The 40,784-nt window shown below is 72.0% G+C and carries 43 protein-coding genes and 1 riboswitch; of the genes, 9 read left to right on the top strand and 34 right to left on the bottom strand.

Annotation, left to right across the window (positions count from 1 at the left end):
• Positions 1 to 80: 80 nt before the first annotated feature.
• From C5H89_RS13625 to argC, 9 genes are all read right to left on the bottom strand, one after another.
• The gene (locus tag C5H89_RS13625; protein ID WP_104107500.1) at positions 81 to 701 is read right to left on the bottom strand and encodes a DNA-3-methyladenine glycosylase; all 621 of its coding nucleotides are present in this window, start codon (positions 699 to 701) and stop codon (positions 81 to 83) included.
• Positions 685 to 2,109, bottom strand: a complete 1,425-nt coding sequence (gene argH / locus C5H89_RS13620) for an argininosuccinate lyase (protein ID WP_104107499.1) — start codon at positions 2,107 to 2,109, stop codon at positions 685 to 687. Before argH ends, C5H89_RS13625 begins: the two co-directional genes overlap by 17 nt.
• Positions 2,110 to 2,149: 40 nt before the next feature.
• The gene (gene argG / locus C5H89_RS13615) at positions 2,150 to 3,583 is read right to left on the bottom strand and encodes an argininosuccinate synthase (RefSeq protein ID WP_104107498.1); all 1,434 of its coding nucleotides are present in this window, start codon (positions 3,581 to 3,583) and stop codon (positions 2,150 to 2,152) included.
• A gap of 61 nt (positions 3,584 to 3,644) precedes the next feature.
• Positions 3,645 to 4,157, bottom strand: a complete 513-nt coding sequence (locus C5H89_RS13610; protein WP_104107497.1) for an arginine repressor — start codon at positions 4,155 to 4,157, stop codon at positions 3,645 to 3,647.
• 5 nt (positions 4,158 to 4,162) lie between these two features.
• Positions 4,163 to 5,089: an ornithine carbamoyltransferase gene (gene argF, locus C5H89_RS13605; protein ID WP_205305030.1), complete on the bottom strand. Its 927-nt coding sequence runs from the start codon at positions 5,087 to 5,089 to the stop codon at positions 4,163 to 4,165.
• A complete protein-coding gene (locus C5H89_RS13600) occupies positions 5,086 to 6,261 on the bottom strand; it encodes an acetylornithine transaminase (RefSeq protein ID WP_104107496.1) in 1,176 nt (391 codons plus the stop codon). Before C5H89_RS13600 ends, argF begins: the two co-directional genes overlap by 4 nt.
• Positions 6,258 to 7,178 carry an acetylglutamate kinase gene (gene argB, locus C5H89_RS13595; protein WP_104107495.1) on the bottom strand — a complete coding sequence of 307 codons (921 nt, stop codon included), beginning with the start codon at positions 7,176 to 7,178 and terminating at the stop codon, positions 6,258 to 6,260. The genes C5H89_RS13600 and argB overlap by 4 nt, the downstream gene beginning before the upstream one ends.
• An 8-nt stretch (positions 7,179 to 7,186) precedes the next feature.
• Positions 7,187 to 8,338 (bottom strand): bifunctional glutamate N-acetyltransferase/amino-acid acetyltransferase ArgJ, encoded by a 1,152-nt coding sequence (argJ, locus tag C5H89_RS13590; RefSeq protein WP_104107494.1) that lies wholly within the window; start codon positions 8,336 to 8,338, stop codon positions 7,187 to 7,189.
• A complete protein-coding gene (gene argC / locus C5H89_RS13585) occupies positions 8,335 to 9,378 on the bottom strand; it encodes an N-acetyl-gamma-glutamyl-phosphate reductase (protein ID WP_104107493.1) in 1,044 nt (347 codons plus the stop codon). The genes argJ and argC overlap by 4 nt, the downstream gene beginning before the upstream one ends.
• A gap of 97 nt (positions 9,379 to 9,475) precedes the next feature.
• On the opposite strand from argC, the gene C5H89_RS13580 reads away from it, so the two are divergent.
• Positions 9,476 to 10,351, top strand: a complete 876-nt coding sequence (locus C5H89_RS13580; RefSeq protein WP_104107492.1) for a maleylpyruvate isomerase family mycothiol-dependent enzyme — start codon at positions 9,476 to 9,478, stop codon at positions 10,349 to 10,351.
• Between the two features lie 98 nt (positions 10,352 to 10,449).
• Here C5H89_RS13580 and C5H89_RS13575 read toward each other — a convergent pair whose 3' ends face one another.
• The 6 genes from C5H89_RS13575 to C5H89_RS13550 all read right to left on the bottom strand — a co-directional run bounded on the left by C5H89_RS13575 (position 10,450) and on the right by C5H89_RS13550 (position 19,580).
• Positions 10,450 to 11,331, bottom strand: a complete 882-nt coding sequence (locus tag C5H89_RS13575; RefSeq protein WP_104107491.1) for a dienelactone hydrolase family protein — start codon at positions 11,329 to 11,331, stop codon at positions 10,450 to 10,452.
• Positions 11,332 to 11,465: 134 nt separating this feature from the next.
• Positions 11,466 to 13,946, bottom strand: coding sequence for a phenylalanine--tRNA ligase subunit beta (pheT, locus tag C5H89_RS13570; protein ID WP_104107490.1), 2,481 nt, complete (start codon positions 13,944 to 13,946; stop codon positions 11,466 to 11,468).
• Positions 13,946 to 15,043 (bottom strand): phenylalanine--tRNA ligase subunit alpha, encoded by a 1,098-nt coding sequence (gene pheS, locus C5H89_RS13565; protein WP_104107489.1) that lies wholly within the window; start codon positions 15,041 to 15,043, stop codon positions 13,946 to 13,948. Before pheS ends, pheT begins: the two co-directional genes overlap by 1 nt.
• A 54-nt stretch (positions 15,044 to 15,097) precedes the next feature.
• Complete coding sequence (locus C5H89_RS13560; RefSeq protein ID WP_104107488.1) at positions 15,098 to 17,746, bottom strand: DUF4153 domain-containing protein; 2,649 nt, start codon at positions 17,744 to 17,746, stop codon at positions 15,098 to 15,100.
• Positions 17,739 to 18,449: a response regulator transcription factor gene (locus C5H89_RS13555; RefSeq protein ID WP_104107487.1), complete on the bottom strand. Its 711-nt coding sequence runs from the start codon at positions 18,447 to 18,449 to the stop codon at positions 17,739 to 17,741. Before C5H89_RS13555 ends, C5H89_RS13560 begins: the two co-directional genes overlap by 8 nt.
• 93 nt (positions 18,450 to 18,542) lie before the next feature.
• Entirely contained in the window at positions 18,543 to 19,580 is a 1,038-nt protein-coding gene (locus tag C5H89_RS13550; protein WP_104107486.1) for a PAS domain-containing sensor histidine kinase, read from the bottom strand.
• A 3-nt stretch (positions 19,581 to 19,583) separates the two neighbouring features.
• Here C5H89_RS13550 and C5H89_RS13545 point away from each other — a divergent pair, with 3 nt between their 5' ends.
• A complete protein-coding gene (locus C5H89_RS13545) occupies positions 19,584 to 20,243 on the top strand; it encodes a hypothetical protein (RefSeq protein ID WP_104107485.1) in 660 nt (219 codons plus the stop codon).
• Here the strand turns inward: C5H89_RS13545 and C5H89_RS13540 are convergent.
• The 6 genes from C5H89_RS13540 to C5H89_RS13515 all read right to left on the bottom strand — a co-directional run bounded on the left by C5H89_RS13540 (position 20,188) and on the right by C5H89_RS13515 (position 23,535).
• Entirely contained in the window at positions 20,188 to 20,454 is a 267-nt protein-coding gene (locus tag C5H89_RS13540; RefSeq protein WP_104107484.1) for a DUF4031 domain-containing protein, read from the bottom strand. The two genes, C5H89_RS13545 and C5H89_RS13540, sit on opposite strands and share 56 nt — an antisense overlap.
• A gap of 18 nt (positions 20,455 to 20,472) precedes the next feature.
• The gene (locus tag C5H89_RS13535) at positions 20,473 to 21,267 is read right to left on the bottom strand and encodes an RNA methyltransferase (RefSeq protein ID WP_205305015.1); all 795 of its coding nucleotides are present in this window, start codon (positions 21,265 to 21,267) and stop codon (positions 20,473 to 20,475) included.
• Between the two features lie 8 nt (positions 21,268 to 21,275).
• A complete protein-coding gene (gene rplT / locus C5H89_RS13530; RefSeq protein WP_101524326.1) occupies positions 21,276 to 21,659 on the bottom strand; it encodes a 50S ribosomal protein L20 in 384 nt (127 codons plus the stop codon).
• A gap of 68 nt (positions 21,660 to 21,727) precedes the next feature.
• Complete coding sequence (gene rpmI, locus C5H89_RS13525; RefSeq protein ID WP_101524325.1) at positions 21,728 to 21,922, bottom strand: 50S ribosomal protein L35; 195 nt, start codon at positions 21,920 to 21,922, stop codon at positions 21,728 to 21,730.
• A 69-nt stretch (positions 21,923 to 21,991) separates the two neighbouring features.
• Entirely contained in the window at positions 21,992 to 22,642 is a 651-nt protein-coding gene (gene infC / locus C5H89_RS13520) for a translation initiation factor IF-3 (RefSeq protein ID WP_240181863.1), read from the bottom strand.
• 374 nt (positions 22,643 to 23,016) lie between these two features.
• Entirely contained in the window at positions 23,017 to 23,535 is a 519-nt protein-coding gene (locus C5H89_RS13515; protein ID WP_104107483.1) for an SseB family protein, read from the bottom strand.
• A gap of 22 nt (positions 23,536 to 23,557) precedes the next feature.
• On the opposite strand from C5H89_RS13515, the gene C5H89_RS13510 reads away from it, so the two are divergent.
• The 6 genes from C5H89_RS13510 to C5H89_RS13485 all read left to right on the top strand — a co-directional run bounded on the left by C5H89_RS13510 (position 23,558) and on the right by C5H89_RS13485 (position 29,658).
• Positions 23,558 to 24,013 carry a cellulose synthase gene (locus C5H89_RS13510; protein WP_104107482.1) on the top strand — a complete coding sequence of 152 codons (456 nt, stop codon included), beginning with the start codon at positions 23,558 to 23,560 and terminating at the stop codon, positions 24,011 to 24,013.
• Positions 24,013 to 25,230, top strand: a complete 1,218-nt coding sequence (locus tag C5H89_RS13505; protein WP_104107481.1) for an amino acid deaminase/aldolase — start codon at positions 24,013 to 24,015, stop codon at positions 25,228 to 25,230. Before C5H89_RS13510 ends, C5H89_RS13505 begins: the two co-directional genes overlap by 1 nt.
• Positions 25,231 to 25,294: 64 nt before the next feature.
• On the top strand, positions 25,295 to 25,849 hold the full coding sequence (locus tag C5H89_RS13500) for a deoxynucleoside kinase (protein WP_240181856.1): 555 nt from the start codon (positions 25,295 to 25,297) through the stop codon (positions 25,847 to 25,849).
• A gap of 22 nt (positions 25,850 to 25,871) precedes the next feature.
• Positions 25,872 to 26,798, top strand: coding sequence for an aldose 1-epimerase family protein (locus C5H89_RS13495; protein ID WP_104107480.1), 927 nt, complete (start codon positions 25,872 to 25,874; stop codon positions 26,796 to 26,798).
• Positions 26,799 to 26,827: 29 nt separating this feature from the next.
• On the top strand, positions 26,828 to 28,390 hold the full coding sequence (locus C5H89_RS13490) for a DUF1800 domain-containing protein (RefSeq protein WP_104107479.1): 1,563 nt from the start codon (positions 26,828 to 26,830) through the stop codon (positions 28,388 to 28,390).
• Positions 28,391 to 28,395: 5 nt separating this feature from the next.
• A complete protein-coding gene (locus C5H89_RS13485) occupies positions 28,396 to 29,658 on the top strand; it encodes a DUF1501 domain-containing protein (RefSeq protein WP_104107478.1) in 1,263 nt (420 codons plus the stop codon).
• Between the two features lie 28 nt (positions 29,659 to 29,686).
• Here the strand turns inward: C5H89_RS13485 and C5H89_RS13480 are convergent, their stop codons facing one another.
• From C5H89_RS13480 to ribD, 8 genes are read right to left on the bottom strand one after another with little or no spacing between them, the layout of a single operon-like run.
• Positions 29,687 to 30,127 carry a PH domain-containing protein gene (locus C5H89_RS13480; RefSeq protein WP_104107477.1) on the bottom strand — a complete coding sequence of 147 codons (441 nt, stop codon included), beginning with the start codon at positions 30,125 to 30,127 and terminating at the stop codon, positions 29,687 to 29,689.
• The gene (hisG, locus tag C5H89_RS13475) at positions 30,111 to 30,977 is read right to left on the bottom strand and encodes an ATP phosphoribosyltransferase (protein ID WP_104107476.1); all 867 of its coding nucleotides are present in this window, start codon (positions 30,975 to 30,977) and stop codon (positions 30,111 to 30,113) included. The genes C5H89_RS13480 and hisG overlap by 17 nt, the downstream gene beginning before the upstream one ends.
• 11 nt (positions 30,978 to 30,988) lie before the next feature.
• Positions 30,989 to 31,252 carry a phosphoribosyl-ATP diphosphatase gene (locus tag C5H89_RS13470; RefSeq protein ID WP_104107475.1) on the bottom strand — a complete coding sequence of 88 codons (264 nt, stop codon included), beginning with the start codon at positions 31,250 to 31,252 and terminating at the stop codon, positions 30,989 to 30,991.
• A 30-nt stretch (positions 31,253 to 31,282) separates the two neighbouring features.
• A complete protein-coding gene (ribH, locus tag C5H89_RS13465; protein ID WP_104107474.1) occupies positions 31,283 to 31,783 on the bottom strand; it encodes a 6,7-dimethyl-8-ribityllumazine synthase in 501 nt (166 codons plus the stop codon).
• Positions 31,780 to 33,003, bottom strand: a complete 1,224-nt coding sequence (locus C5H89_RS13460) for a bifunctional 3,4-dihydroxy-2-butanone-4-phosphate synthase/GTP cyclohydrolase II (RefSeq protein WP_104107473.1) — start codon at positions 33,001 to 33,003, stop codon at positions 31,780 to 31,782. The genes ribH and C5H89_RS13460 overlap by 4 nt, the downstream gene beginning before the upstream one ends.
• Positions 33,000 to 33,719, bottom strand: coding sequence for a nicotinamide mononucleotide transporter family protein (locus C5H89_RS13455; protein WP_104107472.1), 720 nt, complete (start codon positions 33,717 to 33,719; stop codon positions 33,000 to 33,002). The genes C5H89_RS13460 and C5H89_RS13455 overlap by 4 nt, the downstream gene beginning before the upstream one ends.
• Positions 33,716 to 34,357, bottom strand: a complete 642-nt coding sequence (locus tag C5H89_RS13450; RefSeq protein ID WP_104107551.1) for a riboflavin synthase — start codon at positions 34,355 to 34,357, stop codon at positions 33,716 to 33,718. The genes C5H89_RS13455 and C5H89_RS13450 overlap by 4 nt, the downstream gene beginning before the upstream one ends.
• A 2-nt stretch (positions 34,358 to 34,359) precedes the next feature.
• Positions 34,360 to 35,397: a bifunctional diaminohydroxyphosphoribosylaminopyrimidine deaminase/5-amino-6-(5-phosphoribosylamino)uracil reductase RibD gene (ribD, locus tag C5H89_RS13445; RefSeq protein WP_240181855.1), complete on the bottom strand. Its 1,038-nt coding sequence runs from the start codon at positions 35,395 to 35,397 to the stop codon at positions 34,360 to 34,362.
• Positions 35,398 to 35,491: 94 nt separating this feature from the next.
• Positions 35,492 to 35,622, bottom strand: a riboswitch (FMN riboswitch).
• Between the two features lie 353 nt (positions 35,623 to 35,975).
• On the opposite strand from ribD, the gene C5H89_RS18965 reads away from it, so the two are divergent.
• Positions 35,976 to 36,152, top strand: coding sequence for a hypothetical protein (locus tag C5H89_RS18965; RefSeq protein ID WP_162799371.1), 177 nt, complete (start codon positions 35,976 to 35,978; stop codon positions 36,150 to 36,152).
• Positions 36,153 to 36,190: 38 nt separating this feature from the next.
• On the opposite strand, the gene rpe is transcribed toward C5H89_RS18965, so the two are convergent.
• From rpe to fmt, 5 genes are read right to left on the bottom strand one after another with little or no spacing between them, the layout of a single operon-like run.
• Positions 36,191 to 36,856, bottom strand: a complete 666-nt coding sequence (gene rpe, locus C5H89_RS13440; protein ID WP_240181854.1) for a ribulose-phosphate 3-epimerase — start codon at positions 36,854 to 36,856, stop codon at positions 36,191 to 36,193.
• Positions 36,857 to 36,877: 21 nt separating this feature from the next.
• A complete protein-coding gene (gene ligD / locus C5H89_RS13435; RefSeq protein ID WP_104107470.1) occupies positions 36,878 to 37,837 on the bottom strand; it encodes a non-homologous end-joining DNA ligase in 960 nt (319 codons plus the stop codon).
• Between the two features lie 52 nt (positions 37,838 to 37,889).
• The gene (locus C5H89_RS13430; protein WP_104107469.1) at positions 37,890 to 39,305 is read right to left on the bottom strand and encodes a transcription antitermination factor NusB; all 1,416 of its coding nucleotides are present in this window, start codon (positions 39,303 to 39,305) and stop codon (positions 37,890 to 37,892) included.
• Positions 39,298 to 39,726, bottom strand: a complete 429-nt coding sequence (locus C5H89_RS13425) for an MmcQ/YjbR family DNA-binding protein (protein ID WP_104107468.1) — start codon at positions 39,724 to 39,726, stop codon at positions 39,298 to 39,300. Before C5H89_RS13425 ends, C5H89_RS13430 begins: the two co-directional genes overlap by 8 nt.
• 10 nt (positions 39,727 to 39,736) lie before the next feature.
• Positions 39,737 to 40,696: a methionyl-tRNA formyltransferase gene (gene fmt, locus C5H89_RS13420; RefSeq protein WP_104107467.1), complete on the bottom strand. Its 960-nt coding sequence runs from the start codon at positions 40,694 to 40,696 to the stop codon at positions 39,737 to 39,739.
• Positions 40,697 to 40,784: the final 88 nt, after the last annotated feature.

Genomic DNA, 40,784 nt, shown 5'->3' with positions numbered 1-40,784 from the left:
CTGGCCATTGGCGGGAGCCGCTCGCGGCGACAAGAGGAACACTAGCACCACCTCGCCGCCCACCCCCAAATCGGGGGTACCTAACCACGTTTGCCCAGGTCAGAGCGGGTCTTGCTGCGCAGAGCTGCTGCTGGGCGGTAGGCAGAGACGCTCGGCTCCCCCGCCAGCCAGAACCGCCAGGGGCGATCCGCGGCCTGCCGAAGGCCGACCCGCGGGCCGGTCGCCACCTCCCCCTCCACACCGGGCCCGGGGAACCCGGTCAGGAGGCCCGCCAGGTCCAGGCCGTCGTCGGCATGGGTCAGGCCCAGCGCCTGGGCGAGGTTGGCCGGCCCTCGTGCCAGCTGGCGCGGGGGCACCTCCCCACGCCGGGAGCGGGCCTCGTCCTGGCCGGCGATCACCTCACCTGCACGGAGCAGCACCGCCGAGGCCGTACCTTCAGGCCCGCACACCACGTTGGCGCAGGTGTGCAGGCCGTAGATCCGGTAGCAGTACAAGTGCCCGGGAGGCCCGAACATCGTGGCGTTGCGCGGAGTGCGGCCTCGGAAGGCGTGGGAGCCGGGGTCCTGCGCACCGGCGTACGCCTCCACCTCGGTGATCCGCACGCTCACCCCACGCACCGTCAGCACCGCGCCCAGCAGCAACGGTGCGACGTCGAGCCCTTCGCCGGCCAGCAGCCGGCGGGCCTCAGGCCAGTCGGTCACGGTGCCGGGCTGCGGACTCGACGAGCTCGCTCAGCTGCTCGCGCACCCGCACCGGTGCGGTGCCGCCGCGGCCGTTGCGGGCCGCCACCGACCCTTCGGCGGTGAGCACGTGGCGCACCTCGGGCCGCAGGGCCGGGGAGATCGAGGCGAACTGCTCGTCGGTGAGCTCGTGCAGCTCGATCCCCTGCTGCTCGCAGAGCTGCACGCAGGCGCCGGCGACCTCGTGCGCCACCCGGAACGGAGTGCCCTCCCTGACCAGCCACTCGGCGATGTCGGTGGCCAGCGAGAAGCCGTCGGGCGCCAGCCGCGTCATCCGCTCGGTGTTGAACTCCAAGGTCGCCACCATGCCGGTGAACGCCGGCAGCAGCACCTCGAGGGTGTCGACGGAGTCGAAGACCGGCTCCTTGTCCTCCTGGAGGTCGCGGTTGTAGGCCAGGGGCAGCGCCTTCAGGGTGGCCATCAGTCCGGCCAGGTTCCCGATGACCCGACCCGCCTTGGCCCGTGCGAGCTCGGCGATGTCGGGGTTCTTCTTCTGCGGCATGATGCTGGAGCCCGTCGACCACGAGTCGTGCAGCCGCACGAAGTCGAACTCGCGGGTCGACCACAAGATGACGTCCTCCGCGAGTCGGCTCACGTCCACGCCGATCATCGCGGTGACGAACGCGAACTCGGCCACCCAGTCACGGGCGGCGGTCCCGTCGAGGGAGTTCGGGGACGAACCGGAGAACCCGAGCTCCGCTGCCACGGCCTCAGGGTCCAGCCCCAGCGTGCTCCCCGCGAGCGCGCCCGAGCCGTAGGGCGAGTCGGCGGCCACCCGGGCGTCCCAGTCGGCGAGCCGGTCCACGTCGCGGATCAGAGGCCATGCGTGCGCCAGCAGGTGATGGGCCAGCAGCACCGGCTGGGCGTGCTGGAGGTGGGTGCGTCCCGGCATGATGACGTCGAGGTGGTCGCGGGCCTGTCCGGCGAGGACGTCCACCAGCTCCAGCACCTGAGCGGTCAGCACCCGGGCATGGTCCCGGAGGAACATCTTGAACAGCGTCGCGATCTGGTCGTTGCGGCTCCGGCCCGCGCGCAGTCGGCCGCCCACGTCGGCGCCCACCTCGTCCAGCAGCAGTCGCTCCAGGGCGCCGTGCACGTCCTCGTCGCTCTCGTCCGGAGCCAGCTCGCCGGCGTCGTACCTCTCCCCCAGGCGGTGCAGACCGTCCAGCAGCGTCTGGTGGTCCGCGTCGCTGAGCAGCCCCGCGGCGTGCAGGGCGTTCGCGTGCGCCCGGGACCCGGCGAGGTCGTACGGCGTCAGTCGCCAGTCGAAGTGCGTGGATCGGGACAGAGCGTCGAGCTCCGGCGAGGGGCCGCCGGCGAACCGGCCGCCCCAGAGCTTGCCGGTGTTGGTGCTGCTTGCGTCGGTCACGGTGTCGTCCTTCGGATCAGGTGGAGGAGGGTGGAGCTGCTCAGTCGGTGCCGGACTCCATCGCTGCGTTGTCCAGCGCCAGGTCCCAGTCGATGCCCTCAGCCTGGGGGTTCTCCGCGATGCGCTCGGCGCCGCCGGCCTCCAGGCGCCCCAGCAGGTGCCCGTTCTCGACCAGGACCTGGCCTTCGTCGAGGGGCTGCTGGGCGTAGAGCTCGAGCTTGGCGCGGGAGTCGGCGATATCGAGGTTGCGCATCGTCAGCTGCCCGATCCGGTCGGTGGGACCGAAGGCGGCGTTCTCGGTCCGCTCCATCGAGAGCTTGTCGGGGTGGTAGGAGAAGTCGGGGCCGCTGGTGCGGAGCACCGTGTAGTCCTCCCCACGACGCAGCCGGATGGTGACCTCACCGGTCACCAGCGAGGCCACCCAGCGCTGGATGGACTCCCGCAGCATCAGCGCCTGCGGGTCCAGCCACCGGCCCTCGTAGAGGAGACGGCCCAGGCGACGTCCTTCGGCGTGGTAGTTGGCGATGGTGTCCTCGTTGTGGATGGCGTTGAGGAGCCGCTCGTAGGCGATCCACAGCAGCGCCATCGCGGGTGCCTCGTAGATGCCTCGCGACTTGGCCTCGATGATCCGGTTCTCGATCTGGTCGCTCATGCCCAGGCCGTGCCGGCCACCGATGATGTTGGCCTCGTGGACCAGCGCCACCGGGTCGTCGTAGGTGGTGCCGTTGATCGCCACCGGGCGTCCACCCTGGAAGCGGACGGTGATGTCCTCGGTCTCGATGGCCACCGAGGGGTCCCAGAACTTGACGCCCATGATGGGCTCGACGGTCTCCAGCGAGACGTCGAGGTGCTCCAGGGTCTTGGCCTCGTGCGTGGCCCCCCAGATGTTGGCGTCGGTGGAGTACGCCTTCTCCTGGGAGTCGCGGTAGGGCAGGCCGCGCTCGGTCAGCCACTGGCTCATCTCGGTGCGTCCCCCCAGCTCGGTGACGAACGCGGCGTCCAGCCAGGGCTTGTAGATCCGCAGCTCGGGGTTGGCCAGCAGGCCGTAGCGGTAGAAGCGCTCGATGTCGTTGCCCTTGAACGTCGACCCGTCGCCCCAGATGTCCACGCCGTCCTCGTGCATGGCCCGGACCAGCATGGTGCCGGTCACCGCCCGGCCCAGCGGGGTGGTGTTGAAGTAGGCCCGGCCGCCCGAGCGGATGTGGAAGGCCCCGCAGGCCAGAGCCGCGAGGCCCTCCTGGACCAGGGGCAGCTTGCAGTCCACGGCGCGCGCGATCTCGGCGCCGTACTCACGCGCCCGGTCCGGGACACCGGAGATGTCCGGCTCGTCGTACTGGCCGATGTCGGCGGTGTAGGTGCAGGGGACGGCGCCCTTGGCGCGCATCCAGGCGACGGCGACCGAGGTGTCCAGGCCGCCGGAGAAGGCGATGCCGACACGTTCGCCGACGGGCAGGGAGGTGAGGACCTTGCTCACAGGGGGGTTCCTTGTCTTGAAGACTGTGTTGACGTGCTCGAGAACGGGAGGTGTCTACGGGTCAGGGCGCGGACGAGCTGTTCGCCAGCGCCAAGAATCGTCGGGCCAGCTCTTCGCCGCCCGAGGGCTCGCGACTGATCACCAGGAGTGTGTCGTCCCCGGCGATGGTGCCCAGGACGTCCGCGAGGTCGGCCTTGTCGAAGGCGGAGGCGAGGAACTGGGCGGCACCCGGCGGGGTGCGCAGGACCACGAGGTTGGCGCTGGCCTCGGCGCTGACCAGCAGCTCGGCGCAGAGCCTGGCCAGCCGGTGCTGGGAGGCCGCGGTGCTCTCCACGGACGCGGGCGCACGGTCTCCCCCCTCCGACGGCACGGCGTAGACCAGGGTCCCGTCGCCGGTGCGGACCTTCACCGCGTCCAGCTCCACCAGGTCCCGGGACAGGGTCGCCTGCGTGACGTGCAGACCGCTCTCGGAGAGCAGGTCTGCCAGCTCGCCCTGGGAGCGCACGTGGTGGTGGGTCACGAGGTCGATGATGCGGGAGTGGCGGGCGCTCTTGGTCGCCGGGGTGTGAGCCATGGCCGTCACCCCGCCGCACCCAGCAACCACACGAGCACCGCCTTCTGGACGTGGCGGCGGTTCTCCGCCTCGTCCCACACGACGCTGCGGGGCCCGTCCAGGACCTCGGCGTCGATCTCCGTGCCCCGGTAGGCGGGCAGGCAGTGCATCGCGATGGCGTCGTCCTTGGCGTGGGCGAAGAGCTCGGCGCCCAGGCGGTACGGCGCCAGGGTCGCGAGGCGCTGCTCGACCTCGGCCTCCTTGCCCATGGAGACCCAGGTGTCGGTCACCACCACGTCGGCGTCCCGCACAGCGGTCACCGGGTCGTCGTCCACGGCGACGGAACCGCCGGTGGTGGTGGCGATCTTCCGGGCCCGGTCGGTCACGCCCTGGTCCGGCTGGAAGTGCTGCGGCGCGGCGATCCGGACGTGCATGCCGGCGGTGGCGCCGGCCAGCAGCCAGGAGCTGCCCATGTTGCACGCGCCGTCACCGAGGAAGGCGACGCTCAGCCCGGCGAGCTGGCCCTTGTGCTCGCTGACGGTGAGCAGGTCGGCGAGCAGCTGACAGGGGTGGTAGTCGTCGCTGAGCGCGTTCACCACCGGCACCCCGGCGTGCTGCGCCATCTCCTCGAGACGCTGCTGGGCGTCGGTGCGCCAGACGATGGCCGCGGCCTGGCGTCCGACCACCCGTGCCACGTCGGGGACCGACTCCCGGGTGCCGATGCCGGCCAGCGACCCCTCGATGACCATCGGGTGGCCGCCCAGCTCGGCGATGCCGGCGGAGAAGGACGTCTGGGTGCGCAGGGTCTGCTTGTCGAAGATCATCGCCACGCTGCGGGGACCGGCCAGGGGCCGCTGCGAGAACGGCGCTGCCTTCAGCGCCGCGGCCAGGGCGAGGAGCTCGCCCTGCTCCGCTGGGCTCAGGTCGTCGTCGGCCAGCAGGTGGCGCATCAGGGCGTCCCCGCGGAGTCGGCGGCGGCCAGGATCCCCGGCCACGCCGCGGCGAACTGGTCCACGTCGCCGTCGGTGAGCACCAACGGCGGCACGAACCGCAGCGTCGACGGTCCGGTGGCGTTGAGCAGGAATCCCGCGTCCCGTCCGGCCTGGACCACCTGGGGTGCGACCTCGTGCGCCAGGTCGGCGCCGATCATCAGTCCGCTCCCCCGCACCGCGACGACCTCGGGGGCCGAGGCGACGACGTCGCTGAGCCGCTTGCCCAGCCGCACCACATGGTCCAGCAGGCCGTCGGACTCGATGGTGTCCAGCACGGCCAGCGCGGCCGCGCAGGCCACGGGGTTGCCACCGAAGGTGGTGCCGTGGTTGCCCGGGGAGAAGAGCGCGGCGGTCGCGCGACCGGCGATGGTGGCACCGATGGGCACGCCGCCGCCCAGTCCCTTGGCCAGGGTCACGATGTCGGGCTCCAGGTCGGCGACCGCCTGGTGGGCGAACCAGCGTCCGGTCCGGCCGATACCGGTCTGCACCTCGTCGAGCCAGAGCAGGGTCCCGTGCTCACGGGTGATCCGACGGGCGTCGACGAGGTAGCCGTCCGGCGGGACCAGCACCCCGGCCTCGCCCTGCAGCGGCTCCAGGACCACGGCGGCCGTGGCGTCGGTGACGGCGGCGGCCAGCGCCTCGGAGTCGCCGTACGGCACCCAGGTGACGTCACCGGGCAACGGCTCGAACGGCGCGCGGTACGCCTCCTTGGCGGTCAGCGACAACGAGCCCATGGTGCGGCCGTGGAATGCGCCGTGAGCCGCCACCACGTGGCTGCGCCCGGTCAGGCGGGTCAGCTTGAGGGCGGCCTCGTTGGCCTCCGAGCCCGAGTTGGCGAAGAAGACCCGGGCGTCGTGGCCGAACAGGCCCACCAGCCGCTCCGCCAGGGCCACCTGCGGCTCGCTGGTGAACAGGTTGGAGACGTGCCCCAGGGTCTGCAGCTGGCGCGTCACCGCGTGCACCAGGGCCGGGTGCGCGTGTCCCAGAGCGTTGACGGCGATCCCGCCGAAGAGGTCGAGGTAGGCCTTGCCGTCGGTGTCCCAGACCCGGGCGCCCTCGCCCCGGGTCAGGGCCAGGGCCGGGGTGCCGAAGGTGTTCATCACCGACGACTCGTAGCGCTGCTGCCAGGTCATGACTCATCCCCCGTGCTCGAGTAGGCCTTGCGGATCAGGGTCGGGACGCCTGGCAGCACCTGCGTGCCGACGCCCTCGTCGGTGAAGATCTCCAGCAGCACCGCGTGGGCCTGGCGGCCGTCGACCACCGTGGCCCGCTGCACCCCGCCCTCCACGGCGGCCAGGCACGCCGCCATCTTGGGCACCATGCCACTGGCCAGCGACGGCATCAGCTCGGCCAGGGCCTCGGGGCTGATCTCCTGGATCACGTCGTCGCTGCCCGGCCAGTCGCGGTACAGGCCCTCGACGTCGGTGAGCACCAGCAGCTTCTCGGCGCCCAGCGCCACGGCCAGCGCTGCGGCGGCGGTGTCGGCGTTGACGTTGTGCACCAGTCCGTCGGCGTCGGGCGCGACGCTGGAGATCACCGGGATCCGCCCGGCCTCGACCAGGTCCTGCACCGCCTCGGGGCGCACGGACGCGACCTCGCCGACCAGACCGAGGTCGACCGACTCGCCGTCCACGATCGTGCTGGCGGGCTCGGCGGTGAACAGCCCGGCGTCCTCGCCGGAGAGGCCGACGGCCAGGGGGCCGTGGGAGTTGATGAGCCCGACCAGCTCGCGCTGCACCTGGCCCACCAGCACCATCCGGACCACGTCCATCGCCTCGGGGGTCGTCACCCGCAGTCCCCCGCGGAACTCCGAGACGATGCCGAGGCGGTCCAGCATGGCGGAGATCTGGGGCCCGCCGCCGTGCACCACGACGGGCTTGAACCCGGCGAACCGCAGGAAGGCGATGTCCTCGGCGAAGGCCCTCTTGAGGGAGTCGTCGGTCATCGCGTTGCCGCCGTACTTCACCACGATCGTCTTGCCGTGGTAGCGCTTGAGCCACGGCAGTGCCGCGGCGAGCGTGGCGGCCTTGGCCGGGTCCGGAGCGTTCATCGGGCGCCTCACGAGCTGTACGCGCTGTTCTCGTGCACGTAGGCATGGGTCAGGTCGTTGGTCCACACCGTCGCCCGCTCCGTGCCTGCCTTGAGGTCGATGGTCACCGACACCTCACGCGGCTTCAGGTCGACCCCGGCGGGGTCCTCCGCGGGAGTGGAGTTGCGGCAGACCCACACACCGTTCATCGCGACGTCGAGGTCAGCGGGGTCGAACTCGGCCTCGGTGGTGCCGATGCTGGCCAGCACCCGGCCCCAGTTGGGGTCGTTGCCGAAGATGGCGGCCTTGAAGAGGTTGCTCCGGGCGACGCTGCGCGCGACCTCCACGGCCTCCGCCTCACTGACGGCGTGCAGGACGGTGATCGCGATCTCGTGGTCGGCGCCCTCGGCGTCCTTGAGCAGCTGCATGGCCAGGTCGCTGCACGCCTGGGTCAGGGCTGCGGTGAAGTCGTCCGGCGAGGGCGTGATCCCGGAGGCGCCGCTGGCCATCACCGTCACCGTGTCGTTGGTCGACATGCAGCCGTCGGAGTCCAACCGGTCGAAGGTGAGCCGGGTGGCCGCACGCAGGGCCTCGTCGAGCTCGGCGGCGGGGACGACCGCGTCGGTGGTCAGCACCACCAGCATGGTGGCGAGCGCGGGCGCGAGCATGCCGGCGCCCTTCGCCATCCCGCCGATCGACCAGCCGGCACCCTCGACCACCACGGTCTTGGCCACGCTGTCGGTGGTCATGATCGCCGCCGCGGCGTCGTGGCCACCGTCGGCGGCCAGCGCGGCGTGGGCGGCGTCCACCCCCGCCAGGAGGTTCTCGCGGGGGTTGGCCAGACCGATGAGGCCGGTGGAGCACACCACCACGTCGATGGCACCGATCCCGAGGTGGCCCGCCACCTGCTCGGCCACAGCGTGCGTGGTCTGGAAGCCTTCGGGACCGGTGTAGCAGTTCGCCCCGCCGGAGTTCAGGACGACTGCCCGGACCACCCCGTCCTTGACGACCTCCTGGCTCCACAGGACCGGGTTGGCCTTGCAGCGGTTGGCGGTGAACACCGTCGCTGAGTCGTACGTCGGGCCCTGGTTGACGACCAGGGCGAGGTCACGGGCGCCGCTGGACTTGAGTCCGGCGGCGACGCCGGCAGCAAGGAAGCCGGCGGGGTGGGTGGTGGTCATGGTGCGAGTCCGATCGTCGTCAGTCCGGTGGTCTCCTCGAGCCCGAAGGCGAGGTTGAAGCATTGGACGGCGGCCCCCGCGGTGCCCTTGGTGAGGTTGTCCACCGCGCCGACCGCCACGAGTCGTCGGGCCTCGGCATCCACGGTGACCTGGAGGTGGACGGCGTTGGACCCGACCACGGACTTGGTCTGGGGCCACTGCCCGAAGGGCAGCAGGTGGACGAAGGGCTCGTCGGCGAAGGCCTTGGCGTAGACGTCGTACGCCTCCTCCGGGGTGGTCTCACCGACCAGGGGCGCGGAGACCGTGGCCAGGATGCCGCGGGGCATCGGCACCAGCATCGGGGTGAACGAGACCCGCACCGAGCCACCGTGGACCCGCTCCAGGTTCTGGATGATCTCCGGGGTGTGCCGGTGCGCACCGCCCACGCCGTAGGCCGAGGCGTTGCCCATCACCTCGCTGCCCAGCAGGTTGGTCTTGGCAGCCTTGCCGGCGCCGGAGGTACCACTGGCCGCGACGATGCTGACGTCCGGCTGGACGAGTCCCGCGGCCAGCGCGGGGAACGCGGCGAGCGAGGAGATCGTGGGATAGCAGCCGGGGACCGCGATCCGCCGGGCGCCCACCAGCTCCTGGCGCAGGCCCGGCAGCTCCGGGATGCCGTAGGGCCACGAGCCGGCGTGCGGGGAACCGTAGAACTTCTCCCAGGCGGCGGCGTCGGTCAGCCTGAAGTCGGCGCCGCAGTCGATCACGACGGTGTCGCCGCCCAGCGCGTTGGCCACCCCCGCGGACTGGCCGTGGGGCAGGCCGAGGAAGACGGCGTCGTGCCCGGCCAGGGTCGCCGGCGTCGTCTCCTCGAGCACGCGGTCGGCCAGCGGCACCAGGTGCGGCACGAGGGTGCCCATCGACTGGCCGGCGTTGGAGCCTCCGGTCAGGGCACCGATCTCCACGTCCGGGTGCCCGAGCAGGAGACGGAGCACCTCGCCTCCGGCGTACCCGCTGGCACCGGCGACCGCGACTCGCAGCTTCTTGTCACTCACCTGCATAACAATACACACCTATGCATGGTCATGCGTCGGGACCGGTCGGCGTCTCAGAAAATGAACTGGCCACTCCCCCGGTACCGGGACCTAGGATCACATCATGTCGGATGTCCCGAGACCCTCCACCCCGCCCGACCAGGTTCCCAGCCAGGTTCCTGGCCAAACTCCCGGCCCCCCGAGCGGCCTCAGCCGGGCGGACTACCTGCGACATCTCGAGACCGAGTCCGCCCGGTTCCGCGAGGTGCTGGAACACTGCGACCCCGCCGCGCCGGTGCCCAGCTGCCCGGCGTGGAACGCCAGTGACCTGCTGTGGCACCTCGGCCACGTCCAGCACTTCTGGGCCCGAGTGGTGCGCGAGCGCCCGACCGCGCCGACCGACGACGACTTCGCCGAGCCAGAGCGCCCGCCGAGCCACGACGACCTGCTGGGGTTCTTCGACCAGGCCTCGGCCGACCTGCTCCAGGAGCTGGGCGGCGCCGCCGTGGCGGACGAGGCGTGGACCTGGTCGGCGGACCACACAGTGGGTTTCATCCTGCGACGCCAGGCTCATGAGGCGCTCATCCACCGGCTGGACGCCGAGCTGGCGGCCGACTCGGTCACCGCCCTTGACCCCAGGCTGGCCGCCGACGGTGTGCACGAGCTCCTGGCGGTGATGTACGGCGGCTGCCCGACCTGGGGCAGGCACGTCCCGGGCGAGGCGCACGTGCGGGTGGACACCACCGACACCGGCGACCAGGTCTGGGTCAACCTGGCCCGCTTCGTCGGGACCGACCCGGAGACCGGCACCTCCCACGACGAGGAGGACGTGATGGTGGTCAGCGACCCGGCCGTCGAGCCCGACGCCGTCATCGAGGGCACAGCCGGCGCCCTGGACGCCTGGTTGTGGCACCGCAGCGACGACTCCGAGATCCGCACCGCCGGGGACGCCGAGGCACTGGGCCGGCTCCGGAGGCTGTTGGGAGGATCCATTGACTAGCGCAGGCAACGGCCCGCCTCGGCCGGTCGAGCGAACCGGTCGAGGCGAGCCGTCGGTCGGCGGGTAGGCGGCTCAGGGGGTGCAGCCGCTGAGCCGCCTCAGTTGGTGCAGGTGTTGCGGTAGTCGGAGACAGCGCCCGTTGCCGACGACTGCGGCCCCGGGCAGAGGAACTGCCGGTAGCGGTCGTCGTCGTCGACGTAGAGCTTGAGCCAGCTGATGGTGGACGAGGCGATGGTGGTGTTCTCGGTGTTGGGCGCGAAGTGGCTGGCGTTGTTGAGCTCGAGATAGGCCTTGGCCGTGGAGCTCGGGATCGACTGGTAGAACGGCACGGCGTGCGACCCCACGGGGGCGACAGTGTCGCTCTCTGCGCCGATCACCAGGCTGGGCGTACGGATCTCAGGCCAGCTCTTGTCCAGGTTCCACGGCGTCAGCCCGACCGTGGCCTGCAGCGACGGCCGGTCCTTGGCCGCCTCCAGGGTGCCGCCGCCACCCATCGAGTGGCCGATGACGGCCAGCCGGGTGGGGTCGATGCGGGAGCGGATCGTGGTGCTGCTGCGCTGGGTCAGGTAGTCCAGCGCGGCCAGGAGCTGGTCTCCACGTGCGGCGGGCTGGTCCAGCCGGGACTGGGTGTTGAACGTGATGACGACGAAGCCCTGGGACGCGAGGCGCGGGCCCAGCCACGCGATCGTGGACTCCGACGCTGTGAAGCCGGGCGAGACCGCCACGGCGCCGTAGGTGCTCTCCGCCGTGGAGGTCGGGTAGGTGATGGTGGCCGACCCGAAACCGGGCGTGGACAGGTCCGAGACCGAGGTGGACGTGACCGCGAACGGGCCGCGCCGCGCCTCGATGCTCGTCCGGGACGGGTCGGGGCCCCGCTCGTAGGGGCTTGCCGCTGTCGCCGGGGAAGCGATGCCGGCGATCGGGAGGAGCAGGCCGACGGTGGCGGCCAGTGCACTGAGGATCCGTGAACGATGGTTCATACGTGACTCCGAGACATGACAGGGCGGGCATTCCTCGACCTGGTGGCTGAGGAACGACGAGCCAGGGGGTGTGATCACCATCACGCTAAGAGCGTGATGGTGTCACCCACCATGTGCACAGCGCCCAGAGTCCCTCAGCGCTGCACGGCGCCGGTGCGCTCTCCCGCCAGGGCCACCGCTGCGTCGCGGGCTGCGGCGGACTCCCCCTCCTTCAGGGTGCGGTCCGAGGCCCGCAGCCGCAGCGCGAACGCCAGCGACTTGCGGCCCGGACCCACCTGGTCACCGGTGTAGACGTCGAAGAGGCGGACCGACTCCAGCAGCTCTCCGGCACCCTCCCTCAGCGCCTCCTCCACCGCGGCGGCCGGCACTCCGGCGTCGACCACCAGGGCGACGTCCTCCTTCGCGACCGGGAAGCTCGAGAACCGGGGCGCCTGCACCACGGAGGTGGCGTGCGAGATGAGGACGTCGAGGTCGACCTCGGCGGCCGCCGACCGGGGCGGCAGCCCGAAAGCCTTGCAGACCTTGGGGTGCAGCTCACCGCCGTGGCCGATGACCCGGTCACCGACCCGGAACTCCGCACAGCGGCCCGGGTGCCAGGGCTCGAGCGACGACTGGGACACCGACACCTCGACACCCAGCGCCTCGGCCACCTCCCGAACGGCGCCGATGACGTCGGACCAGTCCGCCTGGCGTCCCGGACCCCACCAGCCCGCAGCGTCACGCTGGCCGGTCACGGCCACCGCCAGGTGCATCGGCTGGGCCGGGACCGCCTTCTGGATCGCTGCCCACTCCGAGGCGTCGGGACGCTGCTCGACGCCCGGGATCGGCGCCTTCTCCTCGCCGGTGGGCCGGAAGACCAGGGAGTGCTCGAAGAGGGCGACGTCGGGGTTGGCACGGCCCACGTTGCGGCTCAACGCCTCCAGGATGCCCGGCAGCAAGGTGGTCGCCAGCAGCGGCTCCTCGCTGTTGAGCGGGTTCGCGATCTTGAGCGCCTGGCGCCGCGGGTCGCCCTCGGGCAGTCCGAGACGGTCCCACGCCGACGTACCGACGAAGGGGTAGGTGATGGTCTCGGTGAACCCGGCACCGGCGAGGGTGAGCCCGACCCGCCGCCTCAGGCGCTGGGTCGGGGTCCAGCCCTGACCGGCTGGAGCCGGCGGCAGGACCGAGGGCACCCGGTCGTAGCCGACGATCCGCACGACCTCCTCGACGAGGTCGTAGGGGTCGGTCAGGTCGGGGCGCCAGGGCGGTACGACGGCGGTCAGCGACCCGTCGGCGACGCTGACCTGGCAGCCGATCGCCTGGAGGTCCGCGACGGTGGTCTCCTCGGTGACGTCCATCCCGGAGATCCGCGCCGGGAGGTCGGCCGGGATGGTGATGCTCCGGGCCGCCGGGGGTGTCCCGACGACGGTGACCCCGGGATCGGCGACGGCGCCGCCGAGGCTGACCAACAGCTCCACGACCCGGTCGGCAGCGGCCTCGGGAATGGTGGGATCCACGCCCCGCTCGAACCGCTTGGACGCCTCGGAGGGCAGCCGGTGCCGCTTCTCGGTGCGGAACACCGAGGTGGCGTCGAAGTGGGCGGCCTCCACCACGATTTCGGTGGTGCTCCCGGACAGCTCGGTCGTCGCGCCGCCCATGGTGCCGGCGATGCCGATGGGTCCGGAGTCGTCGGTGATCAGCAGGTCCTCGGGGCTGAGGGTGCGGCGCTGGCCGTCGAGGGTGGTGAGCTGCTCGCCCTGCTGGGCGCGGCGCACCCGGATGGCACCGGAGAGCCTGCTGCGGTCGTAGCCGTGGATCGGCTGCCCGAGCTCGAGCATGACGTAGTTGGTGATGTCGACCGCCAGGCTGATCGGTCGCATCCCGCACTGCTCCAGGCGGGTGGCCATCCACTCCGGCGTGGTGGCGGCAGGGTCGAAGCCGGAGACCGAGCGGGCCACGAAGACCGGGCAGCCGGCGGGGTCCTCCACCACGACCGGGTAGCCGGAGTCGTTGGCCGGCGGCAGCTCCCGCTGCGCCGGGTCCGTGAAGGGGGCGTCGAAGCCCAGGGCGGCCTCCCGCGCGATGCCACGCAGGGACAGCGCGTAGGCCCGGTCGGGGTTGATCTCGAACTCGATGACCGGGTCGTCCAGCGAGAGCACCGGAAAGGCGTCCGTGCCCGGGTCGCCGGCGTCGGCGGGCAGCACGATGATGCCGTCGTGGTCCTCCCCCAGCCCGAGCTCGCGGGCCGAGCAGATCATCCCGGCGGAGATGTGCCCGTAGGTCTTACGGGCGCTGATCTCGAAGTTGCCGGGCAGCACGGCGCCGGGCAGGCAGACGACCACCAGGTCGCCCTCGACGAAGTTGTGGGCGCCGCAGATGATGCCCTGCGGCTCCCCGGTGCCGTTGGCATCGCCCACGTCGACGGTGCACCAGTTGATGACCTTGCCGTTCTTCTGCGGCTCCTTCTCGATCGTCAGCACGCGACCCAGCACCAGCGGCCCGGTGATGGCGTCCCCGGGGGTCTCGATCGCCTCGAGCTTGAGCCCGAGCATCGTGAGGCGGTGGGTGAGCTCGTCGAGCGAGAGGTCCTGGGGCAGACCGGCATACTCGCGGATCCAGGAAACGGGCGCCTTCATCAGATCTCCACTCCGAACGGCTGGGCGAAACGGACGTCACCTTCGAAGACGTCACGCAGGTCCTCGACGTTGTGCCGGAACATCAGCATCCGGTCGATGCCGAAGCCGAACGCGAACCCGCTGTAGACCTCGGGGTCGACGCCGCAGGCACGCAGCACCCGCGGGTTCACCACCCCGCAGCCCCCCAGCTCGATCCAGCCCTCGCCGCGGCAGGTGCGACAGGACTCCGAGTCCTGACCGCGGCACACGAAGCAGACCATGTCCATCTCCGCCGACGGCTCGGTGAAGGGGAAGTACGACGGCCGGAACCGGGTGGTGATGCCCTCGCCGAAGAGAGCGGTGGTCATGTGGTCCAGCGAGCCCTTGAGGTGGGCCATGGTGATGCCCTTGTCGACGACCAGGCCCTCGATCTGGTGGAACACCGGGGAGTGCGTGGCGTCGATCTCGTCGGAGCGGTAGACCCGTCCGGGGCACACCACGTAGATCGGGGGCTCCCGGGTGAGCATGGTCCGGGCCTGGACCGGGGAGGTGTGGGTGCGCAGCACCAGGCCCGCGTCCGCGGGCTCGAGCCAGAAGGTGTCCTGCATGGTGCGCGCCGGGTGGTCCGCGCCCATGTTGAGGGCGTCGAAGTTGAGCCACTCGGCCTCCACCCACGGCCCCTCGGCCACGTCCCAGCCCATCGCCGCGAAGACGTCCATCAGCCGCTCCGAGAACGTGGTGACCGGGTGCCGGGCCCCGCGAGGGCGTCGGTCGGTGGGCAAGGTGACGTCGACGGTCTCCTCGACCAGCATCCGCTCCTCGTGCTCCGCCTCCAGCACCTCCTGGCGACGGCCGAGCGCCTTGTTGATCGCGCCGCGGGCCTGGCCGACCCGCTGGCCGGCCTCCTTGCGGGCCTGGGGCGGCAGCGCGCCGATCTCCCGGTTCGCCAGTGCCAGTGGCGAACGGTCGCCGGCGTGGTCCAGGCGCACCTGCTTCAACGTCTCCAGGTCACCCGCCTGGTCGATGGCGGCCAAGGCCGCGTCACGCATCGCCTCGACCTCGTCGGCGCGCAGGGGCGTGACCTCGACAGGGTCGTACTCGGTGTTGGGTCCCGACATGACTGCCTTCCGGGCTGGGGGAACGGCCCGCCCACGAGCGGGCCGGGGGCCAGTCTAGGAAGTGCCCCGCGCAACCGACGAACCGGTTTGCCGGTGCCGGGTCGTGGACGCCGCCGGGTCCGGCGGGTAGACGTCGTACGCCGGCTCGCACAGGTCGTCCCCGACCGCGCTCGGCGGCGACGTCGGGAGGTCCTCGCGCGCCTCCTCGGCACGGGCGCGGCCCAGGTTCCACGACCAGAACCCGTCGCTCTCCTCGGCGGGAGGTGGCGCCGGCGCGGCACACCTGGCGGCACCGGGAGGCAGGTCCTCGACGATGACCGGGACCGCGTCCTGGGACAGGCCCCGGAGGTACGCGACGTCGAGCTTGCCCGTCTCGACGTACCGGTCCAGGTTCTGACGCGCGACCCAGGCGTCGGGGTTGATCGCGGCCAGGCAGAGCACACCGACCGCCCCGAGCACCAGCGCCGCCCTCGGCAGCCACCGCCCGTGTCCCAGCGCCCCGGCCACCATCACCAGCAGCACCACCGCTCCGAGCCACCCCTCGAAGAGATCGACGAAGAGCCGGAGACCGGTGAAACCGTAGGCCTCCTGGTAGACGTGCATCCGGTAGAGCGCGGAGGCGACCACGACCAGGGTGAAGGCGCACAGCAGGCCCAGGGAGATCCGTAGCCAGAGCCGGTCCGCGACCGTGCTTCCCGCGCGCCGCGACGCGGCCCACACCACGAGCAGGGTCAGGGCCGTCGCCACGGTGAGCTGGCCGAACCCCTGGTGCACGTAGTCGGCGTAGGTGACGCCCGTGGTCCGCTCCAGGTAGTCGTGCCCGCCGAAGACCACGGTCGCCTGGGCCAGCAGGAAGACCGCGAAGACCGCGTCCACCAGCAGCACGGGGGCCAGCCACTCGAACCGGTTGGCCAGCGGGACCGCTCTCGCTCCCTCCCTGAGCGCGGGCGGGTTGAGCGCCAGGTACGCCGCGGCCAGGGTGAGGCCGAAGACGGCCACCGCCACGAACCCGCGCACCACGGTGTCGCCCACCGAGAGGCTCGGCACCACGGCGTCCACCCAGGAGGCGAACAGGGCGTCGGCGGAGGCGAACAGGAAGCCGAAGACCAGCAGGGCCAGGAGCGACCACCCGGTGGTGCGCACCACCGCCGGCGTCAGACCACCCGTCCCGCCCAGGAAGAGGCTGCGCCCGAACCAGGGCAGTCCGCGCAGCGAGGACAGGGGCCAGCTCACCCAGGCCAGCACGAAGGACGGGACGGTGCGCCCCCGGGTGACCCCGGCGAGGAAGACCGCGGCCGCCGTCAGGACGCTGACCGCCTGCACCCAGAACGCTGCCAGCAGCACCACGGGCAGCACCAGCAGCACGGCCAGCACCGTGCACAGGACGGTGAACGGCGCCCGCCGGTAGCGGGCGGTGACGAACGCGGCCGTGCCTGCCAGCACCAGCACCAGCGCCCACGCGAGTCCCGGGGCCTGGAAGGTCATCACGGCTCCGGCGACCAGACCGACACCCGCTGCAGCCAGCACCACCCGTCTGCCGCGCAGCCCCGATGGCTCGGGCCAGATTGTGGCGAACAACGTGTCGAGGAGCCCCGGTGATGTGACCGACGCCCCGGTCGGGGCCCGGTCCGGCGCCGGCTCCCCGGGGGCAGCCGCCTGCTCCGGCGCCGTGGGCGCGGGTGGGTGCGGCGCGTAGACGGCGCCCGGGGCCTGTGGCAGCACCAGGCGGATGCGGGCCCCCGGTTGGTCCGTCCTGGGGTCGACGAAGCGCAGCGTCCCCCCGTGCAGCGTGGCCACCCAGCGGGAGACCGCGAGCCCGAGGCCGGTGCCGCCCCCCTCGGGGTCGGTGCCGAAACGCGCGAAGACCCGCTCCCGGTCCTCCTCGGGCACTCCCCTGCCGTGGTCCTCGACCTCCAGCCACCAGGACTCACCGTCGGCCCCGGCACTGACCCGCACCGGGCGGGCGTCCGGGCTGTGCCGGGCCGCGTTGTCGAGCAGGTTGGTGAGCAGCTGCCGCAGGCGCATCTCGTCGGCGGTGACGGTGAGATCCGCCGGCACCGACAGGTCGTACGTCGCCCGGCGGCCGGCGGCGCTGACCTCTCGCACGCAGTCCTCGACCAGGGTGCGGACCGAGACCTGCTGAGCGGCGAGCGGCACCACCCCGGCCTCCACCCTGGACAGCTCGAGCAGGTCCTGGACCAGGGCGCTGAGCCGTTCGGCCTGCGCCAGCGCCTGGGCCAGGTGCGCCCGGTCCGCCGGGACCACGCCGTCGGCGAGGTTCTCCAGCACCGCGGTCATCGCGGTCAGCGGCGTGCGCAGCTCGTGGGACACGGTGGCGACCAGGTCCCGACGCTCACGGTCCACCGTCGCCAAGTCCTCGGCCATCCGGTTGAACGCCCGGGCTAGCTGACCGACCTCGTCCCCGGCCGACGTACGGACCCGGCCGGAGTAGTCGCCCCGTGCCATCTGCTGTGCCACCTGGGTCATCTGGCGCAGGGGCTCGGTCATCCCGGCCGCCAGCAGCTGGGTGACCCCCAGCGCCAGGGCGACCGCGACCGGGACGGTGAGCCACCCCGGCACTCCGGCCGCGGCCCCCAGCGCCCCGAGCAGGGCGGCCACCACGACCGAGACCCCCACCAGGACCCCGAGCTTGGTCTTGATGCTGGTGACCGCGTCCAGGGGACGCACGTGGGCCTCAGCCATCGCTGTTGCCCTCCCCCACGACCTCGAGTGCGTAGCCCACGCCGTGCACCGTGCGCACCCGTGGCGCGCCGAGCTTGCCGCGCAGGGCCTTGACGTGACTGTCCACGGTGCGGGTGCCCGAGGCGTCGGGCCAGTCCCACACCTGCGCCAGCAGCCGGGTCCTGCTCAGCACCTCACCCGGTTGGCGGGCCAGGCAGACCAGGAGGTCGAACTCGGTCGGCGTCAGGTGCACCGCGCGACCCGCCACCGTGGTGAGCCGCCGGCGGGTGTCGACGACCAGGTCCCCGCAGACCAGGGTGGTGTCCCCCGCGGCGGCGAGCTCGGCGGCTCGCTGCACCCGGCGCAGCAGCGCGGCCACCCGGGCGACCACCTCGCGCATCCGGAAGGGCTTGGTCAGGTAGTCGTCGGCCCCCACCGCCAGGCCGGTGAGCACGTCGGCCTCGTCGTCGCGTGCCGTCAGCATCAGCACCGGCACCGGTCGGTCCAGCTGCAGGCGGCGACACACCTCGTGCCCGTCCAGGCCCGGAAGCATCACGTCGAGCACCACGGCGTCGGGACGCGACTCGGCGGCCAGCGACACCGCAGCCGGGCCGTCGAACGCCTGGACGACGTGGTAGCCCTCCGCGCGCAGCCGCTGCGCCAAGGCGTCGTTGATCACCCGCTCGTCCTCCACCACCAGCACCGTCCTGCGCACACCGTCCATGACCGCGACCCTAGGAGCCGCGCCGTGGAGAAGGGGTCCAGGACATGTGAAGGCTTGGTGCAGATCACCGGTGGCGGCAGGGGCGCGGGGTGGCTAGCGGGAGGGACGGAGGTCGACGCTGGGCCAGTCCACGGCCACCCGGGCGCCGCCGCCGGGCGCCTCGGTGATGGTCACCGTGCCTCCGTGGGCGCGGGTCAGCCCGCCCACGATGTACATCCCGAGACCGGACCCACCGCCGGTGCCGCCGGTCCAGAACTTGGTGAACACCCGGCGCCGGATCCCTTCGGCGATGCCCTCCCCCTCGTCGTCCACGATCAGCCTGACCCCGGGCCACTCCCCGCCGTCCAGGCGCCGCAGGGACACCCGGACCGTGCCCTCGCCGTGACGGACGCCGTTCTCGACCAGGTTGGTGAGCACCTGGGTGAACTTGTCCGGGTCGGCATGGGCGCACAGCTGCTCCTCGGGAGCCTCCAGCTGCACCTGGCGCGAGGTGGCCGCCTGCACCGAGCTGACGACCCGCCCGGCCAGCAGGACCGGGTCGACCTCGCGGGGATAGATGCTCAGCCGCCCGGTGTCGATCCGTGCCACGTCCAGCAGCTCTGCGATCAGCCTGGCCAGACGGTCGGCGTCAGCGTTGACGGTGGTGAGCATGAGCTTGCGCTGGTCGTCGCTGAGCTGGTCCCACCGGTTGAGCAGCGCCTGGACGAAGCCCTTGACCCCGGTCAGCGGCGAGCGGAGCTCGTGGGCCACGGTCGCCACCAGGTCGGAGCGCTCCCGGTCCAGGCGCGCACGTCCCCGCCCGTTGCGCAGGCAGAGGGTGACCAGGTCGACCGGCGAGGTGGGCGAGGATCGCCGGAGCCGGGCGTTGACCAGGACCTCGTCGCCGTTGGGCAGGATCCAGGACTGCTCGGGGACGCCCGTGCGGATCCCCAGGCCCCCGTACGGCTCGTTGGCCGAGCACCAGTCCCGACCGTCCTGGTCCAGCAGGGTCAGCACGTCGTCGAGCGGCCGCCCCACGAGCTCGGAGCGCCCCAGCATGGATCGGGAGGCGGCGTTGGCGACGGTGACGAGACCGTCGGCGTCGGCGATCAGCACGCCGTCGGGCAACGCGTCGAGATCTGGTTGACTCACGGCATGGAATCTAGCGAGTCCCCCGGGCACCTGACGGACCTGACTCGCTGGTGGCCCCTGTCCGATCACGACGAGCTGCGACACGACCTCGAGGCGGCCTACCGCTCCCCGGACCGGGGATACCACGACGTACGGCACCTGGTGGAGGTGTTCGAGCGGCTGGCAGAGCTCTCGGTCGACCATCGGTTCGAGCCCACCGAGGTGCTGCTGGCGGCCTGGTTCCACGACGCGGTGTACGACGGCACGTCAGCTGCCGAGGAGCGGTCGGCCCAGTGGGCAGCGGAGGCGCTCGCGGGCACCGACGCGGACGCCGCCGAGGTGGCGAGGCTGGTCCGGCTCACCGCCGGGCACCGTCCCGAGCCCGGGGACGCGGCCGGTCAGGCGCTCTCGGACGCGGACCTGGCCATCCTGGCCGCGACCCCGCAACGCTACGCCCAGTACGCCGCAGGGATTCGCCGCGAGTACGCCCGGTACGGCGACCGCGACTTCGCCGCGGGCCGGATCGCCGTGCTCGAGGACCTGCTGGCGGGCGAGTGGATCTACGCGACCCGGCACGCGCGTGAGCGGTGGGAGCACCAGGCACGCACCAACGTCTCCACCGAGCTCGTCACGTTGCGGACGATGGCTTGGGACGTCGCAGGCCTGCCAGACGCAGACGCCTGACCAGCTCCCGGGACGGCACCGGCACGGCTCCGGCCAGCACCATCGCCTCGTAGAGCTCTTGCGGGACGTCGTAGTGGTCCCGGTCGAACCCGCGGCTGGGCAGACCGGTGCGCTGCGCGAACTCGTGCAGCTCGGCGAAGCCCGTGTCGCTGGCCAGGTGCGACCACCACCGGTCCCAGCGCGGCACGCTCGGCGGGTCGATCAGGATCACCGGGAGAACGATAGCCGCTCAGGAACGCTGGACCCGGGCACTGGCATAGAGGCAGAGCGCCGCCGCGGTCGCCAGGTTGAGGCTCTCGGCGCGGCCGTGGATGGGGATGGAGACCCGGTCGTCGGCCAGGGTCGCGAGCGCCTCGGGCAGACCGTGCGCCTCGTTGCCGAAGAGCCAGGCGGTTGGCCCACCGAGGTCGGCCTCCAGGGCCGGGTCGTGCAGGTCGCGCTCCCCGGCGCCGTCGGCGGCCAGCACCCTGAGCCCGGCCGTGCGGAGGGCGGCGACCACCGCCTCGGAGTCCTCGGAGATCACCAACGGCAGGTGGAACAGGCTGCCCACGGTGGCGCGCACGGTCTTGGGGTTGTAGGGGTCGACCGAGTGGCCGCTCAGCACCACGGCGTCGGCACCAGCCGCGTCGCTGGTGCGGATCACGGTCCCGGCGTTGCCGGGGTCGCGGACGTCGGCGCCCACGCTCACCAGCCGGGGTCCGTCGGCCAGCACCGCGTCCAGGGGGACGTCGAGGAAGCGGCACACGGCCACCACCCCAGCCGGGGTGACGGAGTCCGAGAGGGAGTCCATGGCCCGGGGGTCGACCAGCGTGACCTCGTCGACGGCGGCCAGCAGGTCGGCGTACTGCTCGAGGGCGGCGGCGGTGGCGAAGACCTCGACGACGCAGTCGCGAACACCCAGGGCGCCCTCGACGGCCTTCGGGCCGTCGGCAAGGAAAAGCCGCCGCTCGGTTCGCACCGAGCGGCGGCTGAGCTTCCGTGCCTCCTTGACGCGGCTGTTGCCGTGCGACAGAGGAGTGGTCACGAGTGGGGTCAGGACGCCTTGGGGGCGTTGACGTCCTCGGGCAGGGCGGCCTTGGCCGTCTCCACCAGCGCCGCGAAGGCGGGAGCGTCGTTGACGGCCAGCTCGGCCAGGATCTTGCGGTCGACCTCGACACCGGCCAGGCCGAGGCCCTGGATGAACCGGTTGTAGGTCATGCCGTTGGCGCGGGCCGCGGCGTTGATGCGCTGGATCCACAGCTTGCGGAAGTTGCCCTTGTTCTTGCGACGGTCGTTGTAGCTGTAGACCAGGGAGTGGGTGACCTGCTCCTTGGCCTTGCGGTACAGACGCGAACGCTGACCCCGGTAGCCCGAGGCCCGCTCGAGGACGACCCGACGCTTCTTGTGGGCGTTTACTGCCCGCTTGACGCGTGCCATTTTTGCTCCTTGTTGCTGTGTGTTTCCCGGTCAGCGGACCAGGAGGAAGTGAGTGGGGCGAAGAACGGTCAGAGACCCAGCATCTTCTTGGCGCGCGGAACGTCGGCCTTGGCGACCTCGACCGTCCCGGTCAGGCGACGCGTCACCTTGGAGGACTTCTTCTCCAGGTTGTGGCGCTTGCCGGCCTTCTCGCGAAGGATCTTGCCTGAACCGGTCACGCGGAAGCGCTTGCCGGCACCGGAGTGGCTCTTGTTCTTGGGCATCAGGATGCTCTCTCTACTCGTGGTGGTGCGTCGACGGTCTGCGGACCGCCGAGAGTGCGTGGGTGGGGCTCAGGCCTCGATCTCGGGATCGAGGTTCTCGGAGCGGCCGCGCTCCTTCTTCTGGGCGACCTTCTGGTCCGACTTGGGAGCGAACACTGCGCGCTCCTCGGCGTCGGCGGCTGCCTTCTCGGCGGCCTTGGTCACCTTCTCGGCCTGGAGCTCGACCTTGGCGTCGGCCTTCTTCTTGTGCGGGCCGAGCACCATGATCATGTTGCGCCCGTCCTGCTTGGGCGAGGACTCGATGAAGCCGAGCTCACTGACGTCCTCGGCCAGCTTCTGCAGCAGACGGAACCCGAGCTCGGGACGGTGCTGCTCACGGCCACGGAACATGATGGTGATCTTCACCTTGTCCCCGGCACGGAGGAAGCGGACCACGTGGCCCTTCTTCGTCTCGTAGTCGTGCGCGTCGATCTTGGGACGAAGCTTCATCTCCTTGATGATCACGTTCGTCTGGTTCCGCCGAGCCTCACGGGCCTTCTGGGCGTTCTCGTACTTGAACTTCCCGTAGTCCATGAGCTTGCAGACGGGCGGGCGGCCCTGGGGCGCGATCTCGACGAGGTCGAGGTCTGCTTCCTGGGCCAGCTTGAGGGCCTGGTCGGTCGGAACGATGCCGACCGTCTCGCCGTTGGGTCCAACAAGGCGGACCTCGGGAACCCGGATCCGCTCGTTGATACGAAGCTCAGTGCTGATGTGTCCTCCAGTGGTCTGATGTCAGGGCCATCGTCCACAAATGAACAATGGCTCCCGCTCGTACAAGCGGAAGCCAGTCAGGCGCATCCTTTGCGGGATGCACCTCGAGGGATGCCCGACAAATACTGCCGTCGGTCATCCTTCGCGACCGGACCCGACGACCTGACTCGGCCGATGCGGGTGGGGGGCGTGGTGCTTGCCTCCGCTTGGTGATCTCCTCCGACGGGTGCCGGAGACGATCGGTCAACGCATGAATGCTACCCGAGCATTCCCGCCCCGGCCAATCGACCCCCCCGTGCCGCCGCCGACTCTCCCGTGGCCGCTCCCCCGGACCAGCGCGAGACTCACTCCGCGGGGCGCAACCAGCCCAGGTCGTCGCCCACCCGGGTCAGGGTCCACCCCGCTGCGAACGCCGCCAGGTCCTCGCCCTCGAGCACGAACTGGGACGGTCCCGCCACGTCGATGACCAGGGCGGCGGCGCCCTCCTGCACGGCGCTCTGGGCCGCGACCCGGGCCGGCACCGGCACCGGACGGGCCTCGGCGCTCCATCGGGTCAGCGAGTCCGAGGAGGTGAAGGCCAGCAGCGCCAACCGCCCGTCGGCACCGGTGAGCAGGACGGCCGCCATGTCGCTGGACTTGTCGTGGGCCAGGCCCTGGTCGTCGACCTCCACCTCGCCGAGGACCGCCACGACAGGGACCAGCACCCGGGTCGGAGCCAGGGCCTGGACCACCTCGGCGAAGCCGCCGGAGCCGGCAGCGAAGGCGGCCAGGGCCGCCGACAGCGCGGGGTCCGCCGCTCCGGTGTCGTCGGGGAACGAGGACTCCAGGATCCGGGCGCCGTCGAAGCGGTGTGGGTCGACCATGATGGTCCGAGCCTAGACGCAGATGTGGGACGCTTGGCAGGTGGACGAGGTGACCTGGGGCGCACTGACCCTGACCCTGACCCTGCTCGGCGCGCTGTACACGTGGTGGGCCTTCACCCGGCGCGGCGCCGCGGCCGGGACGCGCGGCGCGGCCTTCACGCTGCTGCCTGCCGCCGCCTGGCTCACCGGGACCTTGGAGATGGTCACCGAGATCGCCGGCTCGATCGCCGACTGGGCCACCCACCTCGTCTTCAGCCCCGTCGTGTGGGCCGGGGTGGTGCTCGGCGGCGCGGCGGTGAGCCTGTTCCTGCTCTCCGGCCTGCTGCGCTCTCGGCAGGAGCGGGCCGTCCCGGCGGTGGCCGGGGACAAGGCCGGTGAGCGGAAGCTGCCCCGGGGCGCCTCCGCGCGCACCGCCCCCGTGGTCGACGACGACCTGGCGGACATCGAGGCCCTGCTGCGCAAGCGCGGCATCAACTGATGGACGACGCCACCATCGCCCGGCACCGGCTGGCGACCAGGCTGGTCTCGGCGGTCGCGGAGCACGGCGAGCACCTGCCCACGCCGCTGGTGGTGGTGGACCTGGACGCCTTCGACGCCAACGCGGCGGACCTGGTGCGGCGGGCCGGAGGCACCCCGGTGCGGGTGGCCTCCAAGTCGCTGCGGGTCCCCGCACTGGTCGCACGCGCCCTGGCCACCCCGGGCTTCCAAGGCGTGCTCGGCTACTCCCTGCGCGAGGCGCTGTGGCTGCTGGAGCACGGCATCAGCGACGACATCCTGGTCGCCTACCCGACGGTGGACCTGGAGTCGCTCTCCCGGCTCGTCGCCTCCCCGTCGGCCGCGGCCGCCATCACCCTGATGGTGGACGAGGTCGCCCATCTCGACGTCGTCGACGCCGTCCGCGCCTCCAAGGCGGTGCAGGTCCGGGTCGCCATCGACGTGGACGCCGGCCTGAGGATGGCCAGCCAGCACGTGGGCCCCAAGCGCTCCCCCCTGTACGACGCCGGCGCGGTGGTGAACCTGGCCGCCGAGATCGCGCGCCGCGAGGGGTTCCAGCTGGTGGGCGTGATGACCTACGAGGGCCAGGTCGCGGGCGTGCCCGACGACGTCCCCGGTCAGCGTGCCCGGTCCGCGGTCGTACGTCGGCTGAAGCAGGCCTCGGTCAGTCAGCTCGGCTCCCGGCGCGCCGAGATCGCCCGTGCCCTGGAGCCCTTCGGCCCGCTGCAGCTGTGGAACGCCGGCGGCTCGGGCTCGATCGAGACCAGCTCGCAGGACCCGGTGGTCACCGAGGTCTCCGCCGGGTCGGGCCTGCTGGTCCCGGGGCTTTTCGACCACTACCAGTCCTTCCGCCCGCGTCCCGCCGCCTTCTTCGGGGTGCCGGTGACGCGACGACCATCCGCCGACGTCGCCACGGTGCACGGGGGTGGGCTCATCGCCTCGGGACCCGTCGGTGAGGACCGCGCCCCCATCCCCTGGGCCCCGCCCGGGCTCCGGCTGACCGGCCTGGAGGGCGCCGGGGAGGTGCAGACCCCGCTCACCGGGCATCCCGCCAGCAGCCTGCGCATCGGCGACCTGGTGTGGTTCCGGCACGCCAAGTCCGGGGAGCTGTTCGAGCACACGAACACCGCCCACCTGCTCAGCGGCGAGCGCCTCGTGGACTCCGTGCCCACCTACCGCGGGTCCGGACAGTCCTTCTGAGGGGCGACAGGACCCCGTGCCCCCGACCGTGACCCCGCCAGTGACCCCGCCAGTGACCCCGCCAGTGAGCACCGACCCCGACGTGGTCGCGCACGTCCTGGCGCTCGCGGCCTCCCGACACGCACGCCTGGGCGCGGGCCGACTGATCTGCATCGACGGGCCCGCGGGGTCCGGCAAGACCACGCTGGCCGCGACGTTGGCCGCGGCGACCCAGGCGCCCGTCGTACATCTGGACGAGCTGCTCGACGGGTGGGACGGCAGCTTGGACGGGGCGGTGGCCGCACTGGTCTCCGACGTGCTCGAGCCGCTTGCCGCCGGCACCCCCGCCTCGTACCACCGCTACGACTGGCTGGCGGGAGGCTTCGCCGCCCGGGTGCCGGTCCCGGCATCGTCCGTGCTGGTGGTGGAGGGCGTCGCGGCCGGCTCCGGCGCCACCGCGCCCTTCAGCTCGGCACTGGTCTGGGTCGAGGCTGCGCACGACGTCAGGATGCGACGGGGGCTGGCTCGCGACGGCGATGCCTTCGCCCCGCACTGGGACGCCTGGGCGGCCAAGGAGCACGAGCACTTCGCCCGGGAGCGGACCCGGGACCGCGCGGACCTGGTGCTGACCACCGGCTGAGAGCAGCTCATAGGGTGGCGCCATGGACCCCAGCGGCGAGCAGTTCCAGATCGAGGGCTCGGGCTACCGGGCGGTCGTCACCGAGAGCGGCGGGGCGCTGCGTCTGCTCGAGCACCACGGGCGCCCCCTGGTCGACGGCTTCGCCCGGCACGAGATGTCCTCCGGGGGCAGGGGCCAGCTGCTCATGCCGTGGCCGAACCGCATCCGCGACGGCGTCCACGAGTTCGGGGGCCGCAGGCACCAGCTGGCGCTGAGCGACCCCGGGACCCGCACCGCCTCGCACGGTCTCGCCCGCTGGGCACCGTGGACCGCGGTCGACCAGCAGGCGGACTCGGTGACGCTGACCTACCGGGTGATGGCGCAGACCGGCTACCCGTGGACGCTGGACCTGCGCGTCACCTACTCCGTCTCGCCGGCGGGGCTCCGCGTCACCCAGAGCGCCACGAACCGCTCCAGCGAGCCTGCCCCCTACGCCAGCGGCGCCCATCCCTACCTGTGCGTGGGCACCGGGATCGACCACCTCGAGCTGACCCTGCCCGCTGCGCGCCGCGTCCTCACCGACGACCGGCTGCTGCCGACGGGCGAGGAGGAGGTCGCGGGCACGGCGTACGACTTCCGCACCCCGCGCGTCATCGGCAGCACCTCCTTCAACGACGCCTTCGGCGACCTGGAACGCGACGCCACGGGCACGGCCACGGTCGTGCTGCGCGACCCGGTCTCCGGCGACGCAGTAGCGCTGTGGGTGGACGCCGCCCACGGCTGGGTCCAGCTCTTCAGCGCCGACGAGGTCCCGGACAAGGCGCGGCGCTCCCTGGCGGTGGAGCCCATGACGGCACCAGCAGACGCCTTCAACTCCCGTGACGGACTGGTCGTCCTCGCCCCTGCCGGTCAGGCCGGGGCATCGGCCTCGGCGACCTGGGGAGTAACACAATTGCGCAAGGCCCCCTGACAGAGACTGGTTGCCCTTACTCTCGATCCATGTCTTCTCGGACCACCGGCGCCACCGCGACCCGTCGCGGACTGTTGGCCGGTGGCGCGGCCGCCGCCGGCATCGCCGCGACCTCGTCCCCGGCCGCGGCCGGGCGCAAGTACAAGCCACGCACCTATGCCAAGCGCCCCCTGCTCTCGCGTCGGGACCGGCACCTGGTCAGCCGCTTCAGCTACGGGATCACCCCTGACCTGGCAGCCGAGGTGCGCAAGAAGGGCGGGGCCCGCGCCTGGTTCAGCTGGCAGCTCGCGCCGGGCAAGGTCAACGACAAGGCGGGCGACCGCACCCAGGGCTGGTGGCCCGAGCTGGCGCAGGGCCCGCTGACGCTGTGGCAGAACCACGCCGGCGGGATCCGCGGCGGGTGGCTGGTGATGGAGGACTACCAGCGGTGGGTGATGGCGCGCCGGATGCAGTCGCGCCGTCAGGTCCTGGAGACCATGACCCAGTTCTGGGAGAACCACCTGAACGTCCCCACCAACGGCGAGCAGTGGTTCCTGTATCGCAAGGCCTACGGCGACGTCATCCGCCGGCACGCCCTGGGCCGCTTCGACGAGCTCCTGCACGCGGCGATCACCCACCCCGCCATGCTGATCTACCTCGACAACGCCACCTCCAGCGCCGCCCACCCCAACGAGAACCTGGGGCGTGAGCTCCTGGAGCTGCACACCGTGGGCCGCGGGAGCTTCACCGAGTCGGACGTCAAGGACTCCGCCCGGATCCTCACCGGGTGGTACGTCGACATGTGGAAGAGCTGGAAGGCCTCCTACCGGCCGGACCTGCACGCCACCGGCCGGGTGCGGGTCAAGGGGTTCACCGCCGCCAACAAGTCCTCGGACGGTCGCACCGTCACCGCCAACTACCTGCGCTACCTGGCGCACCACCCCGACACCGCGCAGCGCCTGGCGACCAAGCTGGCGGTGAAGTTCGTCGGTGACGACCCCTCTCCGGCCCTGGTACGACGGCTGGCGAAGATCTACCTGCACCACGACACCGCGATCACACCGGTGCTGGAGGCGCTGGTCGACTCACGCGAGTTCCGCCGCTCCGTCGGCGACAAGCTGCGCGACCCGGCCGAGGACGTGGTCGCGACCTACCGGGTGCTCCGCGCCGACCTGGGCCGTCCGCGCGGTACGGACTCCGCGGCCAACGCCATGCTCTGGCAGGCAGCGACGATCGGCGCGATGCCGTTCTCCTGGCCCCGCCCCGACGGCACCCCGCTGGACAACGCGACCTGGTCCTCGACCTCGCGGCTGCTGGCGTCGCTGCGCAACCACTACGGCATGGCGGGCGGATGGTGGCCGACCGAGGACGTCGGCTACCGGCCCGCCAAGGCGTGGGTGCCCAAGTCCGGGATGCGCTTCGACCAGCTCGTCGACCACCTGAGCCGTGAGCTGCTGCACCAGCCCTCGACCTCGGTGCTGCTGAAGGCCTGCTGCGAGGCCACCAACCTGCGTCCCGGCGAGAAGATCACCCACGACCACCCACTGGTGCGGTGGAGCATGGCGCGACTGCTCACCACACTGCTCGACTCCCCCGAATTCTTCGCCAGGTGAGGCCCATGGACCACGAGAACCAGCCCGCGTGCTGCGCGGAGTTCAGCGCCGTCGCCCGCACCTCACGTCGCGCCTTCCTGGGCGGCGCCCTGGCCGCCGGGGTCGCCACGACCATCGGCTCCGCGGTCATCCAGACCGCCGCCGCGGCAGCAGGCACACCCGCGCGCGGCGTGGTCGTGGTGCTCTCGATGCGGGGAGCCGCCGACGGGCTGTCGCTGGTGGTGCCGCACGGCGACCCCGTCTACGCCCTCGCCCGACCGCGCCTGGCGGTGCCCAGCGACCGGCTGGTGGCCAAGGACGGGTTCTTCGGTCTGCATCCCGCGCTGTCACCGCTGCTGCCGCTGTGGAACGCCGGGCGTATGGCCGCGGTCCACGCCACCGGCCTGCCGGTGCGCAACAGGTCGCACTTCTCCGCCATGGAGGAGCTGGAGGACGCCGCGCCGGGCTCCACCACGCGCAGCGGGTGGCTCAACCGGCTCATCGGCTCCGACGCGGTCGGGTCCCCCCTGCAGGCCCTGCAGATGGGCCGCACGGCACCCGCGGCGCTCTATGGCAGCGCGCCCTTCCTCACCACCCGCTCCATCGCCGACGTCGGGATCGCCGGGGCGGACAAGTGGGACACCTACGGCGGCCGCAACCGGTCGCTGCACACCATGTGGGACAAGCGGCAGACCCGGCTCGCCGGGTCCATGCGGGCGGCGTTCGGCGCGGTCGCCGACTTCGCCCCTGTGCTGCAGTCCCCCAGCACCCCCGCCAACGGCGTCACCTATCCCAGTGGAGATCTCGGCAAGGCACTCTCGGAGGTCGCTCGGATCGTGCGCAGCGACGTGGGCGTGGAGGTGGTCACCGTGGACCACGGCGACTGGGACATGCACGCCGACCTGGGCACGACCGAGTGGGGCGCGATGAAGCGCAACGCCGAGCAGCTCTCCGGCGCGCTGGCCGCGTTCTTCGCCGACCTCGGCGCGCTCGGGGACACGGTCACGGTGGTGTGCCTGAGCGAGTTTGGACGCCGGGTCGCGGAGAACGCCAACTGGGGACTGGACCACGGCTACGGCAACGCGATGCTGCTGCTCGGGGCGGGCGTGCGCGGCGGTTACCACGGCACCTGGCCGGGGCTGACCAACGACCCGGACGCGGACCTGCTGGTCACCACCGACTACCGCAGCGTGCTGGCCGAGGTCGTCTCATCCCGCTTCGGTGCCAGCATCCCCACGGTCTTCCCGGGGTTCTCCCCGACCCGGGTCGGGGTCATGCTCGGCCAGTGACCAGCGCCCGGTCCGTGGGCGAGCAGAGTCAGCGGTCGAGCAGCGTCCGCAGCTCGCGGACCGCAGCCCGCGCCCGATCGCCGTCCGAGCCCTGGATCCCCATCATGGGCACGCTCGTCCCGTCGCCGAGGTCCAGGGTCGCCCAAGGCGCCCCCGGGGGCAGCCGTACGGCGACCGCAGCGGGCCACTCGAACTCGCGCTTGCGGTAGCCGTTGACCACGACCAGCCGGTCCGCGGTGGCCGTCACCCGGGAACGGGCCAGGGCGTGGCCCAGCGAGCCGGCCATCAGCCCGAGCACCAGGATGGTGCCGCGCTGGAACAGCGTGAACCGGTCCCGGATCGACTCGTCGAAGCCGAACCAGGCGAACAGGCACAGCAGCACCAGCACGCCGCCGAAGAACCCCGCTGCCAGCCGCACGCCCAGGGGGCGCCACGTGCGGGGCAGCTCGAGGTCAGAGCCGGCAGGCATGGATGTCGGTGAGCAGGATGCCGCGTGCACCCAGCTCGAAGAGCTCGTCCATCAGCCTCTGGGCTCCGTCGCGCGGGACCATGGCCCGCACCGCGACCCAGCCCTCGCGATGCAGCGGCGAGACGGTGGGGCTCTCGATGCCGGGTGTCAGGGCCACCGCGTCCCCGACCTGCTCGCTGCGGATGTCGTAGTCCATCATCACGTAGCTGCGGGCGACCAGCACCCCCTCGACGCGGCGCTTGAAGATCTCGAAGCCGGCCGGCTGCTCCCCGCCCCGGGTGATGACGACCGCCTCGGAGGAGAGGATCACCTCACCGAACGTGGCCAGCCCGGCAGCCCGCAGGGTCGACCCGGTCTCCACGACGTCGGCGATGACGTCGGCCACGCCCAGCTGGATGCTCGTCTCCACCGCGCCGTCGAGCCGGGTCACGGTGGCCTCGATGCCCCGATTCTCCAGGAAGGTGCGCACCACGCCGTCGTAGGAGGTGGCGATGCGCTTGCCTGCCAGGTCGTCCACCGAGGAGTACGCGCCGGCAGGGCCGGCGAAGTGGAAGTTGGAGCGACCGAAGCCCAGCCGCAGCACCTCGTCGGCCTTCGCCCCGGAGTCGAGCAGCAGGTCGCGACCGGTGATGCCGACGTCCAGGGTGCCCTCCCCCACGTACAGGGCGATGTCGCGAGGACGCAGGTAGAAGAACTCGACGTTGTTCTCCGGGTCGGTCAGAGCGAGCTCACGAGAGTCGCTGCGCTGCCGGTAGCCGGCCTCGCGCAGGATCTCGGAGGCGGACAGGGACAGGGCGCCCTTGTTGGGGACCGCGATCCGCAACGTGCCGTTGCCGGTGGACTGGGACATGGGTGTGTGCCTCACAGGTGTGCGTAGACGTCTTCGAGCGTGATGCCGCTGGCAAGCATGAGAACCTGGGCGTGGTACAGCAGCTGGCTGATCTCCTCGGCCGCGCGCTCCTTGCCCTCGTGCTCCGCGGCCATCCAGGACTCCGCGGCCTCCTCGACGAGCTTCTTGCCGATGGTATGGACCCCGGCCTCCAGGGCGCGCACGGTGCCGGATCCCTCGGGGCGAGTCACTGCCAGGTCGTTGAGCTCGGCCCAGAGTTGTTCGAACGTCTTCACACCACCCAGCCTAAGCGTTGCCGGAGCAGCTCACGCACCGCGGTCCACGCTCGCCTCGCCGCGCACGGCCCGCAGAGTGCGCGCGGTCTCGATCGCGGCGGCGGTGGCCTCGAACCCCTTGTCCTCGCGCGAGGAGGGCCGCCCGGCGCGGTCCAGGGCCTGCTCCTCGGTGTCGCAGGTGAGCACCCCGAAGCCGACGGCGACGACGTGGTCCAGCGCCACCCGGGTCAGTCCGTCGGTGGCCGCGGAGCACACGTACTCGAAGTGCGGCGTGCCCCCGCGGATGACGACGCCGAGGGCGACGACGGCGTCGTACCCCTGCTCGGCCAGGGCCTGGGCGAGGACGGGGAGCTCGAAGGTGCCCGGCACCCGGACCTCGAGGGCGTCGGTGACCCGGTGCTCGACCAGGGCTCTCCGGGCGCCGGCCAGCAGCCCGTCCATCACCGCCTCGTGCCAGCTGGCGGCCACCACCGCCACCTTCAGGCCCGAGGCGTCGAACGGCTTCTTGTCTGGTGCGCCTGCTCCACTCACTGGTGCTCCTCCAGGTTGGCGATGTCGTGGCCCATGCGGTCCCGCTTGGTCAGCAGGTAGGCCAGGTTGTGGTCGTTGGGCCGCGGCGTCAGCGGGACCTGCTCGGCCACCTCGATGCCGTAGTCGCGGAGGTTGCGGGTCTTCGCCGGGTTGTTGGTCATCAGCCGCACCGAGGCGACGCCCAGGTCCCGCAGGATCTGCGTGGCGGTGCCGTAGTGCCGGGCGTCGGCCGGCAGCCCGAGATCCAGGTTGGCGTCCACGGTGTCGCGTCCCCCGTCCTGCAGCTCGTAGGCCTGGAGCTTGGCGACCAGGCCGATGCCCCGTCCCTCGTGGCCGCGGAGGTAGATCACCACGCCGCGCCCCTCGGCGACGATGCGCTCCAGCGCCTCGTCGAGCTGGGGTCCGCAGTCGCAGCGCCTACTCCCGAAGACGTCCCCGGTCAGGCACTCCGAGTGCACCCGAGCCAGCACCGGCTCGTCGCCGGAGAGGTCGCCGTGGACCAGTGCGACGTGCTCGGACCCGTCGATGGTGATCCGGTAGCCGTGGGCGGTGAAGTCCCCGTACCGCGTCGGGAGCCGGGTCTGGGCGGCACGCTCCACGTGGATCTCGTGGCGGCGCCGGTAGCGGACCAGGTCCTCGATGGAGATCATGGCCAGTCCGTGCTCGTCGGCGAACGCGCGCAGCTCGGGGGCGCGTTTCATGGTGCCGTCGTCGTTGACCACCTCGACCAGCACCCCGGCCGGGGTCAGCCCGGCGAGAACGGCGAGGTCAACCGCCGCCTCGGTGTGGCCCCGGCGCACCAGCACGCCGCCCTCGCGGTAGCGCAGCGGGAAGACGTGGCCCGGACGAGTGAGCTCCCAGGGCTCGGTGGCGGAGTCGGCCAGGGTCCGGGCGGTGTGCGCCCGGTCCGCGGCGGAGATGCCGGTGGAGACGCCGTCGCGGGCGTCCACCGAGATCGTGTAGGCGGTGCGCAGCTTGTCCTTGTTGTGGGGGGTCATCAGGGGGATCTCGAGCCGGTCCAGCATCGAGGCCGGCATCGGCACGCAGATCACCCCGCTGGAGTGCCGGATGGTGAAGGCCATCAGCTCCGGCGTGGCCTTGGCGGCCGCGAAGATGATGTCCCCCTCGTTCTCGCGGTCCTCGTCGTCGACGACGACGACGGCCTTGCCGGCGGCGATGTCGGCGACGGCTCGCTCGACGGGATCGAGACGGACGCTCATCGGTGTGCTCCTTCGGGGGAAGGGACGGAGGACCCGTCCGGTGTGGGCAGGGCCCGGGCGCTGGCACGTGCGGCGCGCCACCAGACGACGAAGCCCATGGCCACGAAGAACGCGTAGAACCCGTACATGCCGGCGGTCGGGTAGTAGCCGGCCTGGACCAGCGTGGTCACCCCGACGGCATCGACCAGGATCCAGACGAGCCAGAACTCCACCCAGCCGCGGGCCATCCCCCAGGTGGCCAGCATGGAACCGGCCAGGATCCAGGCCTCGGTCGCCGGCCCCCAGGAGCCGATCCGCTCCAGGGCCAGGTAGGCCACCGCGTAGCCGATGGCGCCGGCCACCAGCAGCTGTGCCCGCTCGGGCCAGGTGGCCCACCGCGGGGTGAGGGCCCGCCCGTCGTCGACGCCACCGGCGCGCCGGGCCCGGCGCAGCCTGGTCCACCGCACCCAGCCGTAGAGGCTGACGGCGGCGAAGAAGACCTGTCTGCCCGCCTGTCCCCACAGGGGCTCGGAGACCACGTTGCTGAGCTCTCCGCTGGCGAAGACGCTGAACAGCAGCACGTTGCCGACCAGGCCGATGGGCCAGGCCCACACCAGCCGCCGCATGCCGAGGATGGCGCTGGCCAGCCCGAACACGTTGCCGACCACCTCCGGCACCGACAGGCTGCCGTCGCCGACCGCGATGGAGCCGCTGACCAGCCACTCGAGGAAGTTCATGACTCCTGCTTCGGTCGGGGGAGATAGGCACGGAGGAGCTTCTCCACGTGCTTGGCGATGACGTCGACCTCGAGGTTCACCCGGTCACCCGGGCGATGCGTCCCCAAGGTGGTGCGTGCCAGCGTCTCGGGGATGAGGCTGACGGTGAAGGAGTCCGCGGTGACCTCGACGAGGGTGAGGCTGACGCCGTCGACGGTGATGGAGCCCTTCTCGACGAGGTACGGCGCCAGGTCGGGGGGCAGGGAGACGGCGACCAGGTCCCAGTGCTCGCTGGGGCTGCGGGAGATCACGGTGCCCACGCCGTCGACGTGGCCCTGCACGATGTGTCCACCCAGCCGAGCGGTCGCCAGGACGGCGCGCTCGAGGTTGACCCGGTCCCCCGGCGCCACCCCGGCCAGGCTGGTGCGCCGCAGCGTCTCCTGCATGAGGTCTGCGGTCCAGAGGTCGACGACTCCGGCTCCCGGGTCGCCGGAGGCCTCGGTCTCGGCGACGGTGAGGCAGCAGCCGTTGACGGCGATCGAGTCGCCCAGGTGCACGTCGTCCAGGACCTTCTCGGCGCGGATGGTGAGCCTGATGGCGTCGCCCTGGTCCTGCACGGCGTGCACGGTGCCGAGCTCCTCCACGATTCCGGTGAACATCATCAGCTCTTCTCTGCAGGCGACATGGTCAGGCGGACATTGGTCTCGGTGCCCTCACCCAGCACCGTCACGTCGGTGACGTCGAACCGGCGCGCGTCGGCGATGGTGCTGATGCCCAGGTCCGCCACGCTCGCGCGGCCGGCGCCCAGCAGCAACGGCGCCACGTAGGCCACGACCTCATCGACCAGGCCTGCGGTGAGGAACGCGGCCGCCAGGGTTGGGCCCCCTTCCAGGAAGACGTGCTGGCGGTCGCGGTCGAACAGCGTGGCCAAAGCCTCCGCCGGGTCCCGGGTGAGCAGCCGGAGCGTCTCGGCACGGTCGTTGAAGACCCGGCGGTCCGGGGGCACGTGGCGCAGGCCCATCACGGCCCGCAGCGGCTGGTGCTCGAGCGGCTGGTCGTGCTCGTCGCGCACGGTGAGCTCGGGGTCATCGACCGCCACCGTGGCGGTGCCGATCAGCATGGTGTCGCACAGCGCGCGCAGCCGGTGCGTGTCGAGCCGAGCGGGCCGCGAGCTGATCCAACGGCTGGTCCCGTCCTCCGCGGCGCTCCGCCCGTCCAGGGTGGTGGCGAACTTCCAGGTGACGAAGGGCCGCTGGTGCTCCACCGCGAACGTCCAGACCCGGTTGATTGCCCGTGCCGGCTCGGCGAGGAGCCCGGACTCCACCTCCACGCCGGCCTGGCGCAACGTCTGGGCGCCGCCGCTGGCGACCGGGTTGGGATCGACCTGGGCAAAGACCACCCGGCGTACGCCGGCGCTCACCAGTGCCTCAGCGCACGGCCCGGTGCGACCGGTGTGGTTGCAAGGCTCCAAGGTGACCACCGCGGTGGTGCCGCGCGCGGCGGCACCAGCCCGGGCCAGGGCATCGGCTTCCGCGTGCGGCGAGCCGGCACCTCGGTGGTGCCCCTCGGCGAGGGTGCTGCCGTCCGGTGCCAGCAGCACGCAGCCGACCCGCGGATTGGGACCCAGCGGTGCGTCCGGGGAGGCGGCAAGCCCGAGGGCGCGCAGCATCGCCTGCTGCTCTGCCTGGCTCGTTCCCATCACGCCTCCTGCCTTGGGCCTCGCGGGCACCGGGGGGCGTGATCTCGCGGAACACTCGTCGCCGAAGAGGTCGAACGAAGGGATTCCACAAGACCTGCGTGCGTCTTCTCATCCGGACTTTGACCGTCGGTCCAGGAGTTTCACCTGGTCAACCGACCACTGGAGGTGGCCGGGTCGCGGACTTTCACCGCCGGTGCGGAGTTTCACCGCCCCCAGAGCACGCGAGCTCTTGTTTCTGCTCTTGCGGGCCCAACTCTGCCACAGCGCACCGCACGGAGCGCGCACCTGTCCAGTTGGTGTGCATCCGCGTCGATGCGGTGTGGGGCCGCCCGGCCGGGCAGCCGATGCCGTGACGTCGAGCGCGAACGGCTTCAGGACCGCCACCTACGCGCGGTACCGCTGGACCAGGTCAGACCAGGAGTTTCCCCAAGGGTTGGTGGCGCGGTACCCGGACCGACCCGAGCTCGCGGGACTGCTCCAGCGACGGATCCCGAGCCTGGCACCCGGAGTCCGGGCGGTGCCCGGTGGCGCCGACGGCGCCACCCTGTTCCCGTTCATGGCGGTGGCCCGATCGGTGGATGACGGCGGCACTTGGCGTCGTACCGACGTGGGGACGTTCACCGGCAACCACCGGCTCGTACGACCTGGCCGCCTCGACGGCGGGAGGAGGCGTGATCTGGACCGTCTCCTGGGACGACCGGGTCCACGTCTCGACCGACGGCGCAAGGACGTTCACCCAGATTCCCGCCCGCTGAACAGGCCCTGCTCCGGCCCCGCCCCATCCCGGTCGAGCTCAGCGCGCGGCTGCCGCCTCCGCCTTCGCCTTGAGGTCACGGACCATCCGGTCGGGGTCCTGTGCGGAGTAGACCGCGGAGCCGGCGACGAACACGTCGGCACCCGCCTCCGCGCAGCGCTCGATCGTCTCCATGCTCACGCCGCCGTCGACCTGCAACCAGGTCTCGACCCCGTGCCGGTCCATCATCGCCCGTGCCGACCGGATCTTGGGCAGACAGAGATCGAGGAACTTCTGCCCGCCGAAACCGGGCTCGACGGTCATGATCAACAGCATGTCGAGCTCCGGCAGCAACGCCTCGTAGGGCTCGATCGGCGTGGCCGGCTTGAGGGCCATGCTGGCGCGGGCGCCCTGGGCGCGGATCTCGCGGGCCAGCCGCACCGGCGCCTTGGCCGCCTCGACGTGGAAGGTGACGCTGCCGCAGCCGGCCTCGGCGTACGCCGGCGCCCAGCGGTCCGGGTCCTCGATCATCAGGTGGGCGTCCAGCGGCAGGTCGGTGTGCTTGAGCAGGCTCTCGACCACCGGCAGGCCGAGGGTCAGGTTGGGCACGAAGTGGTTGTCCATCACGTCGACGTGGACCCAGTCGGCATGAGGGATCCGGGCCACCTCCGCTCCAAGGGCGGCGAGGTCGGCGTTCAGGATGCTCGGCGTGATCTGGATTCCCACGCCGCACATGCTAGGCGGCGCTCAGTCCGGCTCGGCCGGCGGCGGGGCGCCGGTCGCCTCGTCACGGTCCGCCCACTCCAGCAGCGGCGCCAGGTCGAAGACGTGCTCGTCGATGTCGGCGTGCAGGTCCCCGAGCTCGGCGAAGCGCTTCGGCACGGTCCGGATGGTGAAGTCATCCGGCTCCACCTCCTCGACCTCCGCCCAGGACACCGGGGTCGAGACCAGGGCCCGGGGCACCCCGCGCACGGAGTAGGCCGCGGCGATGGTGTGGTCCCGGGCGTTCTGGTTGTAGTCGACGAACAGCGCGCCGGGGTCCCGGTCCTTGCGCCACCAGGCGGTGGTGACGTCAGTGGGCGAACGGCGCTCCACCTCGCGGGCGAACGCCAGCGCAGCCCGCCGTACGTCGGCGAAGCCGTGCTCGGGGGCGATGCGCACGTAGATGTGCAACCCCTTGCCGCCGCTGGTCTTGGGGAATCCGGTCGCCCCCAGCTCGTCGAGGACCTCATGGGCGACGTGGGCCACGCGCCGTACCTGGGCCCAGTCGGAGTCGGGTCCCGGGTCGAGGTCGATGCGCCACTCGTCGGGCTTCTCGGTGTCGCGGCGCCGGCTGTTCCACGGGTGGAACTCCACCGTCGACATCTGCACCGCCCAGATCACCTGGGCCAGCTCGGTGACGCACAGCTCGTCGGCCGTCCGCTTCCAACGCGGGAAGAACAGCTCGACGGTCTCCACCCAGTCCGGTGCTCCCGCGGGCAACCGCTTCTGGTGCACCTTGTCGCCGGCCAGCCCCTTGGGGAACCGGTGCAGCATGCAGGGGCGCTCGAGCAGGGCGTTCACGATCCCGTCGCCGACCGCGAGGTAGTACTCCACCAGGTCGAGCTTGGTCGCCCCGATCTCGGGAAAGTAGACCCGCTCGGGGTTGCTGACCCGGACGACGCGCGCGTCCACCTCGAGCTCGACGGCTGGGGACTTCGTGGGCACCCGCCCACGCTAGCGGCCCGGGACCACCACCGTCGCCCAGGTGCTGCCGCGGCTAGCGGGGATCGCGCCGCAGCAGCGCCATGAACATCGCGTCGGTCTGGTGCCGGTGCGGCCACAGCTGCAAAGTCCCGGGCAACGGTCCGGCGGCGTCCGTGACCCCTGGAAGCAGCCCTGACATGTCCTCCAACGTGACGTCGTCACGCCCGGCGAGGACCTCGGTGACCACGCCTGCGGTCTCCGCCAGCACCGGGGAGCAGGTGGCGTAGAGGACCACGCCGCCGGGGCGCACGCTGTCCAGCGCCGAGCCCAGCAGCGCCCGTTGTAGCGGCACCAGGGCCTCGAGGTCCGCCGGCGTACGGCGCCACCGGGCCTCGGGTCGGCGGCGCAGCGCCCCCAGGCCCGTGCAGGGCACATCGACCAGCACCCGGTCGAAGGTCTCGGGCGCCCAGGGCGGCCGGGTGCCGTCCGCGGTGACCACGCCGGACACCCCGGCCGCCCCCCGCAGCGAACGCGCCACCAGGCCGGAGCGGTGCTGCTGGCGCTCGCTGGCCAGCAAGGTGGCACCACTGCGGTCCGCCAGCGCTGCGAGCAGGGCCGCCTTGCCGCCGGGGCCCGCGCACATGTCGAGCCAGCGCTGCGTGGCGGAGCCGTCCGGGCCTGCCGGGACGTCAGCGGCGGCCAGGGCGATCGCCACCAGCTGGGAGCCCTCGTCCTGCACGCCGGCGCGGCCCTGGGCCACCGCCGGCACCGAGCCCGGGTCACCTCCCTCCAGCACCACGCCGTACGGCGAGTACGCCGTCGGCGTGCCTGGCAGCTCGGAACGGTCCGCGCGGCCCGGACGCGCCACCAGGACCACCCGGGGTGCCTCGTTGTCGGCAGCCAGGAGGTCCTCCAGCTCCTCCTCCCCCACCGCCGCGGCGAGCGCGTCCACCACCCAGCGGGGGTGGGAGTGGGCGACGGAGGCGAAGCCGTGCGGGTCGTGAGCGGGGTCCGGGGCCACCCGGCGTACCCAGGCGGACAGGTCGTGCTCGCTGACCCGGCGCAGCACGGCGTTGGAGAAGCCGGCTGGCCCCTGGCCCGTGGTGGCCCGCACCAGGTCCACGGTGGTGCTGATCGCCGCATGTGCGGGCACCCGCATCGAGAGCAGCTGGTGGGTGCCCAGCAGCAGCGCGTCCAGGACCCGCTCCTCCACCTTGGCCAGCGGCCGGTCCACGCAGGCGGCCAGGACGGCCTGGTACGTGCCGCGACGGCGCAGCGTGCCGGAGACGAGCTCGGTGACGAACGCGGCGTCGCGCGCCTCGAGCCCGTGCTGGCGCAGCACCTCGGGCAGCACCAGGTTGGGATAGGCGCCGTCGACGCGCACCGCCTTGAGCACCTCGAACGCCGCCCGGCGGGGTGGGTCGGCGACCGGACGCGGCTTCGGGGGACGCCCGCCCGCCCGTGGGGCTCGGCGTCTGGGGTCAGCCACGGTCGCGGTACTCCTTCAAGAGTCGTTTGGGGGCGCGGGTGGCCCAGGCCTCGGCGATGACCTCGCGCAGCTCGCCGAGGTCGAGCTCGCCGACCTGCGACTGGCGCAGCAGCACCGCGTTCGTGCGGCGGAAGTGGGGAATGGTGAAGAACGGGGTGCCCGGATCCGCTACCAGGGCCTCCTTGGCCGCCTCGTCCGCGACGGTGATCACCACGACGTCGTCGTACATCTCGCCGGTCTCGGGGTCGGTCGCGGTGGGGTGCGGCATCCGGAAGAGTAGGAAGCCACGACCCTTCGGACCGCGCGGCACCTTGTAGGTGGGGCGATCGCCCCACGAGACCCCCAGCTCGACCTCGGGCAGCGACAGGCAGATCTCGTCGATGTCCTCGGGTCGGGCGGCGCGGTCCGTGCGGTCGGTCATGCCGGGCGCCTCAGTCGGTGTTGGTGTCGGGGTCGGGGTCGGGGTCACCGAAGCGGATGCCGGAGTCCAGCCTGGCCCCGCGGGCCCAGTCGGCTGCGGCCATCTCCTTCTTGCCGAACGCCTTGACCTGGCCGAGCTGCACCGGATTGGTGCCGGTGCCGACGAAGACCGCCTTGCGGGTGACCTCCACCTGTCCGGGCTCCAGACGCTCGCGGTCGCTGGTGAGCGCCACCGGACCGATCTTGATGCGCTCGCCCTCGTGCGTGCTCCAGGCCCCGGGACCCGGCGTGCAGGCACGGATGCGGCGGTCGACGGCCAGCGCGGGCTCGGTCCAGTCGATCCGTGCGTCCTCGACGGAGATCTTGGGCGCGAAGGAGAGACCGTCCTCAGGCTGCTCCCGCGCCTGGATGTCGCCGGACTCCAGGCCGTCGATGGTGGCCACCAGGAGTCCGGCGCCACCTTCGGCGAGCCGGCCCAGCAGGTCTCCGGCGGTGTCGGTGGGCCGGATCCGCTCGGTCATCACGCCGAAGGTGGGACCGGCATCCAGGGCCTTGACGATCCGGAAGGTGGTGGCACCGGTGACCTCGTCACCGGCCCAGATCGAGTGCTGCACCGGGGCCGCGCCACGCCAGGCGGGCAGCACGGAGAAGTGCAGGTTGACCCAGCCCAGGGGCGGGATGTCGAGCGCGCTCTGGGGCAGCAGCGCACCGTAGGCCACCACCGGGCAGCAGTCGGGGCGCAGGTCGCGCAGCTGCTGCTGGAACTCCGGGTCACGGGGGTGCTCCGGCTTGAGCACCGGCAGGCCGAGCTCCTCGGCGCGTCGGGCGACCGGGCTGGCCACCAGCTTGCGGCCGCGGCCCGACGGCGCGTCGGGCCGGGTGACGACTGCCACCACGTCGTGCTGGGAGTCCATCAGCGCGTCCAGGGCCGGAACCGCCACCTCGGGGGTGCCGGCGAACACCAGGCGCATCAGAAGCCGAACCCGTGCGTGGCGTGCGGGGAGACCTTGACCACGGGCCGTTCCAGGCCGAACCAGTCGGACTCGCGGATCGCCTTCA

The sequence above is a fragment of the Nocardioides sp. 616 genome, from assembly GCF_002930065.1.
In the GTDB taxonomy this organism is placed as follows: domain Bacteria; phylum Actinomycetota; class Actinomycetes; order Propionibacteriales; family Nocardioidaceae; genus Nocardioides; species Nocardioides houyundeii.
This window is presented reverse-complemented; position numbering and strand designations above follow the sequence as displayed.

Coding starts and splice junctions, on each gene's coding strand:
- C5H89_RS13610 (WP_104107497.1), bottom strand. CDS start 4,157: ATGGCTCACACCCCGGCGACCAAGAGCGCCCGCCACTCCCGCATCATC.
- C5H89_RS13600 (WP_104107496.1), bottom strand. CDS start 6,261: ATGACCTGGCAGCAGCGCTACGAGTCGTCGGTGATGAACACCTTCGGC.
- argB (WP_104107495.1), bottom strand. CDS start 7,178: ATGAACGCTCCGGACCCGGCCAAGGCCGCCACGCTCGCCGCGGCACTG.
- argJ (WP_104107494.1), bottom strand. CDS start 8,338: ATGACCACCACCCACCCCGCCGGCTTCCTTGCTGCCGGCGTCGCCGCC.
- argC (WP_104107493.1), bottom strand. CDS start 9,378: ATGCAGGTGAGTGACAAGAAGCTGCGAGTCGCGGTCGCCGGTGCCAGC.
- C5H89_RS13580 (WP_104107492.1), top strand. CDS start 9,476: ATGTCGGATGTCCCGAGACCCTCCACCCCGCCCGACCAGGTTCCCAGC.
- C5H89_RS13575 (WP_104107491.1), bottom strand. CDS start 11,331: ATGAACCATCGTTCACGGATCCTCAGTGCACTGGCCGCCACCGTCGGC.
- pheT (WP_104107490.1), bottom strand. CDS start 13,946: ATGAAGGCGCCCGTTTCCTGGATCCGCGAGTATGCCGGTCTGCCCCAG.
- pheS (WP_104107489.1), bottom strand. CDS start 15,043: ATGTCGGGACCCAACACCGAGTACGACCCTGTCGAGGTCACGCCCCTG.
- C5H89_RS13560 (WP_104107488.1), bottom strand. CDS start 17,746: ATGGCTGAGGCCCACGTGCGTCCCCTGGACGCGGTCACCAGCATCAAG.
- C5H89_RS13555 (WP_104107487.1), bottom strand. CDS start 18,449: ATGGACGGTGTGCGCAGGACGGTGCTGGTGGTGGAGGACGAGCGGGTG.
- C5H89_RS13545 (WP_104107485.1), top strand. CDS start 19,584: ATGGAATCTAGCGAGTCCCCCGGGCACCTGACGGACCTGACTCGCTGG.
- rplT (WP_101524326.1), bottom strand. CDS start 21,659: ATGGCACGCGTCAAGCGGGCAGTAAACGCCCACAAGAAGCGTCGGGTC.
- rpmI (WP_101524325.1), bottom strand. CDS start 21,922: ATGCCCAAGAACAAGAGCCACTCCGGTGCCGGCAAGCGCTTCCGCGTG.
- C5H89_RS13515 (WP_104107483.1), bottom strand. CDS start 23,535: ATGGTCGACCCACACCGCTTCGACGGCGCCCGGATCCTGGAGTCCTCG.
- C5H89_RS13510 (WP_104107482.1), top strand. CDS start 23,558: ATGTGGGACGCTTGGCAGGTGGACGAGGTGACCTGGGGCGCACTGACC.
- C5H89_RS13505 (WP_104107481.1), top strand. CDS start 24,013: ATGGACGACGCCACCATCGCCCGGCACCGGCTGGCGACCAGGCTGGTC.
- C5H89_RS13495 (WP_104107480.1), top strand. CDS start 25,872: ATGGACCCCAGCGGCGAGCAGTTCCAGATCGAGGGCTCGGGCTACCGG.
- C5H89_RS13490 (WP_104107479.1), top strand. CDS start 26,828: ATGTCTTCTCGGACCACCGGCGCCACCGCGACCCGTCGCGGACTGTTG.
- C5H89_RS13485 (WP_104107478.1), top strand. CDS start 28,396: ATGGACCACGAGAACCAGCCCGCGTGCTGCGCGGAGTTCAGCGCCGTC.
- C5H89_RS13480 (WP_104107477.1), bottom strand. CDS start 30,127: ATGCCTGCCGGCTCTGACCTCGAGCTGCCCCGCACGTGGCGCCCCCTG.
- hisG (WP_104107476.1), bottom strand. CDS start 30,977: ATGTCCCAGTCCACCGGCAACGGCACGTTGCGGATCGCGGTCCCCAAC.
- C5H89_RS13460 (WP_104107473.1), bottom strand. CDS start 33,003: ATGAGCGTCCGTCTCGATCCCGTCGAGCGAGCCGTCGCCGACATCGCC.
- C5H89_RS13455 (WP_104107472.1), bottom strand. CDS start 33,719: ATGAACTTCCTCGAGTGGCTGGTCAGCGGCTCCATCGCGGTCGGCGAC.
- C5H89_RS13450 (WP_104107551.1), bottom strand. CDS start 34,357: ATGTTCACCGGAATCGTGGAGGAGCTCGGCACCGTGCACGCCGTGCAG.
- ribD (WP_240181855.1), bottom strand. CDS start 35,397: ATGGGAACGAGCCAGGCAGAGCAGCAGGCGATGCTGCGCGCCCTCGGG.
- C5H89_RS18965 (WP_162799371.1), top strand. CDS start 35,976: ATGACGGCGGCACTTGGCGTCGTACCGACGTGGGGACGTTCACCGGCA.
- C5H89_RS13425 (WP_104107468.1), bottom strand. CDS start 39,726: ATGACCGACCGCACGGACCGCGCCGCCCGACCCGAGGACATCGACGAG.
- fmt (WP_104107467.1), bottom strand. CDS start 40,696: ATGCGCCTGGTGTTCGCCGGCACCCCCGAGGTGGCGGTTCCGGCCCTG.